Source organism: Brachybacterium tyrofermentans (assembly GCF_014897585.1).
GTDB lineage: Bacteria > Actinomycetota > Actinomycetes > Actinomycetales > Dermabacteraceae > Brachybacterium > Brachybacterium tyrofermentans.
Genome location: NZ_JABUXW010000008.1, coordinates 109268 through 166938 on the forward strand (window position 1 = coordinate 109268; position 57671 = coordinate 166938).

Here is a 57671-nt window from a genome sequence, read left to right on the forward strand (position 1 = left end):
GATCGTCACCATCAGCAACTCCGGGATCTTCGGCGGCGGGATGCGCATCGCCCCCCAGGCCCGCCTGGACGACAGCTCGCTCGAGCTGATCACGCTCGAGGGGATCGGCCGTGCCGAGCTGCTCAGATTCTTCCCGCGGGTCTTCCGCGGCACCCATACGTCCGTCCCCGGCTTCGCGATCCGACCAGTCCGCGAGGTCACGATCGGGCTGCGCCATGGACGAGCTCTGCGCGCCTACTCCGACGGGGAGGCCCGCACCCTGCTTCCCCTCACGGCCCGGATCCTGCCCGGGGCTGTGAGGCTCCTGGCCGATCTCACCCCGGAGGATGCCTCATGACCTCTCCCTCTGAGCAGTACGCCCGCTGGGCGGCGGAAAAGGAGCTCGCGGCTTCCGAGCTCGGCGCCTTCACCGACCGGTACGAGTTCGCGCTCGACGACTTCCAGCTCTCCGGATGCCGGGTCCTCGAGGGCGGCAGCTCCGTGCTCGTCGCCGCGCCGACGGGGGCCGGCAAGACGGTGGTCGGGGAGTTCGCCGTGCACCTGGCGATCGCGCACGGTCGCAAGGTCTTCTACACCGCTCCCATCAAGGCGCTGTCGAACCAGAAGTTCGGCGAGCTGGTCGACTGGCTCGGCCACGACCGGGTCGGCCTGCTGACCGGTGACACCTCGATCCGGCCCGATGCCGACGTCGTGGTCATGACCACCGAGGTGCTGCGCAACATGCTGTACGCCGACTCGTCCCTGCTGGAGGGACTCGGCTTCGTGGTGATGGACGAGGTGCACTACCTGGCCGATCGCCTGCGCGGCCCGGTGTGGGAAGAGGTCATCATCCACCTCGACCGCTCGGTGCAGCTGGTGGCCCTCTCGGCGACGGTCTCCAACGCCGAGGAGTTCGGCGCCTGGCTGCAGGAGGTGCGCGGTGCCACCGAGATCGTCGTCTCCGAGACGAGGCCGGTGCCGCTGTGGCAGCACGTCGTCATCGGTGACGAGCTGATGGACCTCTTCGTCGACGCCGACGGGGAGGCCGTGGTCTCCCACGGCCCCGGCGTGCGCGGCGACCGGCAGGTCAATCCGGAGATCGAGCGGATCACCTCCTTCTCGCTCCCCGTCGACGAACGCTCCGGCGGCCCCCGGGGCCGGGCGCCCGGCGGCCGCAAGGGCACCCGTGGACGGCACCGCCCGCGCGGCTCCGGCCAGCACAGGCCTCCGCATCTGCGCAAGGGCGGCGGGCCCGGCAGCGCCCAGGGGAGCACGGTCCCGCGGCCGGCCCGTCGGCCCGAGGTGATCGAGATGCTCGACGACGCCGATCTGCTGCCGGCGATCATGTTCATCTTCTCCCGGGCCGGCTGCGAAGGGGCGGTGCAGCAGTGCACGCGCGCCCGACTGCGACTGACCGACGAGACCGAGCGCCGCGAGATCCGCCGCGTGCTCGATGACCGCCTGGACGGCATCGGCGTCGAGGACGAGGACGTCCTGGGGATCCCCGCCTTCCGTCGGGCCGTGCTCGACGGCTACGCCGCCCACCACGCCGGGATCCTGCCGCTGCTCAAGACGGTGGTCGAGGAGCTGTTCGCCCGCGGCCTGCTCAAGGCCGTCTTCGCGACGGAGACCCTCGCGCTGGGCATCAACATGCCGGCCCGCTCCGTGGTGCTCGAGAAGCTCGTGAAGTTCAACGGGGTCGAGCACGCGGACCTCACCCCGGGGGAGTACACCCAGCTCACAGGGCGCGCGGGCCGCCGTGGCATCGACACCGAGGGGCACGCGATCGTGGTCGCGGGCGGCCGGTTCGACGCCCACGCCGTCGGTTCCCTCGCCTCCCGTCGCACCTACCCGCTGCGCTCCGCCTTCCGGCCCACGCCGAACATGGCGGTCAACCTCCTGGACCGCTTCGACCTCTCCAGAGCCCGCGAGACGCTCGAGACCAGCTTCGCCCAGTTCCAGACGGACCGCTCCGTGGTGGGCCTGGCGCGTCGCGCCCGCGAGCTCGAGGACACCGCAGAGTCCTATCGCGAGGCCGTCACCTGCGACCGGGGCGACCTCTCGGAGTATGCGGAGATCCAGGAGCGGATCACCGCGAGGGAGAAGACCCTCTCGCGGGCCCGCGCCGCCGCCGACGGCGACCGCACCCGGTCCGTGCTCGGCTCGCTGCACCGCGGTGACGTGATCGCGCTTCCCGGAGGCAAGCGCCGCGGCTACGCGGCCGTGCTGGGCGTGGACCGCCACGTGCTCGGCGGCCCCCAGGTCGATCTGCTCGACACCGAGGGCCGTCGGCGCAGCCTGCGACCCGGCGACGTCCCGTCCCCGCCCGCGGTCATCGACTCCCTGCGCCTGCCGAGCCAGGATTCGCTCGGCAGCGGCAAGGTGCGCAAGGACACCGCCGCCGCGCTGCGCCGGTCCCTGTCCGGGCGCGACGACCCTCGCCGCGAGGTCCGCGCCCGCGTCGACCGCACCCCGTCCACCGCCGCGAACGACGAGGAGCTGCAGCGGCTCAAGGCAGCTCTCGCAGAGCACCCCTGCGCCGACTGCCCGGAGCTCTCCTCCCATCTGCGCTGGGTGGGGCGCTGGCGCAAGGCCCGCCTCGATCTCAGCGGCGTGCAGCGCCGCATCGAGGGACGAACGAGCTCACTGGCCCGTCAGTTCGACCGGCTCACCGACCTGCTGCAGGAGCTCGGCTATCTGGAGCGCGAGGGCGAGGAGCTCGTCCCCACAGCCAGCGGCCTGCGGCTGCGGCACCTGTTCAGTGATCGGGATCTGCTGATCGCGGAGTGCATCGAGCACGGCGCCTGGCAGGGGCTGGACCCGGCCGGTCTGGCCGCGGTGGTCTCAGCGGCCGTCCACGAGGCCCGTCGGGACGACCGCGCCCCGGAGGCCATCGCGGACCCGGCGGTCGACGCCGCCCTGGCCGCGTCCGCCCGGATCGCCGCCGACCTGCAGGTCGCCCAGTCCCGCCACGGGCTCGACGCGACTCCGCCCCCGGATCCCGCGATCTCGGCGATCGTGCACCGCTGGGCCCGCGGGGACCACTTCGCCGCCGCCCTGAACGGGAGCGATCTGCCTCCCGGTGACTTCGTGCGCCATTGCCGGCAGGTCATCGATCTGCTGTCCCAGCTCACCGGTGACCCGCAGCTCGGTGCCGCGGCACGGGCGGCGATCGGGTCCGTGCGCCGGGGGCTGGTCGCCCAGGAGATCGATCGATGAGCTTTCTCCCAGGCGGGCACGACATCCTGGGGGACGTGACCGAGACCGACCGCGCCGCTCAGCCCATCCAGCCAGCCCAGCCCGTGCTCTACACCGGCATCGTGCTCTACAGCAGCCAGGATCCCGAGGCCTCGGCGATGCTCGTCTCCGGCGGTCTGATCGCCTGGACGGGCCCCGAGGACACCGCCCGGGTGATCCATGACGGTGCACAGATCGTCGATGCCACCGGCTGCCTGATCACTCCCGGGTTCGTCGATGCCGCCGCCACTGCCGACGGCTCGGCGCCGGATCCCGGCACGGAGGCGTCAGCGGCCGCCCGGGGGGTCGTGCTGCGCCTGCCCGGTCCGACGGGGGAGCGGGAGGGCGTGCGGGTCATCGCCCCGGCCACCGAGGACGCCGACTATCTCGACCTGGCCTCTGCCGGGGTCCCGGTCGCGTTCGGCTCCGCCGGTGATCCCGACGCCGCCGACCCCTGGGACTGGGTGCGCGGCGCCACTCGTCGGCCGCCCGCTGACCAGCGGATCAGCGACCGCGCCGCCTTCCTCGCGGCCTCCCGCGGAGGCCAGCGGGTCGCCGGTGCCCGGCATCCGGGCACCCTGCAGACGGGCATCGAGGCGACCTTCGTGATCTGGGAGCCGTGGGATCTCACCGTCCAGTCCCGTGCCGAACGGGTCGACTCCTGGTCCACGGATCCCCGTTCCCGCACGCCGCTGCTGCCGGACCTGGATCTGGGCACCCCTCGGGCACTGCGCACCGTGGTCGGGGGGCGGATCGTCCACGACCGGCTCGGGCAGGGGAGGGCATGACGCCGCAGCCCCGGGACGACGTCGATCCGACGCCCTGGCCCGCGGCGCTGATCTGCGGGGCGGCGGGCGGCCTGGCTGCACTGGCCGCCTTCCCGCCGTACGGGATGTGGATGCTGCTGCCCGTCTCGTTGGCCCTGCTCTCGGCGGCCCTGCTCACCCGGTCCGGGTGGGTCGCGGCGCTGGCCTCGCTCGCCTGGGGCGTCGCCTTCTTCGTCCCGCTGACGGCCTGGGCGAACACCTATGCCGGCACAGCGCCCTGGATCGCACTGGGTGTCTTCGAGGCCCTGTTCATCGTCCTGTTCGGCCTGCTGGCCCGCCTCGTGCTGGTGCGTCGCGGTCTGTGCCCCACCTCGGCGCTGGTGGTCTCCGCCCTCTGGGTCGGGGTCGAGACGCTGCGCAGCCACGCCCCCTGGGGCGGCCTGCCCTGGGGCGCCTCCGCCTTCGCCCTCGGCGACTCGCCGCTGCTGAACCTCGGCCCGTGGATCGGTATGGCCGGCCTCTCCTTCGTGGTCGCCTTCCTGGGACAGATGATCCTGCACGGTGCGCTGTCGCTGCTGGGGCGCCGTCACCGCGGCCTGACCGGCTTCGCCGGGGTCTGGCCCTTCGCGCTGGCCGTCGCAGCGATCCTGGCGACCGTCGTGGTCCCGCACCCTGTCAACCGCGCCCCGGTGGACCGGCCCACGATGACCGTCGCCGGGATCCAGGGCTCCATGGACCGGATCGATCCCGCCACGATGATCATGCCGGACGACGTGTTCGAGAACCATCTCGCCGTCACCCGCTCCCTGATCGAGTCGACCTCTCTCGAGGGCCGGCAGCTGGACCTGATCGTCTGGCCCGAGGACTCCACCGGCTATGACCCCCGGCAGGACCCCTGGATGGCGGACCAGCTGACCGCAGCCGCGGCCGACGCCGGAGCCCCCGTCCTCATCGGCACCCAGGCCGCGGTCGGGGAGTCCGAGCGCCTGAACCAGTCGGTGCTCTACACCTCCGACGGATCCACGCCGTACGCCTACTCCAAGCGGCATCCCGTCCCCTTCGGCGAGTACGTCCCGTTCCGCGACTTCTTCCGGACGCTGTCCGACAAGGTCGATCTCGTCTCCCGGGACATGATCCCCGGCGAGGAGGTCGGGGTCATGGACATGGGCGAGCTCGGAGCGGGCGAGGACTCCGTCGGCGTGCTGATCTGCTTCGAGATCGCCTACGACAACCTGGTCACCGACGCCGTCGACTCCGGCGCCGAGGTGATCGTGATCCAATCCAACAACGCCCTCTTCGGCGATTCCCACGAGGCGATCCAGCAGCTCGCCGAGGCGAAGGTGATGGCGGTGGTCTCCGGCCGCAGCGTCGTCCACGTCTCGACCGTCGGCCAGTCCGCGATCTTCACCCCCGAGGGCCGACGGCTGGACTTCGTGGGTCATTGGGAGCAGGGTGCGGTCCTCGCCGACGTGCCTCTGCGCACCGGGATCACCCCGGCCGTCGCCGGCGGCCCCTGGATCGCCGTGGGGATCTCCGCCCTCGGTCTCCTCGGCCTGCTGGGCGCCCTCTCCGGCCGACGACGCGCGCTTGCCCCGGCCCCCGCCCGCCGACGCCCGAGGAGCTGACCGTGCGACCCTCCACCGCCCCGCTGCCGCCCACCCTCGTCGTGATCCCCACCTATGACGAGCGCGAGGCGCTGCCCGGCACGCTCGCCCGACTGCGCGCGGCGGTGCCCGCCGCCCATGTGCTCGTCGTCGACGACTCCTCGCCCGACGGCACCGGGGACTGGGCCGATGACGTCGCCGCCCGGGACGAGAACGTCCACGTCCTGCACCGCGCGGGCAAGGAAGGTCTCGGACCCGCTTATCTGGCCGGCTTCGCCTGGGGTCTCGAGCGGGGCTACGAGCAGCTCGTCGAGATGGATGCGGATGCCTCCCACCGCCCCGAGCAGCTGCCGTCCCTGCTCGAGGCCGTGCGGCGCGGGGCGGATCTGGCGATCGGTTCGCGCTGGATGCCCGGCGGCCACGTGCACGACTGGCCGCTGCGCAGACTGCTGCTCTCGCGCGGGGCGAACGTCTACGTGCGGGCGGCGCTGGGGCTCGGGGTCCGCGATGCGACCGCAGGCTTCCGGGTGTTCCGGGCCGAGCTGCTGCAGGGGCTCGTGCACGGCGACGTCGCGTCCCAGGGGTACTGCTTCCAGGTCGACATGACACGTCGGGCCCGGGCCGCGGGAGCCGTGATCAGCGAGGTGCCCATCGATTTCGACGAGCGCACCGAAGGGGCCAGCAAGATGTCCCCGCGCATCGTGCGCGAAGCGCTGGTGCTGGTCACGCTCTGGGGACTCTCACACCGCACCCAGCAGGCTCTGAACCTCCTGCGTTAATCTGGGTGACCCCGAGAGCCACAGGAAGGGATCTCGTATGAGCACCGCACCGGGCGCCGCCCCTCGCCCCACCGCAGAGACCTCCGGGTCCACCCGCAGCAGCTCGCGCTGGGGAAGGCTGCTCCCCGCCGCGATCGTCGTGCTGGGCCTGCTCGAGCTCACGATCCTCGTGCTCATCGGCGTCAACACCAGCCTGTGGTGGTCGGTGCTGATCATCGCTATCGGGTGGGTGATCGGCGTGGCCCTGCTGGTCGCCGCCGGACAGCAGTCCTTCGTCCGGCTGCGCTCCCTGGTGCGGGCCGTGCGTGGTCACGGGGACATCCAGGACCACCTCTCGCGCCCCGCCTTCACGCTGCTCTCGGCCGTGTTCTTCTTCTTCCCCGGGATCCTCACCGATCTCATCGGACTGGTGCTGCTGGTGACCCCGGTGCAGCGCAGGTCGGTCGCGGCGATGGGCCTGGGCGGCGGATCCGCCGGTGCGCGCAGGGTGCTCTACCGCCGCTCCGGGGAGGGAGTCATCGACGGGGAGATCATCCTGAACGCACAGAAACCGCCGCGCGGCGGCGACGACAGCACCCCGCCGACCATCTCGCAGGGCTGACCATCTCGCAGGGCTGAGCCTCGTCGCCCGGCACGGCTGCAGACAGCACAGCGCCCCCGCTCCGCCATCACGGCAGGAACGGGGGCGCTGTCCGTGCAGCGTCTCAGAGGTTGCGGCGCTGGTGCAGCTTGCCGGCTCGCAGGAGCGCGAGACGCTGATCGAGGAGCACCTGCAGGTCCTCCTCGCTGCGACGCTCGAGCAGCATGTCCCAGTGGGTGCGGATGGGCTTGCCGGGCTTCAGCTCCGGGCGCTCGTGGTCACGCAGCAGCGCGGAGGCGCCGCAGCGGCACTCCCAGACGGCCGGGACATCCGCCTCGACCGAGAAGGGGAGGACGATCGTGTGTCCGTTGGGGCAGTCGTAGACCGACTCCTGACGGGGTGCGGCGAGGACGCCTTCGTCGGTCTCCATGGAGAGGGAGCCCAGTCGGGTGCCTCGGAGGCTGCGGCTGTTCATGCGGTTCTCGCTTCCTGCCGGGGGATGGTGGTGGGCGGGCGGGGTCCCGCCCGATGAGGTCTATGGGGTGACAACGCCCGAGGGCCCGGAAATGTTCCGCGGTGTCGAGGAGCGCTCACTCGCCGTCGATCAGCTCGGAGAGCAGATCGACACGATTGCTGATAATACCATCCACCCCGTTGACCAGGAGATTCCGCATGGTCACAGGGTCATCGACGGTCCACACATGCACCTCGCAGCCCGCGCGATGGGCGGCGGCGACGTTGGCCGCGGTGACGATCGGCAGCCCCTGGTAGCTCTCGGGCACCTGGAGCGCCGCATAGGGGGCCAGGAGCCGCCGGATGAGAGCATCCGGGGCCTCGGCGGCCCGGGCGGCCAGGAAGGACGCGATGACGGGGCGCGCCGGGCTCCGCACCGGAAGGATCCCGGTGGCGGCCTGCACGGTCCGCACCGTGCGGCGCACGACGGCGTGGTCGAAGCCGGCGATGCACACGCGGTCGGCGCTGCGCGTGCGGGCGATCGCCGCGACGGCCGGTCCGATCGCAGAGGCCGCCTTGACATCGATGTTGATCGGCACGTCCCGGAAGGTCCCAAGCACGTCCTCGAGCATCGCGAGGGGCTCGTCCCCGCTCAGGCGCACCGCCCCAGCCTCGGCGGCGGTGAGCTCGTCGATCCGTCGCTGATCCCCGGCAAGGCGGGCCAGGTCCTCGTCGTGCACGGCCAGGGCCAGTCCGTCGGAGGTGGCGCGAGTGTCTGTCTCGAGCATGTCCGCGCCGGCGGCCAGGGCCGCCTCGAAGGCGCGCAGGGTGTTCTCGGGGACGTCCAGCGCGAGTCCGCGATGGGCGATGCGGCGCGGTCGGGGTCCGGGCAGGAACCGGGAACCGGGGGCCGGGGGACGATCACCCGTCCCGGTGGTCGATGAGTGCATCTTCTTCCTCCTCGTCCTGACCGCGCGGCCGAGAATGGGCGGCCCGGCGCGGTCGATGATCGGTGGTGGTGCGGGCAGGAGCACCCTCGTCTGCGGTGCCGTCGGCGCTCGCGCCCTCGCCCTCGGCCTCGTCCAGGTCCTGGATCGTGCGCCGCGTGCGATAGATCAGCGCCGCCGGGAAGAACAGGGCGAAGATCCACCATTGGAACGCATAGGAGAGGTGGGGGCCGAGCCCGGTCTCGGGGTCCGGCAGCGCCGCGGGCCGCGGGTCGGACGGATCCTCCGCCTCGAGGTCGCCGTACGCGCCGCGGACGAGGGTCCCGTCGTGCTCCGGCAGCAGGCCGTCGATCTGCGGAGGGTTGACGGAGTGGACCTGGCCCGGGGGGATCTCCCGGTCCAGCGTCGGCTCCGCGGGCCGCAGCCGCACGGTGATCTCCTGCTCGCCCTCGGGGACCGGTGGTGCGGAGACGGGCTCGGAGACATCTCCCTGGGAGGTCACCCAGCCGCGCACGACGAGCAGGGTGGTCCCGTCCTCGGTGCGGTAGGGCACCAGCTGCCAGAAGCCGACCTGGCCGTCGAGCTGGCGGTTGCGCACGTACAGCAGGCACTGCGCATCGGTGCAGTAGCTGCCGCGGAGGGTGACCGGGGTCCAGTCGTCCTCCGGGGCGAGCGCCGACTCCGGGGAGGGGAGGACGTCCTGGAGAGGCACCGGCTCCGCGTCGAAGTTCGCGTGGATGACGTCGGCGACATCGCGCTTGTGCTCGAAGCGCCCGAACTGCCAGAACCCGAGGCCGATGCAGAGCGCGGAGGCGAGCAGCACGGCGAGCACGGCGAACAGGGTCTCACGGCTGACGAGGACGCGCCGGAGGGTGGAGCGTCGGGTCATCCGAGGACCGGCGCATCCGTCGCGCTCCCGGCGGCGAGCATCGAGACCTCGTGGATCCCGTGGTCCATGAACCCGGCGGATTCGGCGATCCTGCCCGGGAGGTCCTCGATCGCGAAGTCGACCAGCAGCACGAACATCACGGCGGTCAGCGCGGCGAGCACGAAGCCGAGGGCGGTCACCGTGATCGTCACGCCCAGGCGGAGCTTCGGGCGGTTCCTGACCGGCTTCGCCGGCGGGAAGCCGTAGTCCTCGTCCTCGAGATGGTTGTCGGACCACATGCCGGGGTTGATCACGGAGACGGGATAGGTCTCCACCCGCTCCCGGGGCCGGGCGCCGCTGGCCGGGACGTCCTCGGAGTCCAGCAGCGGAGAGCCGCCGGTTCCCTCAGCGGCCTCCGGCACCCACAGCCGCCACCCGGCCGGGATCGGGCCCCAGGTGTACTGGGGTCGGAAGTCCGCCGGCGGGTTCCATCCGTCATGCGGTGGTTCCGGCCAGTTCGGCGGGGGGTTGAAACGCTGGGTCACGCAGGGATGTCCCAGGTGTACACGTCGACGTAGTTGTCGTACTGGAGCGTGTTGCCCCCGGCTCGCACGAAGTCGTAGAGGAGGACGATGGTGTAGGTCTCGCCCTTCGTGAACTCGTAGCTCGAGTCGTAGTCGCGACCCGAGTTCGCGAGCCCGTAGCTCTCCGAGGATTCGTCCACCGCGCCGCCGTACGGGGTCATCACCTGGAAGTAGTAGGCCGGGAACGCCATCTGGCCCTCGGTGACGGTCAGCTCGGCGGTGACGACGAGGTACTCGCCGTTCTTCGCCTTCTCGACGGTGCCGCCGTAGCTGCTGGGGAGATCCTCGGCCTTCTTCCATTCCGTCTGGACGGCGAGGCTCCCGGAGCCGTTCTCTCCGGTGATCTCCTTCGCCTCGGCGGCATCACCGATCGCGGGCAGGTCAGTGGTCGGCTCCGGCGAGACCGGCTCCTCGGAGTCGGAGGTGCTCTCCTCCTCGGGAGTGGTCTCCTCCTGGGAGGTGGTGGTCTCCCCGTCACCGCCGGCGGTCTTGGAATCGTCGCGGAACAGGAAGATGCCGCCGACGACCGCGACGATCAGCGCGACGACGAGGAACAGCACGATGCAGCCGACCCACCAGAAGCGGGCGATCGCCCCCTTCTTGGGAGCCTCCCCGGTGGCGGTGGTGGCGGTCCACCCCGAGTCCGTCGCCGGGCTGCCCGCCATCGAGTTCGCGGAATCCTGGCCGAACGCGGGTGACGCCGGGTAGTCGGACCCGGAGGGAGTGCCATAGCCCTGGTGCTGCTCGTCGTATCCGGCCGTCTGCGCGGACGCCGGGGACCCATAGGGAGCAGGGGACCCGTACGGAGCGGGCGCAGCGGTCCCGTACGGCTCAGCGTCCGCCACCGGCTCCGCCGACTCGTACGGGGCCTGCTGGGCCAGATCGGCCTCGAGGTCCGGTCCCGGGTACTCATCGGTCGCAGGAGCCTCAGCGTCCTGTGCAGAAGGATCCTGCTCGGGAGCGCCCGAGACCACGGTCCCGGCCTCCGATGCGTCCTGGGCGGCCTCCGCCTCCTGAGACGGCGACGGGACGGGCTGCTCGTCCTCCGGAGCGGAGGAGATCACGGTGCCGTCGTCGGAGTCGTCGGAGTCGTCGGAGTCCGGCATGTCCTGGGGCTCAGCATCCCCCGGCACGGACGGCTGCTGCGCCGGCCCGGCGGCAGGCGCCTGATCCTCCTCCTGGATCCAGAAGTTCCAGCCCTCCGGCGCGGGTCCCCACGACGGATCCGGCTGCCATCCCGGAGGCGGGCTCCAGGAGGCATCGTCGATCTGCCAGTTCGGCGGAGGATTGAAGCGATAAGCCATCTGGATAGCACCTTCCGAGGCTGAAGTTCGTGGCCGGGCTTCCCCCCAAGGATCCCGGTGTGGTCTTGCCCGTATCGTAGAGCACTGCGGCCTGCCGAGACTGCATGGTGCATCTCGGGGCCCACCCCACGAAAAGTTCTCCGCAATCCCGCAAGGAGCCCAGATGTCCGACGCCATCACCGAGCCGCGCAGTGTCCTGATCACGGGAGGCAGCCGGGGAATCGGCTACGCCATCGCCGAGGAGTTCCTGCGCCGTGGCGACAAGGTCGCGGTCACCAGCCGCTCCGGGCAGGGCGGCCCTGAGGGCGCGCTCACCGTCGCCGCGGAGGTCACCTCCGGCGAGAGCCTCGACGCCGCGGTCAAGGCCGTCGAGGAGGCTCACGGGCCGATCGAGGTGCTCGTCGCCAACGCCGGGGTCACCGATGACCAGCTGCTGCTGCGGATGAGCGACGAGTCCTTCGAGACCGTCCTGGACACGAACCTCACCGGGTCCTTCCGCACCGTCAAGCGGGTCATCAAGTCCATGATGCGCAAGAAGAAGGGGCGCATCGTGCTGATCGGCTCGGTGGTGGGCCTCTACGGCTCGCCGGGACAGGTCAACTATGCGGCGTCCAAGGCCGGTCTGCTCGGCATCGCCCGGGCCACCACCCGGGAGCTGGGTTCGCGCGGCATCACCGCGAACGTCGTCGCCCCCGGCTATATCGACACCGAGATGACCGCGGCGCTGGCTGAGGACGTGCAGGCCTCCTACAAGAAGGCGATCCCGGCCGGTCGCTTCGCCGACCCCGAGGAGGTGGCCCGCGTGGTGGCCTTCATCGCGAGCGACGAGGCGTCCTACATCTCCGGTGCCGTGATCCCCGTCGACGGCGGCCTCGGCATGGGACACTGATCCGGTTCCCCGGTCCGAGGACCGCACCCCACAACGAAGGCGTGAACGTACCCCCATGTCATCTTCCGACCCCGCCAGTCGCCTCCTGCTGCTGATGCGTCACGGCAAGGCGGACGCCGGCTCCGGACAGCCGGACCACGAGCGTCCCCTCGCCGAGCGCGGGCTCACCCAAGCACGACTGGTGGGGGAGTACCTCGCCTCTCAGAACGTGCACCTGGCACAGGTCCTCGTCTCCGACTCGCTGCGCACCACGCAGACCTGGCAGGCCGTCCTCTCGCAGATGCCGGGCTTCGACGGCGCCGTGTCCTTCGAGGACGAGATCTACCTCGGCGGGGTCGGCGAGGTCGTCAACCTCCTGCACGGGGTCGACGACCAGCACGGCGCCGTGATGGTCATCGGCCACGAGCCGACGATGGCCTCGCTCATGGCACTGATCGGCGACGACGACTCCGATCCCGGTTCCGTCGCACAGGCACGGCTGGGCATGCCCACCGGCGGCATGGGAGTGCTCTCGGGACGCCTCGAGCACTGGTCGGACCTCGGGGAGGACTCCCTCACGCTGCACACCATCGTGCGCCCCTGAGAGGTCCTCTCAGCGGGCCGCGGCGAGCAGGTGCGGCCAGGCGTCCAGCAGGGACTCCCCGTCGAGGGCCACGTCGGCCACCTCGCGCAGGGTCGGCTTCGCCCGGAAGGCGATCCCGGTCCCCGCGGCCTGCAGCATCTCGCGGTCGTTGGCGCCGTCGCCCATGGCGACGATCCGTGCGGCGGGGACGTCGTAGGTGGTGGCCAGCTCCTCGAGCATGCGCCGCTTCGCGGCGCCGTCGATGATCGGGCCCGACACCTTCCCGGTGAAGTGGCCGTCCACGATCTCGAAGCGGTTCGCGAGCACATGATCGATGCCGCTGTTCGCGGCCAGCTCGTCGATCACCTCGTGGAATCCTCCGGAGACGAGAGCCGTGATCCAGCCGTCGGCCTTCGCACGGCGCACCAGCTCGAGCACTCCCGGCGTGGGCACCAGCACCTGGCGCACCTGCTCCAGGACCGACTCGTCGAGCCCCTCGAGCAGCGCGACCCGGGCGCGCAGCGACTGCGCGAAATCGAGCTCCCCGCGCATCGCGGCGGTGGTGATCTCCTCGACCTGATCACGCACCCCGGCATGCTCGGCGACGAGCTCGATGACCTCCTGGGTCAGGAAGGTCGAATCGACGTCGGAGACCAGCAGCCCGGTGACCGCCGGGCTGCCGGATGCTGCGGCGGTCACGGTTCGAGGACCGTGCCCTTGCCGATCACGGTGATCCCGGAGTCGGTGACCACGAAGCCGCGGGCCCGGTCCTTCGCGACGTCCAGACCGATCTGGGTGCGCGGCGGCACCACGACGCCCTTGTCGATGATCGCGCGGTGGATCTGGCAGTGGCGGCCGATGGACACGTCGTCCATGATCACCGAGTCCGAGATGCTGGACCAGGAGTTCATCCGCACCCCGGGGGAGACCACCGAGTTCGACACCTGGGCCCCGGAGATGACCACTCCGGGCGAGATCAGGGAGTCCACCGCCGTGCCCACACGGCCCGGGCCGGCGTGCACGAACCTCGCGGGCGGCTCGTTGCGGTGGCCGGTGTAGGTGGGCCAGTCATAGTTGTAGAGGTTGAACACGGGGTGGATCGAGATCAGATCCATGTGCGCCTCGTAGAACGCGTCCAGCGTGCCGACGTCGCGCCAGTAGTCGCGGTCGCGGTCGGTGGAGCCGGGCACGACGTTGTGGATGAAGTCGTAGACGCCGGCGGAGTCCTGGTCCACGAAGTAGGGGACGATGTCGCCGCCCATGTCGTGCTTGCTGTCGTCGTCCTCGGCGTCGCGCGTGACGGCCTCCATGAGGGCGTCGGCGGTGAAGACGTAGTTGCCCATCGACGCGAGGACGGAGCCGGGATCGTCGGCGAGCCCCTCGGTCACCGTCGGCTTCTCGACGAAGGCCTTGATCGTGGTGGGGTCTGACGGATCCGTCTCGATCACGCCGAACTGGTCGGACTGCTCGACCGGCTGGCGGATCGCGGCGACCGTGCAGGCCTTGCCGGATTCGATGTGCGCATCGACCATCTGGGAGAAGTCCATGCGGTAGACGTTGTCGGCGCCGACGACGACCACGTACTCCGGCTTCTCGTCATGGATGAGGTTCATCGACTGGTAGATCGCGTCCGCAGAGCCGCGGAACCAGTGCTTGCCCATGCGCTGCTGGGCGGGCACCGGGGCGACGTAGTTGCCCAGCAGCGAGCTCATGCGCCAGGTCTGCGCGATGTGCTTGTCCAGCGAGTGCGACTTGTACTGGGTCAGGACGACCATCCGGAGATAGCCGGAGTTCGCGATGTTCGACAGCGCGAAGTCGATCAGGCGGTAGATGCCCCCGAACGGCACAGCGGGCTTGGCCCGGTCGAGGGTCAGCGGCATCAGCCGCTTCCCCTCACCGCCGGCGAGGACGATGGCGAGGACCTTTTTGGACGACATAATGCGAGGATAGACCAGACGTGGCACTGGTCACGCCCCCTCGGGGATTTTCGGACGCTCGCTGGAAGCCTGAAGCACGAAGGAGTCGGACATGCGCGTGGATCTGTTGACGAAGGAGTACCCGCCCGAGGTCTACGGAGGTGCCGGGGTGCACGTCGCCGAGCTGACCCGGGTGCTGCGTCCGTCCATCGACGTGCGGGTCCGGGCGTTCGGTGCGGAGCGTGAGGAGGAGGGCACCTCCTCCTACAGCGCGCCGGCCGAGCTCGAGGGCACCAACGCCGCCCTCTCGACGCTGGGCACCGACCTGCTCATGGCGGCCGACTGCGCCGGGGCGGACCTCGTCCACTCCCACACCTGGTACGCGAACTTCGCCGGGCACATGGCCTCGCTGCTGCACGGGGTGCCGCACGTGCTCTCCGCGCATTCGCTCGAGCCGCTGCGTCCCTGGAAGGCCGAGCAGCTCGGCGGCGGCTACCGCGTGAGCTCCTTCGCCGAGCGCACCGCCTATGAAGGGGCGGCCGGCGTCATCGCCGTCTCCGGCGGCATGCGCGAGGACATCCTGCGCGCCTATCCCTCGGTCGACCCCGACAAGGTCCATGTTGTCCACAACGGGATCGACATCGAGGAGTGGTCCCCGAACCCCGAGACCTCCGCCCTGACCTCGCGAGGCATCGACCCGGACGCTCCCACGATCGTCTTCGTCGGCCGGATCACCCGTCAGAAGGGCCTGCCCTACTTCCTGCGCGCCGTGCGCGAGCTGCCCGCCGACTGCCAGGTGGTGCTGTGCGCCGGCGCCCCGGACACCCCGGAGATCGCCGCGGAGGTCGACGGCCTCGTCGGCGAGCTCCACGCCGAGCGCGGCAACGTGCATCTGATCACCGAGATGCTGCCCCGCCACGAGCTCACCCAGATCCTCACCCACGCCACCACCTTCGTGTGCCCCAGCGTGTACGAGCCGCTGGGCATCGTGAACCTCGAGGCGATGGCCTGCGGCACCCCGGTGGTCGCCTCCGCCACCGGCGGCATCCCCGAGGTCGTGGCCGACGGGGAGACCGGCTACCTGGTGCCGCTCGAGCAGGTCACCGACGGCACCGGCACGCCGGTCGACCCCGACCGCTACGTCGCGGACCTCACCGCGGCGCTCGTGAGGATGGTCTCGGACCCGGAGCGGGCCCGCGAGATGGGCGAGGCCTCCCGGCATCGCGCCGCCGAGCACTTCTCGTGGACCTCGATCGCCGAGCGCACGCTCGAGGTCTACAGGACGGTCATCGCGCAGGGCGTCTGATCAGGAGGCGATCCGCTCGACGGCCTCGATGAGCGCCCCGCGGGCGACATCGTGCAGCTCGTCGAGCAGCCCGCGCCGGGCGAGCGCCTCGGCCAGGTGCACGGTGTGCCCGTGCCCGTCGTCGATCTCGGACCGGGTCAGCAGGAGCGTGCGCGCGGCGAGCACCAGCAGATGTGCGTCCCCTGCGTCGACATGGCGGGGGAGAGCCGTCGAGATCCAGGTGGCCGGGATCCTGGCCGGCTCCACCGGCTCGTCCGGCACCAGATCCAGCTCGATGCTGCCGTCGGCCGCCCGGCGCAGCGCGCGCAGCAGCTCCTCGCGGGCGTGACCGGAGCTGGCCGCCGGCGGGACCTGAGTGCCCACGGGCGCGGCGTGACGTACCCAGCTCACCGCGTTCATGCTCCCGCTGGGATGCCCCACGGGCGTGACGACCGGGATCAGCGTGTGGTCCGCGATCCCGGCGGCGGTCACCACGATCGCCGATTCCGCCTCGATCGCGGCAGGTATCGCCGCCGGCGGGCCGACGAGGCCGGCGATGCGACCGGGCGCGGGGAGCACCAGGCGCAGCTGGGCGAGGGGGAGCCGGCGCAGCCCGGTCATCCAGTCGAAGAGGTCCACCCCCTCGTCGCCGGGTCCGCTGCGGCCCACACCGTAGCTCATGTCGGCGGCGTCGTCGGGCCCGAGATCACCGTGCAGATAGGTCGAGGCCCACAGGGCCAGCACCGCGGCCCGGGGCAGCGCGACGAGGTCCCTGCCGGCGGCCGCCTCGCTCACGCGGCCCCGTCCGCCGCCGCGACGAACACGGCCTCGCGCTCTGCGGCGTCGACGGAGTCGAGGCGCACCCGCACCACCTCGCCCAGCGCCGCATCCATCGGCACCCAGGCGGTGACCGGGGGCTCGGAGAGCTGGACCTCGACGCGGGTGGGCGTGCCGTCGTTCCCGTCCTTCGCCGGGCTCGCCTCGCGCCGCTCGATCACGGTCGCCTCGAAGGTCTCGCCCGTCCAGGCGGCGAGCGCCGCGGCCTCCACCAGGTCGATGGCCCGGCGCTCGAGATCGCCGGACCGGGCCCCGGTGACCCGCATCGCCTCGGGGATCTCGGCGAGCGCGGCGAGCAGCTCGGCCGAGGGCTCCGTGCCCTGCACATGGGCGTGGCACACGAGCAGCACGAAACGATCCACGAGCCGCCGCAGGGGCGCCGTCGTATGCGCATAGGGAGCGGCGATCGCGGCCTGCTCCGGATCCTCCGGGACCTCCTCGGCGCTCGTGAACGCCGCGTACGAGGCGCCGCGGAAGAGCGCGGTGGCATGGTTGAGGAGTGCGAGATGCGCCGGCTCGTGCCAGTCCAGCGACCGCAGGAAGTCCCCGTAGGCCTGGTCGGTCGCCCACGGGATGCCGAGCACCTCGGCCTGACGGCGGAAGCGGTCCACGGCGCTGTCCTCGGCGGGCGGCATGGTGCGCAGGATCCCGGAGCCGTGCTCGAGCATCAGCTGCGCCGCGGCCATCCCGGTCATCAGCGAGATCTGGGCGTTGGAGTCCTCGATCGGTCGGGGTCGGCGCCAGGTCAGGCGCGCGTGGTCGCCGTCGGCGACGACCTCCTGCTCGGGCACGTTCAGGCTCGCCCCGCCGCGGGCGGACTCCAGCCGCGCGCGTAGTGCTCCGATCTCCTGCAGCAGGACCATCATCGGGTGGCCGTTCCCATGCTCGAGATCCTCCTGCACCTGGTCGTAGGCGAGCTTCTCGACCGAGCGCACCTGCGAGCGCTCGAGGTCGATCGTCCGCACCTCGCCGGCGGCGTCCAGGTCCAGGACCCACACGAAGGCAGGGGAGGACTGGTCGGGGAGCGGGGAGGCGACTCCCTCGCAGAGCACCTCGGGGTGCAGGGGGATGCGCCGGTCCGGGAGGTACAGGGTCTCCCCACGACGGCGCGCCTCCTGGTCCAGGGCGCTGCCGAGATCGACGAACCAGGGAACATCCGCGATCGCATAGAGCACGCGGAACCCGTCGTCGGTGCGTTCGAGGTGCATCGCCTGGTCGAGGTCGGTCGAGCTGGCGGGGTCCAGGGTCACGAAGGGCACCTCGGTGCGGTCCGTGCGCGCGGAGCTGTCGAGCTGCCGGCCGGCGGCCTGCTCTGCCTCGGCGAGGACCCCGGCGGGGAAATCGAGCGGGATCTCGTCCGCGGCGGCGGCCAGGAGGGCGTCGATGCCTTCGCGGATCACGTCGGCGGCGACCGATCCTCGCGGGGCGGTCAGGGACACGGAGCGGTGCGGCACTACGACCTCCTGGACGGGTGGTTCGGGCCCGGCCAGCTTACGGGGATCGAGCGGGCGAACGGGAAGGGTCCAGGAGGTCACAGCACGGCGAAACCTGAGGCCTCCCGAGGATTTCCTGGGCATTCCCGGGACGGGATCTCCGCAGGCCGATAGCGTTTCCGGGGCGCCAGCGAGCGCTCTCCCGTTCCCCGACCTCCTGAAGGATCTCCTGTGCCGCTCCATCCCGGCCCCCGCCTCCGCCTCCTCACCGCCGCGATCGCCGCCCTCGGGGTGCTCGTCGCCGGACCGGCACTGGCCGAGGTCCCTGCGGCGAAGGACGGCTCCGGGCTGCACCTGGACACCGCCTCCAGCGCGCCGGATCTGGTGACCGGCGGCGACGCCCTGGTCGAGATCTCCTCCGAGCACAACGTCCCTCACGATCGCGTGGAGGTCACCCTGAACGAGAAGGACGTGACCTCGGCCTTCACCTGGGACGGGAGCCGTGAGGTGCTGGTCGGCCGCGTCGACGGCATGGTCCAGGGCGAGAACCTGCTGCGCGCCGCGCTCCCGGGGCAGGCCCGGGGTGCGGACGAGCTCACGGTGATCAACCATCCGGACGAGGGGCCGCTGTTCAGCGGGCCGCACGAGCAGCCCTTCGCCTGCGAGACCCAGGACTTCGAGGTCCCCGGGACCGACGAGACGCTCGGCGAACCGCTCGACGAGAACTGCTCTATCGAGGACCGCGTCGATCACGTCTACTACACGACTGCCGGCACCTGGGAGGCGTTCCCCGAGGACGCCACCGACTACCCCGACGACCTCGCGCGCACCACGACCGACGAGGGGATCGAGGTGCCGTTCATCGTGCGCCTCGCCCACGGCACCGCCAACCGCGGCATCTTCCAGCACGCCGCTCTGCACGATCCGCTCACCGAGGACCCGGTGACCCCTGCGGCCCGACCCGCGGGCTGGAACGGCAAGGTCGTCTACACGCTCGGCGGCGGATGCGTGGACGGCTGGTATCGCCAGGGGCCGAAGACCGGCGGCGTGCTCGACCCGCGGGTGCTGTCGAAGGGCTACGCCATGGTCTCGTCGTCCCTGAACGTGTTCGGCAACAACTGCAACGACCTGCTCACCTCGGAGACCGCCCAGATGACGAAGGAGGAGTTCATCGAGACCTACGGCCGCGACGACTTCACCATCGGCCTCGGCGCCTCCGGCGGCTCCTACCAGGGTCATCAGGCGGCGGACAACTACCCAGGGATCTTCGACGGCATCGTCGTCGGCGCCTCCTTCCCGGAGGTCGGTTTCGGCACCATCGATTCGATCACCGACGCCCGGCTGCTGCAGAACTACTTCGCGGGCGGCACCGACGTCGAGTGGACGCAGGAGCAGAAACGTCGGGTCACCGGCTTCCAGACCCTCGCCACCATGGACAACGTCTCCGGCGGCGCGCTGCGCATCGATCCGCGCGAGTTCTGCCCGCCGACGCTGCCCCAGGAGCAGCGCTACGACCCCGAGACGAATCCGACCGGGGTGCGCTGCGACGTCTACGACCACACCTCGACCATCTACGGCACCGACCCGGAGACGGGCTTCGCGCTGCGACCGCTGGACAACGTCGGCATCCAGTACGGGCTGGCCGCCCTGGCCGACGGGACCATCGACGCCGAGCAGTTCCTCGACCTCAACGACGCCATCGGGGGCTACGACCAGGACGCGAACTTCCGTCCCGAGCGCTCCGTCGCCGACCTCCCCGCCGTCGAGGCCGCGTACCGCACGGGGCGGCTGACCGACGGCGGCCAGGGACTCGCGAGCACCCCGGTCATCGACTATCGCGCCTACGCCGACGAGAAGCCGGAGGGTGACATCCACATCAGGTACCACACCAGCTCGATGCGGGAGCGGCTGCGCGATGCGAACGGCTCGATCGAGAACCACGTCAGCCTGCTCGAGGACGACCGCTACGGCCTGTTCTCCACGAAGAGCCCGCTGCTGATGCACGCGCTGACCCAGATGGACGCCTGGCTCACGGAGCTCGAGCCGAGCGACGACCTCCAGGACCGGCCCACGCTCCCGGAGATCGGAGCGGCCCGCCCGGACTCCCTCGTCGAGGGCTGCATGGATCAGGGCGACGAGCCCGAGTTCCACGCGATGGCCCTGGACCGCGATCCCGCCTCCGAGTGCGAGCAGCTCTACCCCTCGGCGAGCTTCCCCCGGGAGGTGGCCGGTGAATCGGTGAAGGCCGACGTCATCGCCTGCACCACGTCGGAGCCCGTACGGGCCGAGTACCCGGTCGAGTTCACCGACGAGCAGTGGGAGCAGCTCCTGGCCGCGTTCCCCGACGGCGTGTGCGACTACACGCTCCCGGGGCGCGGCGAGGTCGAGCATGCGGGGACCTGGCAGCGGTTCTGACGATAGGCTCGGAGCATGTCCGTCGCAGCAGCCTCCCTGACCGATGTCGTCGTGCGCCGCAGCGGGCGCAACATCCTCGATTCCGTGACCCTCGAGATCGCCGAGGGCGAGCGCTGGGCGGTGCTCGGCCCCAACGGCGCCGGAAAATCGACGCTGGTGCGCCTGCTCTCCGCCCGGATGCATCCCACCTCCGGCACCGTCGAGATCATCGGCGAGCAGCTCGGCAAGGTCGACATCTTCGAGCTGCGCCCCATGATCGGTCTGGCCAGCCAGGAGCTCGCCGACACCATCCCGGTCGAGGAGACCGCGGAGAACGTGGTGGTGACCGCCGGCTACGGCGTGGTGGGCCGCTGGCGCGAGCAGTACGACGAGATGGATCTCGAGCGGGCCCGCACCCTGCTCGCGGCTTTCGGCGTCGGCGATCTCGCCACGCGCATGTTCGGCACCCTGTCCACCGGTGAGCGCAAGCGGGTGCTCGCCGCCCGCGCCCTCATGACCGACCCCGAGGTGCTGCTGCTGGACGAGCCCGCCGCCGGCCTGGACCTGGGCGGCCGCGAGTCGCTCGTGCGCACCCTGGGCCGCCTCGCGAAGGACCCGGCGACGCCGGTGACCGTGCTGGTCACCCACCACGTCGAGGAGATCCCGCCGGGCTACACGCATGTGGCGCTGCTGCGCGAGGGCGGCGTCGTGGCCGCCGGCCCGATCGAGGAGACCCTCACCTCGCAGAACCTCACCCGCACCTTCGGCCTGCCGCTGATCGTCGAGCAGCGCGGCGAGCGGTACACCGCCCGCTCCCTCTCGCTGGACTGACCCGGCGGTGGAGCACGCACAGCTACAGCGGATCACCGACCTCGGCGATCCGGCCCTGGACGACTACCTGCGCATGACCGACGTCCGGCTGCGCTCGCGCGTCGAGGTCGAGCGCGGCCTGTTCATGGCCGAGAGCTACGAGGTCATCTCCCGGGCGGTCGACGCCGGGATGGAGCCCCGCTCCTTCCTCATGTCCGAGAAGTGGAAGGACAAGTTCGCGCCGTTGTACGAGCAGTTCCCCGAGGTGCCCGTGTATGTGGGCGACGGGGACCTCATCGAGCAGTTCACCGGCTTCCACCTGCACCGCGGCGCACTGGCCTCCATGCAGCGCCCGGTGCTTCCCGAGGTCGCGGAGGTGCTGCGCACCGCTCGCACCGTCGCCGTGATCGAGGACATCGTCGACCACACCAACGTCGGAGCCCTGTTCCGCTCCGCCGCGGCGCTCGGGGTCGACGCGGTGCTGGTCACCCCGCAGTGCGCGGACCCGCTCTACCGCCGCTCCATCCGGGTGTCGATGGGCACGGTCTTCCAGGTGCCGTGGACGCGCCTGGAGGCCTGGCCCCGCGACGGCGTGGAGCTCCTGCACGAGGCAGGCTTCGACGTGCTCGCGCTCGCCCTCACCGACGGCGCCGTCGCGCTCGAGCACCTGGACCTGGGACCGGATCGCAAGGTCGCCTTCGTGCTCGGCGCGGAGGGCCACGGGCTGAAGCCCGCCACCCTGGCAGCGGTCGACCAGCACGTCGTGATCCCGATGGCCGGGGGAGTGGATTCCCTGAACGTCGCCGCCGCCAGCGCTGTCGTGTTCTGGCAGCGCCGCGCCGCGCTCATCGCCTCCGGCGCGCCAGCAGGCTGATCGCGTTCGGCAGGCGGCCGTCCCAGGCCGCCGCCGGGTTCTCGTCGTCCGGCATCCAGAACGGATCCGGATGCTCCGCCAGGTGCAGGAGCTCGAACCCCGCGCCGAGCACCGTCATCACGAGCTGCGCGAGGGTGCGCTGGTGCTCCGTCGCCCCGCGGGCCGGGAAGGTGTCGTTGACGTGGCTCGCGGCGAAGTAGCTGCGATCCTCCCGCACCCTCGCCTCGTCGTGGTCCCAAGCCCACAGCGGCACCAGCGGATGCCCCTCATAGACGAACAGATGCCCACCTGGCCTCAGCAGCCGGTGCATCTCCGCCGCCCACGCGTCGAGATCGGCCATCCAGATCAGGGCGCCCTTGCCGGTGTAGACCAGATCCGCACTCTGCGCGGGTCGGCCGGTGTCAGGCAGCTCGGCCAGCTCGTATCGACACTGCGCGCCCAGCTCGTCGGCCCGACGCTGGGCGGCCGCGACCGCCGTCGGGCTGTAGTCGAGCCCGAGCACGGAGTGCGCCCCGAGCCGGATCAGGGCGTGGTCGTCGAGTCCGTGCCCGCTCTGCGGATGCAGCACCTCAGCATCCTCGATCAGAGGCCGGAGCTGCTCCTCCTCGATCGGCAGCAGCCGCGCCGTGCGGGCCTGCTCGAGATGCTCCGCGTACTCCCGCACATGCTTCGAGGAGGCCTCGTCCCAGGCTCGTCGGGTGTCGTCATAGGTGCTCATCACCCGAGGCTAGAGCGCCACGGAGCGTCGAGCGAGGGAATTCGTCCCGGATCCGTCGACGTCCGTGGCCGACAGTCAGTTGCGGGAGGACGAGCAGGCGGCGGCGACCTGCGCAGTGAGCACCCGGACCGGCTCGGGATCGTCGAGCTGCACGAACAGGACCCGATCACCGAACCAGGACGTACACCTCTCTACAAGCTGAAACGACTGTTGCATCGCGAACAGCTCGTTGAGACGATAATGATCCTCCTCCTGGAGATCACCGAGGGGGACGAAGGGGTGGAGCACTGTCACGTGCGCGGGGATCCCGTCGGCCGCAGCTCTGTCGAGCCGCCCCCGATGCCTCCCGACAGCGCTCGCGGCACCCGGGACCCTCAGCAGCAAGGCTGTCTCGTCGGTACTCTCCGTCGTCGCCATATCCTCGTCCTCAGTTCGCGATCTCGACCGTGATGAACTGCGGGAAGGTCAGCGTCGACCAGTACGACTCCGCCGCCTGGCCTGCTTCTAGGTAACCGATCTGCACGAGCCACGCGACCAGGACCATGCCATGCGTCGCGATGACGAGGTCGCTCCCTGGGTGGGCTTCGACCGCCTGGGCGAATCGTCGCCCCGCCTGGTCCGGAGTCTCCCAGTCGCGATGCCGATCGTCGAGCTCCCCGTGGATCCACGCTCCACGCCTCTCGGAGGAGAACTCATCGAAGGGTTCGCCCGGCCTGTGCACCTCACAGAATCCGATGTCTGCTGCCGGCTCTCTTCCGGCCATCAGTCGGGCGGTCTCGATCGCCTTCTGCTCCGTGCTGCTGAGGAGGATGGAGCCCGCGGGCAGCTTGTGACGCATCGAGCGGGCGGCGGCCCGGCCCTCAGAGCTCAACGTCCAGTGCGACGGCGGGAGCTGAGGGTCCGGGATCGGCATGGCGTGACGCAGCAGGTGCACCTGCCGTGTCCGCCCGGGCCCCCGCTCGCCGCCGCACGCCATGATCAGAGCGTGATCTGCAGCTTCACGTCCGTCGGGCGTCCTTCGAGGAAGCGCTCGAAGGCCTGCACGGAGTTGTCGAAGGTGAAGGTCTCCGAGACGAAGCGGGAGAGGTCCACGGCATCGCTCGCGGCGAGATCGATCGCCTTCTGGTAGACGTTCGCATACCGGAACACCGTCTCCAGGGAGATGCCGCGGCTCTGGGCGGTGGCGATGTCGAAGGGCACCGGGTCCACGGGCATGCCGACCAGGACGATGCGGCCGCCGGGGGCGGGCAGCGACCAGAGATTCTTGTACGCAGGAGCGGCACCGGTGGCCTCGAAGACCACCTGCGGCCCCCAGCCGCCGGTCTCCGCACGGACCCGTTCGCCGAGGTCCTCCTTCGTGGCGTCGACCGGGACGATTCCCTCGAGCCCGTCGAGCAGGGCGAGCTTCTCGGGGAGGACGTCGCTGATGTAGACCGTGCTGGCGCCTCCGGCGCGGGCGGCGATCGCAGTCATGATGCCGATGGTGCCGGAGCCGATGACTGCTGCGACGTCACCGGGCTTGATGCCGGCCTTGGTGGCGGCGAACATGCCCACGGAGAACGGCTCGATGAGGGCGCCCTCGGCGAAGCTGAGGTTGTCGGGGAGCTTGTAGGTGTACGCGGCGGAGTGGATGACCTCGTCGGTCAGGCAGCCGTCGACCGGCGGGGTGGCCCAGAACTGCACGGCGGGGTCGACGTTGTAGTTGCCTTCCTTCACCGCGCGGGAGGATGGGTCCGGCACGCCGGGCTCCATGGCCACGCGGTCACCGGGGGAGAGGTTGGTGACGCCTTCGCCGACCTCGACGACGGTGCCGGCACCCTCGTGGCCGAGGATCATCGGCTCTTCGACGACGAAGGGTCCGATCTTGCCGTCGGTCCAGTAGTGCACGTCGGAGGCACAGATCCCGACGGTGTGCATCGCGATGCTGACCTGACCCGGACCAGGGGAGCCGACGGGCTCGACCTCTTCGATGGACATCCGGTTCTTCTCCTGCAGCACGAGCGCGCGCATGGAACTCCCTTTCGACGTGATGTGTCCGAGGCCTCATGATCGCAGAGTCCTGGCACGTCAGGACGGGAGGCTCGAGGTGTGAGCAGGCGCGGACCTGTGGGAGAACGCGGTACCGGGAGCGTCGCCGATTCTGCCGGGGCACTCGGATGGCGGACGGCTCGGTCGCCGGGTCAGGAGGGGCTGTCGTCGGGGTCATCGGGATCATCGGGTTCGTCGGGTGAGGGTCGGGGCCTCAGGGGTGGCAGGGGATTCCCCTCAAGGAACTTCTGTAGTGCTTCGTCGCTGTCCGCGCCGTGTGCTCGGTGTCCGGTGCGGCGCTGGTTCTCGAGACGGCGTTGTCCGATGATGCGGTCGCGGGTGGGGCGGGCGGCTTCGATCTCGGCGATCCGGGTCGCGTCGGCGTGGGCGCGCAGGTGCGTGTCCCAGGCCCGGTCCAGCGCAGCAGCCAGGACAGGGGTCAGCAGGTCGTGCTCCTCGTAGGTCGCGGTGCGCAGCTCGCCATCGATCGTCCACTGCGTCCGGGTGGGCTCGATGACCGGCCGACGGGGATCCGGGCGGGGAGGCAATGTGGCGGGTGGGAACCGGGGTGGATCTTCGGGGGTATTCCGGAGCGGTTCAAGCCTGGAACCGGACTCTGGATTGTGACCTGAGTCTGAATCGGTGTCTGTGTCGGGGTCGCGTTCGGGGTCGATCAGGCCCGCGGTTTTGATCGTGTGGTGCAGCCAGCAGAGTCGGTGAAGGTTCGCCAGCGAGGTCGGGCCACCCGAACCGGGGTTGGTGTGGTCGTATTCCTCGATGTGGTCGTCCTCCGACGCCAGCACCGTTGCCCTGGTGCAGCCGGGGGCGGCACACACGGGGTGGCGGAGGCGCAACTGGAGCCGCATCTGTGCGGTGGGGGTGTAGGTGTCGGCGGTGACGGGGAGGTAGGCGCCGGTGGTGGGGTCGGTGAGGATCCGCTGCCAGGTGGCCTGACCCGCGGCCAGGGCGCGGGCCTGTTCGGCGGGGACCGGGATCAGACCGTCGATCACCCCGGGCGCGTCGCTCTCACCCAGCAGCGTCATCGCCGGCACCGTGACCAGCAGCTTGTACGGGGAGGCAGGCTCGGGCACCGGGTCCGTCGTAAGCATCGACTGGGTCAGCACCGCATACCGCAGCGCCGCCAGCGACATCGCTCGGCCGCGTTGACGCAGCACCTCATCGAGATCGAACGGGATCGGGGTGTCGCTGTCCTGGTCGTTCAGGGCTTGGCGCTGGGCTTTCTGGATCGCCTGCGCCGCGACATCGAGACGGTGGGCGAGGGCCTTGATCTCCAGCGTCGGCCCCGTCACCGACAACGTCGCGATACCCCGGGTCGGGTCGGTGATCTCGAGATCCACACGCCGTTCCGATTCCGGGGTGAGAGGGATCGTGCCGGCAGTGACCAGGGTGATCAGCGAGTTCAGGTGGCGGGCGAACTGATCCCGGGAGATCGACGCCAGGTCCCAGCCGGCCACGTGCTCGTCGACGACCCGGACCTGGTCATCGGGCAGCGCCCGTACTTTGCGCAGCAACAACCGGTGGAAATCCTCGGGCAGGTCACCGGTACGCAGGACCTCGAACGTGCCAGGCATGAGCGTCACGGAGCGGTGGGCGTCACGGATCAGGCACTCCGCCCGATGCAGGGATGCCCGCAGACCGGTCGCGACCTTCAACGCCGAGATATCCGCCGAGTCGATGCACCCATCGGACTCCGGATCCCGAGTCAGGAACGCCGTCAACAGCTCCTGCTCACGGGCATACAGCTTGGTGCGCTCGCGCATGTTGTCGTGAATCGCCAACGCGCACGCCGCCTGCTCACTCTCGGGCTCGGCCTCGCACGCCTCGATCACCCGCTGCGCGGTCAGCGCCCGCCGCGCACGCACCGGCCACACCGGCACCGCAGGAACTGCACCGGGATCGGAGGCGGCACCAGAAGGACCACCGGAGCGGTTCCCTGGAACGTTGCTCGCAGGCCTATCCTGCCCGCCACCGGACTGTGAATCCTGCTCGAACTCCTCACCCACGACAACCCCTCCTTCCCACCCCTGGAAAACACCGGCTCCACTGCCGACGACGTCACCCCAGTTTATCCCCTAGAAAGCCTTTTCGATAGACCCGAACGGCAATGCGGATCAAATTGTGGATAACCACCCACTGTGGAGGAATGAATCGTTCCGGAAGGCACTCCGAGGGGATGCCCGAGGGGGGCGGCGGGGTGGATGCAGCACAGGGGCACACCGAAGATCCCACTCGCCGGCTCCCCGAATGGCGCGACCGAATGATGTGGCCGGGCCCAGTTGTCGGACCTACCCTTCAGGCGTCGCGGAGGAATACTGTTCGACAGCACAAGAATGCTGGATCTCGGGCAAATTACTACACCTCCTGACGCTCCGAACTGCACATTGTGGATAGCCACTATCTGTGGAGGAAAGAAGTACATCAGCCACGCAGACCTCTCCGTCCCCATCGGCCTACCCAGCCTCCACTCACCCCGGGAGAAGGGGGTCACGAGGAGCCCGCGAGGGTGCCTGCGGGGTGGTCCGCGGGGAGGTGCTGCCGCCTGGTGCGCCGACTGTCCCACCCCTCCCGCACACTCCGTACGTACGTTCGAAGTCACGACCTGCAGGGCTTGACTCGCCCTTCATGGCCAGGCGTAGAGTTCGAACAGAAGTTCGAGTAGAAGCAGTGCGCAGTTCCCGGCCGGAACGGAGCGGGATGGAGGTGGAACAGTGAGCATGCGTCTGCAGACGGCTTCTCGCGAGGCCGAGCCCGCGAACCGTGAGGATCGCCTCGCGCTGGCCCGCGCCACCCTGGGTGCCGCTGAGCGCAGCGCCTCCCGATGGGGAGGGCGGATCGATCGCACCGCCCTGCGCACCGCGACGACACCGGCAGCACCGACAACGACGACGGAACAGGCAGAGCAGGGCCTCGCCGACGACGGGATGGGTACCAGGGTTCCGGTGCCCGGGCCGCTTGCCGGACTGTTCCCGCGGGGCAGCCTGCGGGCGGGAAGCTCCGTCGCGATCACGGGCGCTGCCAGCACCTCGCTGCTGCTGTCCCTCGCGGTCGCCGCGGCGGGGGAGGACTCCTGGTGCGCGATCGCGGGCATGCCCGATCTGGGGCTGCGCTCCGCGGTCGATGCCGGCCTGGATCCCTGCCGACTCGCGCACGTGCCTGCGCACGGCGAGCAGCGTCCCCAGGTGCTCTCCGCCCTGGCCGATGGCGTGGATGTGCTCGTGCTCGGCCCCGATCTCGATCTCGCCCCCGTGCTGTGGCGCAGCCTGCTGGGTCGCGCCCGCACCGCCGACACCCTGGTCCTCGCCGCAGCCCCGCCCGGGCGCGCCGATCTCACCCTGCGCTCCACGACGCTGCGCTGGACCGGTCTCGGCGCAGGCTCGGGACGGCTGCGCACCCGTCGTCTCGAGGTCCTCGCGAGCGGCCGGGGGATTGCCGGGCAGCGGGAGGTCGAAGTGCTGCTGCCACAGGTCGGCGGCATGATCGCCTCGGCGCCGCAGCAGCGCAGCCGGCACGAGAACCTGGCCGCCCCGCCCCCGGTGCGCCTGCTCGAACCGGTGCGGAGGGCCGGGTGATGACCCTCGACACGAGCACCAGCACCAGCACCAGCACCAGCACCAACCCTGCCAGCACAGCCACCCGCACGGTCGCCGTGACCGTCCCGGACTGGCCGCTGCTGGCCGCGCTGGACCGGCACCAGCGTCGGCTGGTCGAGGAGAGCCCCGACGGCGAGCCCGCTGCGATCGACCCGGCCGTCGTCCCGGTCATCCTGCTCGACCAGCATCGGGTCACGCACTCGAGCGCCGCCGCCCGGGAGGCGGGCGCGCTGCCCGGCATGAAGCGTCGTGCCGCGCGTGCCGCCTGCCCCGAGGCGCTCGTGCTGGAGGCGGACAGGGAGAACGAATCGGCCCTGTTCGAGCTGGTCGCGGCCGCGGTGGACACGATCGCCGCCGGGGTCGACGTGCTGCGCCCCGGAGTGCTGCTGATGTCGGCCCGCGGGCCGGCCCGCCACCAGGGCGGGGAGGCGCAGCTGGCCGAGCGGATCCTGGACGCGGTCGCCGAGCTCACCGGCTGGGACTGCTCCGTGGGGATCGCCGACGGGCCCTTCGCCGCGCTGCTCGCCTCCCCGCCGGGACGGATCGTGCGGGACGGGCGCAGCGCCGACTACCTCGCCCCGCATCCGATCACGACGCTGCGCAGCGCCCCCGTCGGCCCCGGCTGGGGGCATCGCGGGCAGCCCTCGGCGCGGCGCACCGAACGCCGCCTGGACCTCGCCGAGACCGTCGATCTGCTGCAGCGCCTGGGGATCACCACCCTGGGGGATCTGGCCGCGCTCCCGTCGGCCGCGGTCGCGGACCGCTTCGGTCCCGATGTCTCCACCTTGCACCTGCTGGCCCGCGGCGAGGAGCCCGCCCCGCCTGCCACGCACCATCCCACCCAGCCGATCCTGGCCGAGACCACGCTGGAGACCCCGCTGGTGCGCACCGACCAGGCGGCCTTCATCGCGCGCCCGCTGGCCGAGGAGCTGCACACGATGCTCGTCGCGAACGGCCTGGTGTGCACCCGGCTGCGGATCGTGGCCCGCACCGAGGGCGGCGAGGAGATGGAGCGCACCTGGCGGCACGACGGCGCACTCACGGTGGCCGATGTCGTGGACCGGATCCGCTGGCAGTGCGACGGCTGGATCACCCGCTCACGGCTCGGCGGCCCCTCGACCGGCGCGATCACCCGGATCGGCCTGCACCCGCTGCAGCTCGCCCCGGCGGGGGAGAGCGCCCCGGCCCTGTGGGGGAGCGCCGGGGAGGCCGCCCAACGGGCCTCGCGCGCCTTCGCCCGGGCGCAGGGCCTGGCGGGGGAGGACGCCGTCCAGGTCCCCGTCCGCGTCGGCGGGCGACTGCTGGCCGACGAGATGGTGCTCGTGCCGTGGCGCAGCGAGAAACCGGCCACCCACCCCGGGCCCTGGCCCGGCTCCCTGCCGCGGCCGGTGCCCACCACCGTGTTCCGGGACCCGCCGCCGGTGGCCCTCGAAGATGCCGACGGGAGGCCCGTGGTGGTCACCGCCCGGGGTCTGCTGAGCGCCGCGCCGGCGCGGCTGCTGGTCCTCGCGCCCGGGGCCCCGGTCCTGCAGCGCCTCGGCCTGCGCGCCGGCTCCTCGCATCCGGTGCTCGCCCATGGCGCGCCCACCGTGATCGACGAGCGGTGGTGGACGCCGCAGGGCGCCCGCTCCGCCCGGCTGCAGCTGGTGGTGCGCGGTGCGGGCGATGAGGAGACCGCGGTGCTGGCGCTGTCCCGGACCGGGAGCTGGACGCTGGAGGGGCTCTATGACTGATGATCGTTCGAGGGACGGGAGACGCTGATGGCCGGCTGGTTCCTGGGCCCACCCGCGTGGAAGGACATCGAGGCGATCCTCTCGGACCGTCCCGCCGAGCTGGTCGCCCCGCCGATCGTCATCGAGCACACCGGGAAGGTCGCCGACGACGCCTACCGGCCTGCGCGCACCGTCGACTACGCCGAGCTGCACGCCCATTCGCACTTCAGCTTCCTCGACGGCGCCTCGAGCCCCGAGGACATGGTGGAGCAGGCCGCCCGACTGGGGCTGGGCGCGATCACCCTGGTGGATCACGACGGTCTTCCCGGGGCGGTGCGCTTCGCCCGTGCGGCGGGGGAGGCGGGCATCGCCACCGTGTTCGGGGCCGAGCTCACCCTCGGGCTCGAGCCGGGGGCCGACGCCGCGAGCGCCACCCCGGTCGTCTCCGCGCCCCGCACCGGCATCCCCGACCCCGAGGGGGAGCACCTGCTGGTGCTGGTGCGCGACACGGACGGGTACCGGCAGCTCTCGGCCGCGATCGCCCGCGCCCACCTCGACAGCGGGGAGAAGGCGGTCCCGCGCTATCGGCTCGCGGAGCTCTCCCGGCTCGCCCGCGAGGGGCGCTGGCAGATCCTCACCGGCTGCCGCAAGGGGTCCGTGACCCGGGCGGCGGCCGCGCACCTGGCCGACGGTGACCTCGAGGCCGCCGCCCATGCCGCGGCGGGCGCCATCACCCGCCTGCTGGAGCTGTTCGGGGCCGGGAACGTCGCCGTCGAGCTGGTCGCCGGCGGCGGGGGAGAGGCGGATGAGCTCCACGACGCCCTCGCCCAGGGTGCCCGCCTGGTGCGCGAGGACCACGGCCTGGACGAGATCTCGCTGCCGCTGGTGGCGACGACGAATGCGCACTACGCGCGACCGGCCGACAAGCGCCTGGCCGACACCCATGCCGCGCTGCGCGCCGGGGTGCCCCTGGTCGACGCCGACCCGTACCTGTCCTCCCGGCCCGCGCACCTGCGCAGCGGGGAGGAGATGGCCGAGCTGCTGCCGCGCTATCCCGCCGCGATCGCCGCGGCCGCGCGGCTGGGCCGGGACTGCGCGCTGGACCTGCGCCTGCTCGCCCCGGACCTGCCGCCCTTCCCGGTGCCCACCGGGCACGACGAGGCGAGCTGGCTGGTGGAGCTGGTGGAGATCGAGGGCCGCGAGCGCTACGGGCCGAGGCCCGCCCCGGAGCGGCCCGAGCGGATCCCCGGGGCCTGGGCGCAGATCGACCACGAGCTGAGGGTCATCATCGACCTGCACTTCCCCGGCTACTTCCTCATCGTCCACGAGATCGTCGACTTCTGCGCCGGGGTGGGGATCCTCGCCCAGGGGCGCGGATCGGCCGCGAACAGCGCCGTCTGCTATGCGCTGGGGATCACGGCGGTCGAGCCCGTCAGCCACGATCTGCTGTTCGAACGCTTCCTCGCGCCGGAGCGGGACGGCCCGCCGGACATCGACATCGACATCGCCTCGGACCGACGCGAGGAGGTCATCCAGCACGTCTACGCCCGCTACGGGCGGGAGAACGCCGCGCAGGTCGCCAACGTCATCACCTACCGGGCGAAGCTCGCGGTGCGCGACGCCGCCCGGGCGCTCGGCTACGACCCCGGGGCGCAGGACGCCTTCTCCAAGCGGATCGAGAGGTCCTTCTCCTCACTCGCCGAGGCCGACATCCCCGCGGACGTCGTCGACCTCGCGAAGCAGCTGCGGGACGCCCCGCGCCATCTCGGCATCCATTCCGGGGGCATGGTGCTGTGCGACCGGCCGGTGATCGAGGTGTGCCCGGTGCAGTGGGCGGCGATGGCGGACCGCAGCGTGCTGCAGTGGGACAAGGAGGACTGCGCCGACGCCGGCCTGGTGAAGTTCGACCTGCTGGGGCTGGGGATGCTCACCGCCCTGGACCATGCATTGACGATCGTCGCCGAGCATCACGGGCAGCACTTCGAGCTGCGCACCCTGCCGCAGGAGGACGAAGCCGTGTACGACATGCTGTGCGAGGGGGACAGCGTGGGGGTGTTCCAGGTGGAGTCCCGCGCGCAGATCTCCACCCTGCCCCGGCTGCGACCACGCGAGTTCTACGACCTGGTGGTGGAGGTCGCGCTGATCCGACCCGGGCCGATCCAGGGCGGGTCCGTGCATCCGTACATCCGCCGCCGGAACAAGGAGGAGGAGGTCACCTTCCTGCATCCGCTGCTGGAGAAGTCCCTGGGCCGCACCCTGGGGATCCCGCTGTTCCAGGAGCAGCTGATGCAGATGGTGGTCGACGTCGCCGACTTCAGCCCTGCCCAGGCGGACCAGCTGCGGCGGGCGATGGGCTCCAAGCGCTCCACCCAGAAGATGCTCGAGCTCTCCGATGCACTGTTCACCGGGATGGCGAACCACGGCATCACAGGGGAGGACGCCGACGCGGTCCACCGCAAGCTGCTCGCCTTCGCCAACTACGGCTTCCCCGAGTCCCACGCTTACTCCTTCGCGTACCTGGTCTATGCGAGCTCGTACCTGAAGTGCCACTATCCGGCGGCGTTCACCGCGGCGCTGCTGCGCGCCCAGCCGATGGGCTTCTACTCGCCGCAGTCGCTCGTCGCCGATGCCCGCCGTCACGGCGTGCTCACCCGCGGGCCCGATGTGCTGCGCAGCAGGGCCCGCTCCGATCTGGAGACCGACGAGGAGCACGCCGGCTACCGGGTGGATCCGCCGCGCGCGCAGGTCCAGGGGGAGGCAGCCGCGCGGGGTCCGGCGATCCGGCTGGGTCTGGACCAGGTGCGGGGGATCAGCACGGAGACGGCCGACGGGATCATCGCCGAGCGCGAGCGGGGCGGTCCCTTCGTCTCGGTCCCGGACCTCGCCCGACGGGTGCGGCTGAGCGCCCGCCAGCTCGAGGCGCTGGCGACGGCCGGGGCGCTGGATGCGCTCGCGTCCTCGCGTCGGCAGGCGCTGTGGGCCGCGGGGGCCGCTGCTCAGGAGTCCCCGGACACGCTGCCTCACCTCGCCGTGGGCGCGCAGGCGCCGACGCTGCCGGGGATGGGCGAGGCGGAGCTCGCGACCGCCGACGCCTGGGCCACCGGGATCACCCTGGACGATCACCCCATGGTGCTGCTGCGCGAGGAGCTCACGGAGGGCGGGGTGCTCTCGATCCAGGGCACCCGGGAGGCGGAGGACTCCAGCCGGATCCGGGTGGGCGGCGTGATCACGCACCGGCAGCGTCCGGCGACCGCCGGGAACGTCACCTTCCTCAGCCTCGAGGACGAGACCGGGATCCTCAACGTGGTGTGCTCACAGGGGTTCTGGGTGCGCCACCGGGCCCTGCTGCGCACCGCCCGGGCGATCGTGCTGCGCGGCATCGTGGAGAACCGCAGCGGGGCGGTGAACCTCGTCGCCGACGACGTCGCGCCCCTGGACCTGGCCGCGGCGGGCCGGTCCAGGGACTTTCAGTGAGCATGGAGGTCAGGCGGCCGCGGGCACCGTGCCCGTCGCCATCCGCTCGGGAGAGAGATCCGCGCGGCGGGCCGAACGGGAGGCCACCAGGGTCACCACCAGCGAGATCGCCCCCCAGGCGAGGATCGCCAGCAGCGTGCTCGAGGTCGACACGAGCGAGCCGCCGAGAGCCGCGTGCACGAGCCCCTGGGTGACGATCGGCAGCGGCAGCAGGGCGCTGACGGACTGCAGCAGCGGGGGAGCGGTCGCGAGCGGCAGGATGCCCACCAGGGTCACCACCTGCAGCACCATCAGCACGATGGAGATGATGCGGCCGATGCGTTCGCCCAGCACGGTGATCAGCGCCTGGTGCAGGGCGGCGAACATCGCGGCGCCGGCGAGGGCGACCACGCCCACCGTCAGCGGGGACACCGGGGAGATGCCCACGGCGGTGAGCACGGCGAGCACCGCGATGGTCTGCACCACCGCGATGAGCAGTGCGGGGGCCAGGGAGCGCAGCACGACCTGGCCCATCGGCACGGCCCGGTCCAGCAGGCGCCGGGACAGGGCCGGCAGCAGCAGGAAGCTCGCGAAGGCGCCCAGCCACAGCGCGAGCGCCGCGACGAACGGGAAGGTGGCGGTGGAGGCGCCGTTGGCCTCGTTCTGCCGCGTCGCCTCGGTCTCCACCGGGTTCGAGGCCATCTCGGCCATGCGGGTCCGCTCGGACTCGGTGTAGGTGGGGACCCCGTCGGCACCGTCGCGCAGGCCGGTCGCGAGGTCATCGGTGCCGTCGGACAGCTCGGTGGTGCCGGAGGCGAGCTCCTCGCTGCCGTCGGCGAGGTCGCCGGTCCCGGTGGCGAGCTCGTCGCTGCCGTCGGCGAGCTGATCCGCCCCGGAGCCGAGCTCGGTGGCGCCGGCGGCGAGCTGGTCGTTGCCGTCGGCGAGATCGCCCGCGCCGTCGGCCGAGGTGCGGGTGCCGGCGGCCAGGTCGTCGAGCCCGGTGGCGAGGTCCCCGGCGCCGTCGGCGCTGGCCCGGGCGCCGGTGGCGAGGTCGTCGGCCCCGTCGGCGAGCTGGTCGACGCCGTCGGCGTACTGCTGGAGGCCGTCGCGCAGACCGGTCACCCCGGTCACCAGAGAGCCGGCGCCGTCCGCGCTGGCGCGGGCACCGGTGGCGAGCTGATCGGCGCCGGCCACGAGGCCGGGATTCTCGGAGCTGCCGTCGCCCGTGAACGCCGTCTCCACGCCCTCGGCGTAGGTGACCACGCCCTGCGTGCCCTGGACCAGGCCCGGCTGCTCCGGCGTGCCCTGGAGGCCGTCGGCGATCTGCTGGACCCCCTCGGCGGCGGCGCCTGCGCCGTCCCCGACGCCCTGGGCGGTGGGGACCAGGCCCGGGTTCTGGGCGGTGCCGTCGCCGGTGAGCGTGGTGTCCACGCCGTCGACGTAGCCCTGCATCCCGGCGACCTGCTGCTTCAGGGCGAGCGCGGTGGGATCCTCGGGATCCTCCGCGAGCAGGGAATCGGCGGTGGCGTCCATCTGGGCGGCGAGCTCGCGCATGCCGGGGTTCTCGGCGCTGCCGTCCCCCTCGAGGATGCCCTGCAGGCCGTCCGCGTACTGCACGACGCCGTCGGCGCCCTGGACGAGGCCGGGCTGCTCCGCGGTGCCGTCGAGGCCGTCCGCGGCCTGCTGAGCGCCGTCGCCGAGCTCCACCGCGCCGTCGGCCACGCTCTGCGCGGTCGGGACCAGGCCGGGGCTCTGCTCGGTGCCGTCGCCGGAGACGGCGGCTCCGGCCTGGGAGACGCCGTCGGCGAAGTCCTCGACGCCGGTGGCGAGCTGGTCGGAGCCGGCGACCAGGCCGGGGTTCTCGGCCGTGCCGTCGCCCTCGACGCCCGCGGCCAGCTGCTCCGCGCCGTCGAGGAGCCCGGGCTCGGCCTCGGTGCCGGTCATGCCGGTCTGCAGGCCGTCCACGCCGGTGGAGAGGTCCTCGGCGCCGGTGGCGAGCTGGTCGAGACCGGTCGCGAGGTCGCCGCCGCCCGTCGCCGCGTCATCGGTGCCGGTGGCGAGCTGGTCGAGGCCGTCGGCGAGCTGTCGGGAGCCGTCGGCCGACTGCCGGGTGCCGTCGGCGAGGCTCCAGACGCCGCCGGAGAACTCCTCGGCGCCGTCGGCGGCCAGGGTGGCGCCGTCGGCCAGCTCCCGGGTGCCGTCGGCGAGGCCCTGGGTGCCATCCTCGAGCTCCGTGGTGCCCTCGGCGAGCTGGTCGGCGCCGTCAGCGGCGTCGGAGAAGCCGTCGTGGAGGTCGTTGAAGCCCACGTAGAGTCCGTCGAGGTACTGCTTCGCCATCTGCCCGCCGGTGGTCGCGGCCGAGGCGTCGGCGACCGCGGTGCCGACCAGCGCGTTGATCTGTCCGCTCGCGTCGTTGGTGGTGACCTGGAGGATCGCCGGGGTGGCCTCCGTGGTCCCGATGGTGGTGAGCTCGGCGGAGAAGTCCTCCGGGATCACGACCACGGCGGAGTAGGAGCCGTCCGCGAGCCCCTGCTCCGCGTCATCGGCGGAGGTCAGCTGCCAGTCGAAGCCGGTAGTCTCCGGGGCGTCGGTGCCCTCGACGGTGCCGGGCTGGGTGAGGGAGCCGGCCAGCAGGCGGCCGAGCGGCACCGTCTGGGTCTCCCCGTCGGCGTCGGTGATCTCCGCGCCCTCGTCGAGGTTCACCACGGCGGCCGGCACGGTGTCGAGCCGGTCCACACGATCGCTGAGCGCCCACAGTCCGGCGCCGACCACCAGCAGGGGCAGGAGGAGCACCACGAGCAGGGTGCGGGGGTGGGTCAGGCGGGTCATGCGAGGGCTCCTTCGGGAACGGAGGCGGTGGAGCGCTGGACAGCGAGGGCCGAGAGACGGCGGGGGTCGCGCAGGGAGTCCCGGAGCAGGCGCTCGGCGTCGGAGACGTCGGGCCGACGGGAGCCCACGACGAGCGTGGCCCCGCTCTCGAGCAGGGCGTCGAGCCGCTCGACGAGGGTGTCGTCGATGCTGGTGGCGCTGTGGGCGAGATCCTCGAGGCGTTCGACGACGATCACGGCGGTGGACAGACGGCGGCCGGGGATCTCCCGCAGCCGGGCGGCGACGTCGGCCCCGGCGGGGATCCAGTGGGCGCGGCCCTGGATGGCCCCGAGGTCATCCGGGGCGAGCCGGTCGTGCACGGCCAGCAGGCCGGAGTCGGGCTCGAGCCGACCCGCGGCGAGGGCGAGGAAGGCGCCCCGGGCGGCGTCGTCGGCGCAGCGCACCACGAGCAGGGAGCCCGGGGGGATGGACCCCGTGAGCGGGCCGATCGTGCCCTTCTCGCCGACCACGGGAGCGACGGTGTCCTCGAGGCGCAGCGCGTGGGCTCCGTGCTCCTGGGTCCAGTGCCGGTGCTCGAGAACGGCGTGCAGGCCCTCGCCCTCGACATCGACCTTGGGCAGGGCGCGGTCCAGCCAGCCGGGGAGCCACCAGGCATGTGAACCCAGCAGCGCGAGGACCGCCGGGACCAGGGTCATGCGCACCACGAAGGCGTCCACCAGCACGCCGACGGCCAGGCCCACGGCGATCGGCTGCAGCATGAACCAGCCGGAGGTCACGAAGCCGGCGAAGACGGAGACCATGATCAGCGCGGCGGCGACCACCACGGGGGCGCTCGCGGTGAAGCCCTTCTCGATGGACGCGCGCGCGTCCCCGGTGCGGGTGAACTCCTCGCGCATCCGGGAGACGAGGAAGACCTCGTAGTCCATCGCGAGGCCGAAGAGCACACCCATGACCATGATCGGCATGAAGGCGACGACGGGGCCGTTGACGCTCACGGACAGCGGCGCGTTGAACCACCCGTACTCGAACACCATCGCGGTGACGCCGAAGGCGGCCGCCACCGAGAGCAGGTAGCCCAGCGAGGCCTTGATCGGCACCCACACGGAGCGGAACACCATCGCGAGCAGGATCAGGGAGAGGCCGACGACGAAGATGCCGAAGGGAAGAAGGGCCGTCGAGAGCTTGTCGGTCACGTCGATGCCCACCGCGGTGGCGCCGGTGACGGTGACGTCGGAGATCGAGTACTCCTCCTCCCATCCGGCGGCGCTGTCCCGCAGCTCGTGCACGAGGTCCTTGGTGGACTGGTCGGTGGGTCCGCCCTCGGGGATGACGACCACGACGGCCAGGTCGGCGCCCCGGTTCGGGGTCGCCATCTGGATCTCCTTGACGTGGTCCAGGCTTTCCACGTCGGCCTTCAGATCCTCGACCACGCCGAGCGGGTCGGTGGTGTTGATGATGTCGGCGGTCAGCAGCAGGGGACCGTTGTATCCGGGGCCGAACTCCTCGGCGACGAGGTCGTAGGTGTCGCGCGCGGGGGTGCCCGGCTGCTCGGTGCCGAGGTCCGGCAGGGCGAGCTCGAGGTCCTTGATCGGGATCGCGAGGGCGCCGACGCCGAGCACGACGAGCAGGATCGTGAGCGCGGGGACCTTCGTGACCACCCGCACCCAGAGGGTACCGAAGGAGCGCCGACGGGGCTGCTCGGGGTCCGGCTCGGGCAGCACGCCGTCGTTCTGGGCCATCAGGGCGCGGACCTTCCGGGGGCGCAGCCGCTCGCCGAGCACGCCCATGATGGCGGGCAGCATCGTCAGCGCCACGACCACGGAGAGGGCGACCGTCGCGGCGGCCGCGACGCCCATGATGGTGAGGAACGGGATGCCGGTGACGAACAGGCCCACCAGGGCCACGATCACCGTGAGGCCGGCGAAGATGACGGCGCTGCCGGAGGTGGCCAGGGCCCGACCGATGGACTCCCGGACGTCCTCCCCGGCGCTCAGCTGGTCGCGGTGGCGGGACAGGATGAACAGGGCGTAGTCGATGCCGACGGCGAGGCCGAGCATCGCGCCCAGAGCAGTGGTGACCGACGGGATCTCGACCCCGGCGGCGAGCGCCATCACGGCGAGCATGGAGATGCCGACGCCGACGAGCGCGGTGACGATCGGGATGACGGCGGGGACGAAGGAGCGGAAGACGATCGCGAGGATCAGCAGGGCGATGACGATGCCGACGACCTCGCCGGCGCCGAAGGGCACCTCGGAGCTCTGCAGCACCTGGCCGCCGATGTCTGCGCTCAGGTCAGCGCCGTCGGCAGAGTCGGCGGCGTCGACGAGCCCCTCGATCTCCTCGAGGGAGCCCTCGGGGAAGGTGCCGACCTGACCGTCCATCTGGAACTGGGCGATGATCGCCGAGTCGTCGTCGCTGCGGGTGCCGGGGGAGACGTCGTCGAAGGGGGAGGGGGCCGCGGCCACTCCGTCCACGTCGGCGATCTGCGCCATGAGGTCCTCGATCTCGTCGCGGTGCTCGCCGATCTCGGCACCGTCCTCGGATCCCAGGACGACCTGGCCGGAGGCACCGCCCATCTCGGGGAAGCGGTTGGCGAGGTTGTCGATGCCACGCTGCCCCTCGGTGCCGGGGATCTCGATGTCCGACGAGAACGTGCCGCCGAGCCCCACGGCGAGGGCGCCGAGGGCGATCAGCAGGATCATCCAGAGAGCGATGATCTTCCAGCGCAGGGAGGCCATGAGCAGACCGAGTCGGTACAGGGACGAGGACACGCGACCTCCAGGGCGGGCACAGCGGATGAGCGGCGAATGGTCGGGTCACGGACCATGAGAGACGATGCACTCGCGTATCCACGACGATCCCGTATTCGATACAACAGTGTATCGATGGCATACTGTGGAGTCACGCGAGGGCAAGACACGATGACGGGGAACCGTGAGATCTTGACCACCCCACCGCCCTGACCGACGCCTGAGCCACCGAGGAACCATGACCGATCTGTTCGAGCCGCTGCCCGAGTCCGCGAGCACCCGGCGCAAGGAGAACACCCGTACCAAGCTGGTCCGGGCCTCGCTCGACGTCTTCGTCGAGAAGGGGATCGACGGCGTGACCGTCGACGACCTGGTGCGGGCGGCCGGGTTCACCCGGGGAGCCTTCTACTCGAACTTCTCCACCAAGGAGGAGGTCTTCTCGGCGCTGTTCGCCTCCGTCACCGAGGAGATGCTCGAGATCGCGAACACCTCCGTGGCCTCCGCGCTCGCGGCGGCCCACGCCGAGGGGAGCACGCCGGGAAGCCTCTCCGAGATCGACGACGCGACGATCATGGTCGCGGTGTTCGAGGGCATCCGACCGTTCGGCCGCCAGTGGTACCTCCTCTACTCCGACGCTATCGCGCGCTCCCTGCGCGACGAGGCGATGCGGGCCGAGCTGGCCGTGCAGCGGGAGCGCCTGCGCGACCAGATCGGCAAGCTCCTCAGCACCCGTATGGAGGAGAACGGCGACCGCCCCCTCCTGCCGCCCGAGGATCTCGCCCAGCTGCTCGTGGGAGTCTTCGTCGACCTCATGGTGCGCGAGCAGATGGACGGTCGCGACATCACCGAGCTCGCCGCGACGACGATCCTGGGCACGCTGCGCGCCTTCGTGGAGCCGCGCGCGCACTGATCGCGCGAGACACGCACGGGACCTGCGCCGCCGACGCGACCCTTCCGTCGGGCTTGTCCGTTTTGCCGCGACACGCCGCATTGGATAGGTGTCGACCCACGGAGAAAGGCGTCTCTGCGTACGGTGTGCGTGGTGTGGCGTCCGTCGCACTGTGCTTCCCTCTTCCCCAGGAGACACGTATGCGTCCCTACCGTGCACGCCATCTCGCCCCTCCTCCCGCCCCCGACTCGACTCCCGACACCTCATCCGGTGCGTCGCGCCGTTCCGTCCTGCGCGGGGGTGTCCTCGGTGCCGCGGCACTGAGCACCGGCGCCGCCGCCGTCGCGACCCCGGCGGCGAACGCCGCCGGCCTCTACGGACAGGACGTCTCCGGCTGGCAGGGAGAGATCGACTGGTCCGCCCAGGCGGACCTCGGCTCTCGCTTCGCCTATGTGAAGGCCACCGAGGGTCGGTCCTACCGCAGCCCCGCCTTCAACCAGCAGTACCGCGGCGCCGGCAATGCCGGCCTGGTCCGCGGCGGCTACCACTTCGCCCGCCCCGACTCCGGCGGCCCCGAGGAGCAGGTCGACTTCTTCCTCAACAACGGCGGGGGATGGTCCGACGACGGCATCACGCTGCCGGGCATGGTCGACTTCGAGGCCTACTCCGGACTGCCTCGCGACTACGGGCTGAGCCAGCAGGAGATGCGGAACTGGATCATGGCGTTCTCCACTCGCTACCGGGACAGCGTCGGGCGTCGGCCCGTCCTCTACACGAACCTCCACTGGTGGAACGACGTGGTGGGGGACTGGACCCCGGTCAACTCCCCGCTGTTCCTCGCGTCCTACAGCAGCAGCGCGCCGACCACCCTGCCGGGCCGCTGGTGGGCCTACGAGATGTGGCAGTACTCGGATTCGGGTCCCTTCGCCGGTGACTCGAACCTCTGGCACGGCTCCGAGTCCCAGTTCGAGAGCTTCGTCTCCGACGGGGACTACCACGCGATCGGCATCTGAGCAGACCGCGCACCGCCTGATCCGCACAGGGCCGGGTCCTCGTCACGTCGACGAGGGCCCGGCCCTCTGCACGGCCTGCATTCTGTGTACCCTGCCCCGGTGAACACACCCAGAACATCCGCCCCCCGAACCGCCTCGACCTCTGGAGGCCCGGCCGGCGCCGTCTACGCCGACCGGGGAGCCTCTCACTTCGACATCCTCCTCGCCGCCATGGTCACCGTGGTCGTGCTGTCCGGGATCGGCGCTGCGAAGGGCGTCAGCTTCGGGACGGTTCCCGGCACCGGATTCGAGATCCTCACCGACGGCGGATTCTTCCTCTTCCCCCTCGCCTATGTGCTTGGGGACATCGTCACCGAGCTGTACGGCCCGCGCGCCGCTCGCCGCGCGATCCTCACCTCCTTCGCCGTGAGCATCCTGGCCTCGATCTGCTATCAGGTGATCATCGCCCTGCCGCCGTTCCCGGACGACTACGGCCTGGCCAAGCAGGAGGCCCTCGAGCTGGCCCTGGGGCCCGTCTGGATCGTGGTGCTCGCCGGCCTGGCCGGCTTCCTCGCCGGGCAGACCCTGAACTCCCTGGTGGTCAGCCGCATGAAGCGGCGCACGGGGGAGAGGGGGCTCATCGCCCGCCTGTTCACCTCGAGCGGCCTGGGCGAGCTGGTGGACACGATCATCTTCTGCTCCATCGCGGCGACCGCGATCGGCATCACGACCCTCGAGCAGTGGGCCGAGTACACGATCCTCGGCTTCGTCTACAAGGTCGCGGTGCAGTACGCGATGATCCCGGTGACCTCCGCCGTGATCCGGTGGCTCAAGCGCACGGATCCGACCTATCAGGCACGGCTGGCCGACGCGGCCACCGCCTGATCCGGGACGTGTCCGTCCCAGTCCGGGGCCGCCCCTTCCGTGAACGCTCACGACGTCCCTAGGATGGTCCGATCGAGTCGGGCGCGATCCGCGTGATCCGCCCGGCTCGATCCATGACCGCCTGAAAGGACCCCCGTGGCTCCCGCCGCACCAGATCCCCGACGCGATGACGATCGCGATGAGCCCCTGACCTCCACCGGCTCCGTCCCCACGCAGACCGGCTCCCTCCCGACCCAGACCGGGTCGATACCCACCATCACCGGCGCCATCCCCGTAATGGAGGACCCCGCCGACCACGACCTCGCCCACCTTCCCACGGAGGAGGAGCTGCGCCGCACGCGCAGCAAGGTCACCGTGCTGGTGATCGTCGTGCTCACCACGCTCAGCGCGATCGGTCCGCTCGCGACCGACATGTACATCCCCGCCTTCCCGGAGGTGGCCGACGACCTCGGCACCACGGCCTCGCGGATGCAGCTCACCATCACCGCGTTCTTCCTCGGCACCGCGAGCGGCCAGATCGTCGCCGGCCCGCTCTCGGACCGGATGGGGCGACGCGCACCGCTCCTGATCGGCATCATCCTGTGCCTGCTGGCCTCGATCGGCTGCGCCCTGGCCCCATCGGCCGAGATCCTGCTGGTGCTGCGCGTGATCCAGGGGATCGGCGGCGGCTTCGGCATGGTCCTGGGCCGCGCCGTGCTCATCGATCTGACCGACGGCCCCGAGCTGTTCCGGATCATGAACATCATGCAGGGCGTCGGCGGCGTGGCCCCGATCGTCGCCCCGCTGCTGGGCGGCATCATCCTGGTCTTCGGTCAGTGGCGCGAGATCTTCCTGGTCATCGCTGTGATGTCCCTGATCTCGCTGATCGGGGTGATCTTCCTGATCCCGGAATCGTTGCCGGTCTCCAGGCGCCATGCCGGGGGATTCCGGACCTTCCTGCGCAACGTCCGCACCCTGCTGCACCGGCGCACCTTCGTCGCGTACATGCTGGTCAACGCCTTCTCGGCGTTCGCGCTGATGGCCTACGTCTCGGCATCGTCCTTCGTGGTCCAGGAGATGCTCGGCTTCACCTCGACGGAGTACTCGGTGAGCTTCGCGATCAACTCCTGCGGCATGATGGCGCTCTCGCTGCTCTCGGCCCGCCTCACGCGCACGATCCATCCGCGCAAGCTCATCCGGGTGGGCCTGATCCTCGTGACGATCGCGAGCTTCTCGCTGCTGATCGGCAGCCTGTTCCTGGACACTCCGGCATGGATCGTGCTGCCGGCGTTCTTCTTCACGGTCGCGCCCCAGGGCATGATCTTCGGCAACGGCGGCGCCCTGGCCTCGGACCAGGCCCGTGAGTTCGCCGGCACCGGCTCGGCGATGCTGGGTCTGGGCTTCTCGTTCTCGGCCTCGATCGCCGCCCCGCTGGTGGGCATCGCCGGCACCCAGTCCTCGTTGCCGATGGCGGTCACGATGGTCGTGGGCGTGCTGATCTCGGGCACGTTCTTCGTCCTGGCAGGGCGGGGGAGCGGCACCCCGAACCCGCACACGGCTGCGGCCTGAGGGCCCTGGCGCCCGGTCTCATCGCGCTCATCGGAAAATCAGTTGCCGCCGCCGACGGAGCGCGATGAGATCAGGGCATGTCACCGCGCCTGAGCACCCCGTGTGCCGACGAGCTCCCGGAGGTCGTGCGCACGCTCGCGAGCTGGCAGACCGACGGCTCGCCGATGCAGCTCCACCCAGGAGACCTCGGCTGGCACCTGCAGCAGGGGTCCGACGCCACCGCTGCGGCGGTGCGCACCTGGAGCCTGGCCGGTGAGCTCCTGGCGATCGGGATGCTCGACGGGCCTGAGCTGCTGCGCCTGGCGATCGCTCCGACGGCGCAGCAGGACGACCACCTCACTCATGTACTGGTACAAGACCTGGGGGATCAGGGGAGCGGCGTGCTGGCCGGAACCTCAGCCTGCGTGGAGGTGCCGAACGGAGCTCGGCTCCGCGACGCGCTCCTGAGCTACGGATGGGCGACCGACGAGGCCTGGACTCCGTTGGAGAGGGATCTGGACGCGTCGATCGCCGATCCCGGGCTGCGCGTCGAGGTCGTCGGCCCGGAGCTCGCAGGAACGCGCGCCGCGGTGCACCGCCAATCATTCGACGGCTCACGATTCACCGAGGAGCACTGGCACACCATGCGGATCGCGCCGGGCGCCGGGGACTCACGTTGCCTGCTAGCGCTCGATGCGAAGGGAACAGCCGTCGCCGCAACGACGATCTGGTCGGCGGGTCTTCGGCAGGCCGGACTGATCGAGCCCTTGGGTGTGGGTCGTGAGTATCGGGGCCACGGATACGGCCCGGCGATCACACGAGCCGGGCTGGCGATGCTGCGCGAGCTCGGTGCCTCACGGGCTCTAGCTGCCACACCGAGCGCCAACGCCGCAGCGGTCGCGACCTATATATCGGCGGGATTCACGGCCTTGCCGCAGCGGTTGGATCTGCGTCGGCCGTCCTGACGGGATTGGTGTACCGGGTTATCGGCGTCGCGCGTCGAGGGCGCTGACTACCTCTGGGGCGTCATCGGCGGCGAACCGGATCTCGTGCACAACGCTGCTTCTGTCGCGTCCATTCGCGGTGAGAGCGATGCGGCGAGGAGAGGCCAGGCCGACGGCGACCTGGCATCCGTTCATCGTCGCCAGCCGCGCGATCCCGTCAGCGATCGTCGGGGCGACGACGGTCCCGTCCCGAACCGGGACGATGAAGCTGATGTCCCTATAGGGGATATCGGCGACGACGTGCGTACCGTTGCGCAGGACGAGCGACATGGACGTCGCGTAGTGCGGATGATCCCATCTCGAGGCGATCACTCCGAGCAGCAGGAGCAGCCCGTAGACGCTGATCAGCGTCAATGCCACAGAGAGAGTGGGCCAGGGGAGCACGAGGTGCAGAACAGCTACCTCGACGAGTGTGACGACGCCGAACGCGAGCGTGATCGCCAACGTTCCCTCCCGAGCCGGAAAGGCCTCAGCGCCGCTCGGTATCAGGGGTGGACGCCGCAGGGAGACTCGAGCGAGTGAGACCAGGCAGCCAACCTCGGCCGCGACGGCGCGACGAACCGGCCGTGGCGTCACGCTCTGCACGATGTCCCGCCAGCCGTCCAGCACCGGCACCCCACGGACATGCAGAAGGACGCTGACAGCAAGGATTCCGATCCACACGACGTCGGCCTCGAACAAGCCCAGGACGAGTGAGACGTCCTGACGCCCAACAGCGGCAGCTCCGGCGGCTGTCACGGCAAGAGTCGCCATGAGGCCGAGCAGGGCTCGCACACAGTTTGCTCCGGGAGCTGTCGCCGTCGTCATGTCAGCACCCTACAGATGGCCGAACCTCCCTCTCCGGGCAACGCCGATAATGTACGTTATGTAAAGTCAGGGGAGAACGGCTCAGCACAAACCCTCGTCACGGCTCCCCTCCAGGGGTCTGCGCTCCCGGCATGACCACACCGAGCCGCTCAGCGCCGTGACCATCGCCGCACCGGATCCTGGGCGCCTGGCTATGTTCTACGCGGAGACCACCGACGGTGAGGTGATCGCAGTCCTCGGGGATTCCCGTGGGCCACCCGTTCTGCCTCACCCTCGTCGACATCCCCGTCTGACGGGCGCAGCGCCCACTCAGTACGCCGCGATGACGCCGTTCCCGTCGGCCCAGGTGGCGACGAGGCGCACCGTGCCGTCGAGGCCGCCGACGGTGCGAGAGATCGTGAAGGGTTCGCCGTCCAGCAGCTCGTCCGCGGACGGCGGCTGCTCCCCCTCGTCGACCTCGAGGCTGAGCGTCACGCTCTGAGGCCTGGTCCCGACGTGCTCGCCGTCGGGTGCATAGATCTCGAGCTCCGCCTGCTCCTGCTCGCCGCAGATCGCGCGTCGGAAGCAGTCCAGGGCCACGTCGTCGGCGAGGCCGTCGTAGACGTAGCGCTCCCCCAGGACCGAATGATCCATCGTGCCGATGAAGCCCTCCGCCGCGCCCTCGACGGGCTCGGCGCGGTAGGCCAACGGCAGGTGGTACACCGTCTCCCCGACCCGTGCGAAGTGGCACTCGATGCCGACCTCGCCGTCGGGGTCGTCGAAGCGGTAGGCACCGAGCACCTCGAGCTCCCCCGTCTCGCCCCAGGAGCGAGATTCGAGGAATTGATGCAGGATCTCGGGCTTGGACGGGCTGAGCTCGGCCTGATAGATGATCGCCATGGGTCCAGGCTAGCGCGGGAGGCACCGCACCTCAGGAAGGCGCCTCAGGAGCGCAGCACGACCTTGACCGGACCGTCGCCGACCGGCGAGAACTGCAGCACGGCGGTGCCGGGGCTCAGCCGCGGGTCGCGCAGGTACTGCTCATACAGGCCGCGCTCCGCCGCCATGTCCCCCGCATCGGCCGCGATCAGGTGCTCGACGACCTCGTCGAGAACCGTGAGCAGCTCCTCGCCCATGGTCTCGCCGGGTGCCGGAATCGCGCCCCACCCGTCCCAGAGCAGCGTCTCGTCGCCGTAGCGATGGGCCAGCTCCCAGAACACCTCGGACAGCACGAAATCCTCGCCGCTGAGAGGGTGTCCGGGGGCCACACCGTACGAGGCGGCATCGAGCGTTCCCGCGCGCAGCGCACGGAACGCCTCCGCCGCGGAGAGGAACGGGGCACCGGGGCCCGTCTCCAGATCCAGCGGGTCGGGCAGCAGCCCCGACCCCTGCTCGACCTCCGTGTCGACGCGTCGCCAGCGGTTCCCGTCGTGCATCTCCACCACCACGTGGTCGCTGTGCCAGTCGGTCAGGAAATAGTCGGCGAAGCCGACCCGGCTGCGCGCCGGCACCCCGTGATGGCGCAGGATCGAGACGGCCAGCAGGGTGTGGTCCCGGCAGCAGCCCTGGAGGCGTTCGCCGATCTCCCGGTGAGCGGAGAGGGCCAGCCCGGGGTGGCGCTGCTGATCCACGGCGAGCATCTCCTCCACCCAGCGCAGGTCCACGTCGTGCCGGCTCGTGGCAGGAAGATCCTCCGCCTGAGCACGGTAATGGGCCAGCAGGGTGCGCACCACCGGCCCGATCTCCGCGTGATCAGGGTCGACGCCGTCCAGCAGCGTCGCGAACCTCCCCGGGTCGCTCGTGGGGGTGTGACGTGCCCAGTCGGCAGGGACGGGTGGGTCCGAGAGCATCATCACCATGGCGCCAGTATGGTCTGCGGGCGGCCGTCCGTCACCGGTCCGGCAGCGTGAGCAGCTCAGGGAGATGATCGATGTGCTCCGCGTCCCCGGCATCGAGCGCGACACCGGGGGTCCGCAGGAGAACCCCGCGCACACCCGCGGTCCGCGCCGCCGCGACATCTGCCGGGCGATCGCCGACGGCGAGGCACTCCCCCGGCTCCAGACGATGCCGCTCGAGCAGATCGTGCACCATGGCCGGATCCGGCTTCCGGGCGAATCCGTCGGGCGCGCAGACCATATCGTCCACGGCCAGTAAGAGGGAGGCCAGGAGCGCCTCGGCGCTGTCGCGCTCACGATGGGTCGCCACCAGGTTCAGCCCGCCGGTCGCGCGCACGGCGGCCAGCACCTCCCGCGCTCCGTCCATGGCCGGAGGCGGCCGGTCGGCCCAGCGGGCCTTGGTGCCGTCATAGGCCGTGCGGAGATCGTGCTCGGGCAGGTCGTAGCGACGTGCGAGGGTGCTGATCGCCTCGCCGCTCGAGCGCCGCGTCAGCTGCGCGACCTCCTGGAGGAGGCTCTCCCCCGGCTCCGCGCTGATCACCGCGGCCAGTGCCCGGTCCACATCGGGATAGGTGTTCAGGAGGGTGCCCCCCAGGTCCCAGATCACCGCCTCCATGTCCGCCATTGTGACAGTCGGGCCCCGGATTCGTCGACGGGAGCGGCACCGGTGTTCACTGGTCCTGTGCCGCTGACCGACCAGCTCCTCGAGCTCTCCGTGCTGACCATCGTGCTGCTGATCGGCGCGGCCTTCGTCGCCGGCTGGGTGGACGCCGTCGTCGGCGGCGGCGGGCTGATCCAGCTGCCGGCGCTGCTCACCGCGCTCCCGGCGGACACCTCGACGTCGACCGTGCTGGGCACGAACAAGATCGCCTCCGCCGCCGGCACGGCGGTGTCCTCCTGGACCTACGTCCGACGGATCACGCCGATCGCGGCGACCGCGATCCCTCTCGTGCTCTGCGCCCTGGCGGGCAGCGCGCTCGGGGCGGGACTGGCGACGTTCGTCCCCAAGCCGTGGCTCTCCCCCATCGTGCTCGTCGCCCTGATCGCCGTGGGTCTGTACACCGTGCTGCGCCCGGCGATGGGTCTCGTGCACGAGCCCCGGCACCGCGGTCGTGCGCACGTGCTGCGCTCCGGTGGAATCGGCGCCGTGATCGGTGTGTACGACGGGGTGCTCGGGCCGGGAACCGGCTCCTTCTTCATCATCGCGATGGTGGCGCTGCTCGGGTACGGGTTCCTCGAGGCCAGCGTGCACGCGAAGCTCGCGAATCTGACCACCAACATCGGGGCGCTGCTGGTGTTCGGGCTGCAGGGCGAGGTGTGGTGGCTGCTCGGCGGGATCATGGCGGTGGCCAACGTGCTCGGCGGGTTCCTCGGAGCGCGTCTCGCGATCCGGCTCGGCTCCCGCTTCGTGCGGATCGTGTTCCTCATCGTCACCGGAGCCCTCGCCGTGCGCCTCGCGGCGGACTCAGTGGCGCTGTTCACCTGACCTGACAGCTCGCGGCGGGGAATAGTCCTCCGCCACAGGTCGTTGAAGAGTGAGTCATCCCCGCCGCCCCTGCCTGCGGCCCGTTGCCTGGAGGTCACCTTGGATCCGACGACCCTGTTCAGCTATGAGCACCATGTCGACTCGCGCTCGCTGCACGGACGCACCCTCCTGGTGAGCCTCGGGGCGTTCACCGATGCCGGGAACGCCCAGGACCTCATCGACGACCATCTGCTCAACACCCTCCCCAGCCGCGTCGTCGGGCGCCTGGACATGGACCAGGTGTACGACTATGCGGGCCACCGTCCCGAGGTCACCCTCGAGCTCGACCACTTCGACGGCTACGAGAAGCCCGAGATCCTGCTGCACGAGGTCACGGACTCCGACGGGGAGCCGTTCTTCCTGCTCACCGGACCGGAGCCGTCCTTCCAGTGGGAGCGCGTCGCGACCTCCCTGCAGATCATCGTCGAGCAGCTGGGCATCGAGCGGACCCTGCTCGTGCAGGGCTTCCCGGCACCGGTCCCCCACACCCGAGAGCTGCCGGTGACGCGCTTCGCCGGCGATCCGGACTCCATCGAGGTGCGCCGCACGATGCCCGGGACGTTCCGCCTCCGCGCCCCGTTCACCTCGCTCCTGACCCTGCGCCTGGCCGACGCCGGCCACGACGTCGTCGGGCTCGTGGTCCACGTGCCGCAGTATCTCCACGAGATGTCCTATCCCGACGCCGCGATCGCCCTGCTCACCGCCATCGGTCAGGAGAAGGGCCCGATGATCCCGGTCGAGGGGCTCGAAGCACTGGCCGGGCCCGTGCGAGAGGCCGTCGCCGCCCAGATCGACTCGCAGGAGCAGCTCCAGGAGATGGTCTCCGGCCTCGAGCAGCGCTATGACCGGATGATCACCTCGGGAGCCGCCACCGAGGTCCCGACCGCCGATGACATCGCGGCGGAGGTCGAGCACTACCTGGCGGGGATCGCCGAGGACGGGACGGTCGACGACGCGCCCGAGGACGGAGCGGACGAGAAGCCGGACGAGCAGGAGCCGCCCGCCCAGGCCTGAGCCGCCGCTGAGCCTCCGACAGGTCAGCGCAGAGTGACCGCTGCGCCGACGTGCTCGGCAGGAAGCTCCGGGTCCGCCACGGCGGTCACCTGGATGCCGGTGAGGAGGACGTTCCCGGCCAGGGTGGTCATGAACGCCGTGTCCGCGGCGTCCTGCCCGGTCGCGATGCGCACCATCGAGCTGCGCGGGGCGAGATGGGTGGAGTCCACGACCGTCCAGGCCTCGTCGACCATCGCCTCGACCACCAGGTGGAAGTCCATCGGGCTGAGCCCGGGGGCGTAGACGGAGGAGCAGCGGGCGGGGATCCCGCCGGCGCGCAGCAGCGTGGCGGTGAGGTGGGCGTAGTCCCGGCACACACCCTGGCGCGAGACGTAGGTGCTCCGTGCGGAGTCCGTGATCGTGCTGGATCCCGGCACGTAGTCGAGGTGCTCGTGCACCCACTGCACGACAGCGTCGACCGCCTCGATCCCGGAGCGCCCGTCGAGGACCTCCTCCGCGATCTTCGTGAACTCATCGACCTCGCAGTAGCGCGAGGGCCGCAGATGCAGCACCGCATCAGCCTCGCTCGCACTCGGACTCCGCGCGGCGGTGACGTCGCGAGCCTCGTAGGTGATCTCGACCCTCCCCTCCGGCAGGCCTGTGACCAGGTGCATCCTGCTGCCGAAGCGGTCGCGGGTCTCTGTGCTCGGGTGCGCCCGGCCACCGGCGATCACGGTCAGGGACTCGTGCTGGGCAGGGGCATCGGACACCGCGATCAGCAGCGCCACGTCGGTGCCTTCGGCGACATCGGCCGTCATCCACGCGCGTACTTGTCTCTTCACATCCTCAGTGTGGCATCCACCGCCGGGCCGAGGCCCGGACGCCTTTGCCGCAGGGTGATCCGCGGCATAGGCTTGTGACCCAGTCGTCATCGTCGACACGGTCCCCCGGACCTGATCGATCCCGTGGCGCTCTGCGCCGATCCCCGGATCCCTGGCGCGGCACGACGGACGCCGACCCCATGCCCCCGCTGACCCAGCACTTCAGGAGGACCTTCATGACCCGATCCACAGGACCCGTCGGCGTCGGCATCATCGGGGCCGGGGTGATCTCCGGCCAGTATCTCGACCAGCTGACGACCTATCCGGACATCGAGCTGCGTGCCATCGGCGATCTGCGGCCCGAGGCGGCCGCCGCCCGGGCGGAGGAGTACGGCATCGCAGTGCACGGGCCGGCCGAAGTCGTGCTGGAGGACCCCGAGATCGAGATCGTGGTCAATCTGACGATCCCTGCTGCGCATTACGAGGTCTCCCTCAGCATCCTCGAGGCCGGCAAGCACGTCTGGACCGAGAAACCGCTGGTCACCACGAGTGAGGACGCCCGTGCCCTGCTCGCCGCCGCACGGGAGAAGGGGCTGCGCGTCGGCGGCGCCCCGGACACCGTTCTCGGCGCTGGGGTGCAGACCGGCCTGCGGGCGCTGCGCAACGGCGAGATCGGCGAGCCCCGCTCCGCCCTCGCGCAGTTCCGCTCCCCCGGCCCGGAGTCCTGGCACCCCAATCCCGACTTCCTGTTCCAGGTCGGCGCAGGCCCGCTCTTCGACATGGGCCCCTACTACCTGACCAGCCTCGTGCTCGCCTTCGGCCCCGTCGTCTCGGTCTCCGCGGTCGGATCGCAGTCCGTGCCCGCCCGCACGATCGGCTCCGGTCCGCGCGCCGGGGAGACCTTCGAGGTCGAGGTGCCCACCCGGGTGCAGGGCCTGCTGCGCTTCGCGAGCGGCGCCGTCGCCGCCGTCGAGTTCTCCTTCGACGACGCCACCGGGCAGCCCCACGTGCTGGAGCTCGCGGGCTCTGCCGGCTCCCTGTCCCTGCCCGACCCCAACGGTTTCGTCGGTGAGACCGGCATGGCCGAGCGCGGCGACGAGGACTGGACGGAGCGCGAGGCGGTCGGCGCGGTCGGCGGCCGAGGGCTCGGCACCCTTGAGATGGCCCGGGCCCTGCGCGCGGATCGTCCGCACCGCCTCACGGGAGACCTGGCCGGGCATGTCCTGGACATCATGATCGGTCTGGACGAGGCCTCCCGCGGCGACGGCTCCGCAGCGATCGACTCGAGCGTCGAGGTCCCGGAGCTGCTGCCCGCGGACTTCGACCCTCTCGCCGTGACCCTCTGACGATCTGACCGACTGACCGACTGACCGACCGACCAACTGACCGACCATTTCCCGAGTCCAGGAGACCGATGTGGCGACCGTGCCTCACCTTCCAGCAGACCGTCCGCTCGGCGTCGCCCTGATCGGCTACGCGTTCATGGGTCGCGCCCACTCCCAGGCCTGGCGCACCGTCGGCGCCGCCTTCGACGTCCCCGACATCGCCCGCCGCGTGATCGTGGGCCGGGATGAGGAGGCCGTCGCCGCGGCGGCTCATCGGCTGGACTGGGAGGAGCACGCCACCGACTGGCGCGAGGTCATCACCCGCGACGACATCGACATCGTCGACATCTGCACCCCCGGCTTCCTGCACGCCGAGATCGCGATCGCGGCCCTCGCGGCGGGCAAGCACGTCCTGTGCGAGAAGCCGCTGGCCAATGACACCGCAGAGGCGCAGGCCATGGTCGACGCCGCCCAGACGGCCACCGCACGGGGACAGGTCGCCGCCCTCGGCTTCACCTACCGCCGCGTCCCGGCCCTCGCGCTCGCCCAGCAGTTCGTGGCCGACGGCAAGCTGGGCACGGTCCGCCAGGCCAAAGCCGCCTACCTGCAGGACTGGCTGGTCGACGAGGAGGCCGGCATGTCCTGGCGGCTGCGCCGGGAGACCGCAGGCTCCGGTGCGCTCGGCGACATCGCCTCGCACGCGATCGACCAGATCCAGTTCCTCACCGGACAGCGGGCCACCGCCGTGCGCGGACGCCTGGCCACGATGGTCCCCCAGCGCCCGGGCGAGGACGGGCTCGAGGACGTCACCGTCGACGACGCCGCCTGGGCGACCCTCGAGCTGGACGGCGGGGCGATCGGCTCCGTCGAGGTCTCCCGCATGGCGACCGGTGCGAAGAACCGGCTGACCGTGGAGCTCTTCGGGACCCGTGGCGCACTGCGCTTCGATCTCGAGAACCCCAACGAGCTCTGGTACCTCGACGCCACCGTCCCGGTCGCCGAGCAGGGCTTCACCCGGGTTCTGGTCACCGAGCCCGAGCATCCGTATCTCGAGGCCTGGTGGCCTCAGGGACACGTGCTGGGCTGGGAGAACGCCTTCACCAACCAGGCCCGCGACCTGCTGCTCGCGATCCACGACGAGGACGCCTCCTACGCGCCCGACTTCGCCGACGGGCTCGCCCTGCAGCGCGTGCTCGACGCCATCATCGCGTCCGACGCCGCGGACGGAGTCGGCGTCACCCTCTGAGCCGCACCACCCCTCACTGCTGAGAAGGAGCATCTCCACCATGTCCCACCCGCACACCCTGTTCACCGGGCAGTGGCTCGACCTCACCCTCGACGAGGTCGCCGCCCATGCCGCGTCCATCGGCTACGACGGACTCGAGATCTGCGTGGGCGGCGAGCACCTCGATGCCGCCCGCTGGGACGACGAGTCCTATATCGCCGAGCGTCTGGGGATCCTCGAGAAGCACGGTCTGAAGTGCTGGGCGATCTCGAACCATTTCAAGGGTCAGGCGATCTGCGACGATCCGATCGACTTCCGCCACCAGGCGATCGTCGGCTCCGCGATCTGGGGCGACGGTGAACCCGAGGGCGTGCGCGAGCGCGCCACCGAGGACATGAAGAACACCGCCCGTCTCGCGCAGAAGCTCGGGGTCGACACCGTCATCGGCTTCACCGGCTCGAAGATCTGGAAGTACGTCGCGATGTTCCCGCCGGTGTCCCAGGAGGTCATCGATGAGGGCTACCAGGATTTCGCGGACCGCTGGAACCCGATCCTCGATGTCTTCGACGAGTGCGGCGTGCGCTTCGCCCACGAGGTGCACCCCTCCGAGATCGCCTACGACTACTGGACCACCCGGCGCACCCTCGAGGCGATCGGTCACCGTCCCGCGTTCGGCCTGAACTGGGACCCGTCCCACTTCATGTGGCAGGACATCGACCCCGTCTCGTTCATCACCGACTTCGCCGACCGCATCTACCACGTGGACTGCAAGGACATCCGGGTGCGCATCACAGGGCGCAACACGCGCCTGGGCTCGCACCTGGCCTGGGGAGATCCCCGGCGCGGCTGGGACTTCGTCTCCTTCGGGCGCGGGGACGTGCCGTGGGACGCCGCATTCCGGGCGCTGCGGCACATCGGCTACGAGGGCCCCATCTCGATCGAGTGGGAGGATGCCGGCATGGACCGTCTCCACGGGGCGAAGGAAGCCCTGGCCGTGCTCGAGGGCCTCGACTATCCCGTCGCCCAGGGCTCCTTCGACGACGCCTTCAGCAACCAGGAGTGATCGCATGAGCGCAGCAGGTGCCCAGGAACGTGCAGAGTTCGCCGCGAGCTTCCTCGAGCTCGGTCCCGACGCGCCGACGATCCTGCCGGGATGGGACGCTCCGGATCTCCTGGAGCACCTGCTGCTGCGGGAGAGCCTCCCCCACCTCATGGTCGGCTCGGCGCTGCCCGGTCCGCTCGGCCGGCGCGCCGGCCGAGCCCGGGAGGATCTGCGCGCCGCGCCCTGGGAGCAGCTCGTAGAGCAGTTCCGCAACGGTCCCGGGCCCCTCTCCCCCGCGGGGACCATGGATTCCCTCAGCGGAGACGGCGAGCTCCTGATCCATCATGAGGATCTGCGGCGTGCCCAGGACGGATGGGAGCCCCGGCGGCTCTCCGCCGCGCAGGATGCGTCGGCCTGGAAGGCCCTCGGGCTGCTGTCCCGAGTGGTCCTGCGCGTTCCGGTCGACGTCACATTCGTCTCACCGCGCGGCGGGATGCGGCGGCGAGCACGGCGCTCGACCGGCAGCGTGCGGGTGCACGGCGAGCCGATCGAGCTGCTCCTGTGGGCCTCCGGTCGCGATGACGTGGCGCGGGTGAGGATCCACGGCGACGAGAGGGGACAGCAGGCCCTGCACAGCGGCCGCCGAGGCCTCTGACGCTCCGACGGCTCAGTCGCGCTCGAGCAGGAACAGGCGAGGGTGGTGCCCCTTCTGGAAGAAGCGGTGCTCGTCGATCAGGCGCCACTCGCTGTCGGCCTCCTCCAGCACCCGCTGCATCCGGGTGATCTCATGCGTGAGCACCCCGAGCCGGGCCTGCGGGGCGGCCAGCTGAGCAGCCCTCGCGAGGAGGTCGACGAGCAGCTGCTCATTGCTCTCGTGCTCGCCATGGAGGGTTCCCCAGGGCGGGTTGGTGAGGAACCGGGTGAAGCCGGGGTCGATCTCTGCGGTCAGGACGTCCCCGGTGATCCAGTCGATGCGTCCCTTGCGGCGGGCGGCACGCTGGTGCTGCTGCGCGGCCTCGATGGCGGACGGGTCCAGATCCACGCCGAGCGCCCGGGCGGGTGCCACGTCGTGGAGCTGCTCGATCAGGAACGTCCCGGATCCGCAGGTCATGTCGAGCACGCTGTCCTCACTCCCCACCTCGAGCAGGTCCAGAACGGTCGCGGCGATGGTGCCGTTGACCGCACCGGGGTAGTTGACCGTGCGCCAGGTCCGGGTCGACAGGGGGCGCGGGGTGGTCCGCAGCAGGATCTGCCAGGTGTGCTCAGGGATGCCGCGGCGCACCCGCACCACCAGGTCGCCGTCCTCCGAGACCTCCACACCGGCCAGCTCCGCGATCGCCTCCGCGATCCGGCGCATGTCCGGGGTCTGTGAGCCCGCCGCTTCGAGCCGGAGCCCGTGGAAGCGCTGGCGAGGCCGTTGCCGGCCCAGATCCTCCAGGAGCTCCCCCAGCTGCTGCTGCACGGAGGTCTCGAGCAGCTCCCGCGGCCGTCGAGCGGGGACGGTGAGCCCGGAGGAGGCGGCCACGACCCGGCGCAGGCCTCGCACGGCGTCGAGGTCGTCCGTGCTGAGGGACAGCTCCGTGGGGGTGATCTGCCGGGCTGGGCCCAGCCGGCCGGCCTCCCGCAGGGCGCTGTCCCCGCAGCCGTCGAGCACCTCCAGCACGAGCTCATGCGTGATCTGCGACATCGTCTCCTCCTCCTCGGCGCGTTCTGCACACGATTCACGCAGGTTACCGCCCGTGGCGTGCTCGGTGATCAGGCTCGGGTCGGTAGACTCTCCGTGTGTTCATCGTGAGTGTGTGTTCCCTGAAGGGCGGCGTCGGCAAGACGTCCGTGACCCTGGGCCTGGCTTCTGCCGCCCTCCATCAGGAGGTGAACACTCTCGTCATCGACCTCGACCCTCAAGGCGACTCGACGCTGGGGCTGCTGGGCGAGCCTGCCTCCACCGTCGACATCGCCGAGGTGCTCTCCTCGCCGCGCACCGAGACCATCGACCGGTCGATCCTGCCCACGCCCTGGTCCGCCGGTGCGGCATCGCATCTGGACATGATCCCCGGATCGAGCCGCTCCTCGGTGATGGACTCCCCCGCACCGAATGCGAAGGACGTGCGGCGTCTGCATGAGGCGCTGGACAAGCGCACCCACCAGTACGACCTGGTGCTGATCGACTGCCCGCCCTCCCTGAACGGCCTCACCCAGATGGCGCTCGCGGCCTCGGATCGCGCCCTCGTGGTCGCCGAGCCCGGGTTCTTCGCGGTCACCGCCGCTGATCGCGCGCTCAAGCTCGCCACCGAGATGCATGATGCCGGCACCGCTCCCCGGCTGCAGCCCCTCGGGCTCGTGGTCAATCGCTATCGTCCGCGGTCGGTCGAGCACCAGTACCGTCTGGCAGAGCTCAGGGATCTCTTCGGGGACACCGTGCTGGAGCCGGTCATCGAGGAGCGCGTGGGCCTGCAGCAGGCGCAGGGCGGCGCCGTTCCGCTCCACCGGTACGAAGGTGCCTCCGGCAAGCGGCTGACCCAGGACTTCGACGCACTGCTGCAGACAGTGCTGGAATCTCGCCAGCACTCCTGAGCTGCACGGCACTCCTGAACGTCTGAGTGCGGCGGCGGTCGACGTCCTCGCCGCACCGGACTTCCGGGGCACGCACCAGACTCCGAGGCGCAGAGACACAGAAACGGCGAGTCCCTTCCCGGGGCTCGCCGTCGTGCTGTGTGGAGGAGGAGGTTCGGTCAGCCGGCCTGGCGGGAACGGCGGCGGGCCGCCAGCTCGTCCTGCAGGGCGAGAGCGGCGTCGTCCGCGGGATTCACGCCGGGCAGCACGGCCAGGTCGTTCTCGACCTCGCGCCAGACACGGCCCACGGCGATGCCGAACACGCCCTGCCCGCCCTGGACCAGGTCGAAGACGTCCTCGGCGGACGTGCACTCGTAGACGGAGGCGCCATCACTCATGAGGGTGATCCCGGCGAGGTCGTCGCTGCCTCGCTCGCGCAGAGCATTCACGGCCACCCGGATCTGCTGGAGGGAGACGCCGGTGTCGAGGAGGCGCTTGACCACCTTCAGCACGAGGATGTCACGGAAGCCGTAGAGGCGCTGGCTGCCAGAGCCGGACGCCGCCCGGACGCCGGGCTCGACCAGCCCGGTGCGGGCCCAGTAGTCCAGCTGGCGGTAGGTGATGCCGGCGGCCTTGCAGGCGGCCGGACCGCGGTACCCGAGCTCACCGGGGGTGTCCACGACGTCGTCGAAGAGAACACCCTGAGCGGGTTCAGCGGGCACGGTCGATTGTCCGGTGCGATCCTCACCAGGTGAGACGTTCACAGCTACCTCCGGGTTCCGGCTCTCCGAGGGGGAAGGTGAGAGCACTCCCCCCACAGTAGCGTGTCCCTGCCGTCGGCCGGCCTCAACGCGCCGCCCGAAGGTCACGGATAGATTGCGCCCGCTGCCGGGACCCGCCGTCCGCCCTGCTCAGGAATCCCGGAGCTTCGTGCGCAGCACGGCGCTGTGCAGGGCGATCATCGACTCGCCGAGATCCCGGGCGAAATCCTCGGCCTCACCCCGGG

At 70.9% G+C, this 57671-nt stretch carries 51 protein-coding genes (2 of these 51 running past the window's edge); 27 read left to right on the plus strand and 24 right to left on the minus strand.

Translation table 11 applies throughout. The features are described from left to right. The 6 genes in view from INT49_RS07705 to INT49_RS07730 are tightly spaced (at most 37 nt apart) and all read left to right on the plus strand, a layout consistent with a single transcriptional unit that may run on beyond the window. Positions 1–337 carry the 3' portion of a diacylglycerol/lipid kinase family protein gene (locus tag INT49_RS07705; protein ID WP_193117143.1) on the plus strand. Its footprint begins 605 nt before the window's first position, so only the last 337 of its 942 coding nucleotides appear in the window; its start codon lies beyond the left edge, outside the window; it ends in the stop codon at positions 335–337. Then, complete coding sequence (locus tag INT49_RS07710; RefSeq protein ID WP_193117144.1) at positions 334–3198, plus strand: DEAD/DEAH box helicase; 2865 nt, start codon at positions 334–336, stop codon at positions 3196–3198. Before INT49_RS07705 ends, INT49_RS07710 begins: the two co-directional genes overlap by 4 nt. Next, positions 3195–4004 carry a hypothetical protein gene (locus INT49_RS07715; protein ID WP_226849907.1) on the plus strand — a complete coding sequence of 270 codons (810 nt, stop codon included), beginning with the start codon at positions 3195–3197 and terminating at the stop codon, positions 4002–4004. Before INT49_RS07710 ends, INT49_RS07715 begins: the two co-directional genes overlap by 4 nt. Continuing rightward, positions 4001–5608, plus strand: coding sequence for an apolipoprotein N-acyltransferase (gene lnt / locus INT49_RS07720; protein ID WP_193117145.1), 1608 nt, complete (start codon positions 4001–4003; stop codon positions 5606–5608). The genes INT49_RS07715 and lnt overlap by 4 nt, the downstream gene beginning before the upstream one ends. A 2-nt stretch (positions 5609–5610) precedes the next feature. Next, the gene (locus tag INT49_RS07725; RefSeq protein ID WP_193117146.1) at positions 5611–6366 is read left to right on the plus strand and encodes a polyprenol monophosphomannose synthase; all 756 of its coding nucleotides are present in this window, start codon (positions 5611–5613) and stop codon (positions 6364–6366) included. Between the two features lie 37 nt (positions 6367–6403). Next, positions 6404–6967: an FxsA family protein gene (locus INT49_RS07730; RefSeq protein WP_193117147.1), complete on the plus strand. Its 564-nt coding sequence runs from the start codon at positions 6404–6406 to the stop codon at positions 6965–6967. Positions 6968–7070: 103 nt separating this feature from the next. Here the strand turns inward: INT49_RS07730 and INT49_RS07735 are convergent, their stop codons facing one another. The 5 genes from INT49_RS07735 to INT49_RS07755 form a co-directional block, all read right to left on the minus strand. After that, on the minus strand, positions 7071–7421 hold the full coding sequence (locus tag INT49_RS07735) for an RNA polymerase-binding protein RbpA (protein WP_193117148.1): 351 nt from the start codon (positions 7419–7421) through the stop codon (positions 7071–7073). A gap of 115 nt (positions 7422–7536) precedes the next feature. Further along, positions 7537–8349: a glycerophosphodiester phosphodiesterase family protein gene (locus tag INT49_RS07740; RefSeq protein WP_193117149.1), complete on the minus strand. Its 813-nt coding sequence runs from the start codon at positions 8347–8349 to the stop codon at positions 7537–7539. Beyond that, positions 8321–9235 carry an SURF1 family cytochrome oxidase biogenesis protein gene (locus INT49_RS07745; protein ID WP_193117150.1) on the minus strand — a complete coding sequence of 305 codons (915 nt, stop codon included), beginning with the start codon at positions 9233–9235 and terminating at the stop codon, positions 8321–8323. The genes INT49_RS07740 and INT49_RS07745 overlap by 29 nt, the downstream gene beginning before the upstream one ends. Further along, positions 9232–9759 (minus strand): hypothetical protein, encoded by a 528-nt coding sequence (locus INT49_RS07750; protein ID WP_193117151.1) that lies wholly within the window; start codon positions 9757–9759, stop codon positions 9232–9234. The genes INT49_RS07745 and INT49_RS07750 overlap by 4 nt, the downstream gene beginning before the upstream one ends. Further along, positions 9756–11102, minus strand: a complete 1347-nt coding sequence (locus tag INT49_RS07755) for a hypothetical protein (RefSeq protein WP_193117152.1) — start codon at positions 11100–11102, stop codon at positions 9756–9758. The genes INT49_RS07750 and INT49_RS07755 overlap by 4 nt, the downstream gene beginning before the upstream one ends. A 163-nt stretch (positions 11103–11265) precedes the next feature. Here INT49_RS07755 and fabG point away from each other — a divergent pair, with 163 nt between their 5' ends. Next, positions 11266–11991 (plus strand): 3-oxoacyl-ACP reductase FabG, encoded by a 726-nt coding sequence (gene fabG / locus INT49_RS07760; protein ID WP_193117153.1) that lies wholly within the window; start codon positions 11266–11268, stop codon positions 11989–11991. 55 nt (positions 11992–12046) lie between these two features. Continuing rightward, positions 12047–12574 carry a SixA phosphatase family protein gene (locus tag INT49_RS07765; protein WP_193117154.1) on the plus strand — a complete coding sequence of 176 codons (528 nt, stop codon included), beginning with the start codon at positions 12047–12049 and terminating at the stop codon, positions 12572–12574. A 9-nt stretch (positions 12575–12583) separates the two neighbouring features. Here INT49_RS07765 and serB read toward each other — a convergent pair whose 3' ends face one another. Continuing rightward, on the minus strand, positions 12584–13252 hold the full coding sequence (gene serB, locus INT49_RS07770; protein ID WP_193117155.1) for a phosphoserine phosphatase SerB: 669 nt from the start codon (positions 13250–13252) through the stop codon (positions 12584–12586). Next, positions 13249–14490: a glucose-1-phosphate adenylyltransferase gene (gene glgC / locus INT49_RS07775; protein WP_193117156.1), complete on the minus strand. Its 1242-nt coding sequence runs from the start codon at positions 14488–14490 to the stop codon at positions 13249–13251. Before glgC ends, serB begins: the two co-directional genes overlap by 4 nt. A gap of 91 nt (positions 14491–14581) precedes the next feature. Here glgC and glgA point away from each other — a divergent pair, with 91 nt between their 5' ends. Next, on the plus strand, positions 14582–15775 hold the full coding sequence (gene glgA / locus INT49_RS07780) for a glycogen synthase (protein WP_193117157.1): 1194 nt from the start codon (positions 14582–14584) through the stop codon (positions 15773–15775). Here the strand turns inward: glgA and INT49_RS07785 are convergent, their stop codons facing one another. Together INT49_RS07785 and INT49_RS07790 are read right to left on the minus strand one after the other, a co-directional pair. Continuing rightward, positions 15776–16549 carry a hypothetical protein gene (locus tag INT49_RS07785; RefSeq protein ID WP_193117158.1) on the minus strand — a complete coding sequence of 258 codons (774 nt, stop codon included), beginning with the start codon at positions 16547–16549 and terminating at the stop codon, positions 15776–15778. Then, on the minus strand, positions 16546–18045 hold the full coding sequence (locus INT49_RS07790) for an RNB domain-containing ribonuclease (protein ID WP_193117159.1): 1500 nt from the start codon (positions 18043–18045) through the stop codon (positions 16546–16548). Before INT49_RS07790 ends, INT49_RS07785 begins: the two co-directional genes overlap by 4 nt. A gap of 210 nt (positions 18046–18255) precedes the next feature. Here INT49_RS07790 and INT49_RS07795 point away from each other — a divergent pair, with 210 nt between their 5' ends. The 3 genes from INT49_RS07795 to INT49_RS07805 are packed head-to-tail and all read left to right on the plus strand — an operon-like array spanning position 18256 to position 22102. Next, on the plus strand, positions 18256–20439 hold the full coding sequence (locus tag INT49_RS07795) for a DUF6351 family protein (protein ID WP_319021548.1): 2184 nt from the start codon (positions 18256–18258) through the stop codon (positions 20437–20439). A gap of 15 nt (positions 20440–20454) precedes the next feature. Further along, a complete protein-coding gene (locus tag INT49_RS07800; protein WP_193117160.1) occupies positions 20455–21249 on the plus strand; it encodes an ABC transporter ATP-binding protein in 795 nt (264 codons plus the stop codon). A gap of 7 nt (positions 21250–21256) precedes the next feature. Continuing rightward, on the plus strand, positions 21257–22102 hold the full coding sequence (locus INT49_RS07805) for a TrmH family RNA methyltransferase (RefSeq protein WP_319021549.1): 846 nt from the start codon (positions 21257–21259) through the stop codon (positions 22100–22102). Here INT49_RS07805 and INT49_RS07810 read toward each other — a convergent pair. The 5 genes from INT49_RS07810 to INT49_RS07830 all read right to left on the minus strand — a co-directional run bounded on the left by INT49_RS07810 (position 22074) and on the right by INT49_RS07830 (position 26746). Then, positions 22074–22820 (minus strand): class I SAM-dependent methyltransferase, encoded by a 747-nt coding sequence (locus INT49_RS07810; protein ID WP_193117161.1) that lies wholly within the window; start codon positions 22818–22820, stop codon positions 22074–22076. The two genes, INT49_RS07805 and INT49_RS07810, sit on opposite strands and share 29 nt — an antisense overlap. 75 nt (positions 22821–22895) lie before the next feature. Next, a complete protein-coding gene (locus tag INT49_RS07815) occupies positions 22896–23237 on the minus strand; it encodes a 2'-5' RNA ligase family protein (RefSeq protein ID WP_193117162.1) in 342 nt (113 codons plus the stop codon). A gap of 10 nt (positions 23238–23247) precedes the next feature. After that, positions 23248–23754 carry a histidine phosphatase family protein gene (locus INT49_RS07820; RefSeq protein ID WP_193117163.1) on the minus strand — a complete coding sequence of 169 codons (507 nt, stop codon included), beginning with the start codon at positions 23752–23754 and terminating at the stop codon, positions 23248–23250. A gap of 44 nt (positions 23755–23798) precedes the next feature. Next, on the minus strand, positions 23799–24830 hold the full coding sequence (locus INT49_RS07825; RefSeq protein ID WP_193117164.1) for an NAD(P)-dependent alcohol dehydrogenase: 1032 nt from the start codon (positions 24828–24830) through the stop codon (positions 23799–23801). Between the two features lie 170 nt (positions 24831–25000). Next, complete coding sequence (locus tag INT49_RS07830) at positions 25001–26746, minus strand: HNH endonuclease (RefSeq protein WP_193117165.1); 1746 nt, start codon at positions 26744–26746, stop codon at positions 25001–25003. An 837-nt stretch (positions 26747–27583) separates the two neighbouring features. Here INT49_RS07830 and INT49_RS07835 point away from each other — a divergent pair. Genes INT49_RS07835 through INT49_RS07845 form a run of 3 tightly spaced genes read left to right on the plus strand, consistent with a single transcriptional unit; the run spans position 27584 to position 33645 of the window. Beyond that, positions 27584–28438, plus strand: a complete 855-nt coding sequence (locus tag INT49_RS07835) for a hypothetical protein (protein ID WP_226849909.1) — start codon at positions 27584–27586, stop codon at positions 28436–28438. Next, positions 28438–30192, plus strand: coding sequence for a DNA polymerase Y family protein (locus tag INT49_RS07840; protein ID WP_193117166.1), 1755 nt, complete (start codon positions 28438–28440; stop codon positions 30190–30192). Before INT49_RS07835 ends, INT49_RS07840 begins: the two co-directional genes overlap by 1 nt. Positions 30193–30219: 27 nt before the next feature. Next, complete coding sequence (locus INT49_RS07845; RefSeq protein ID WP_193117167.1) at positions 30220–33645, plus strand: error-prone DNA polymerase; 3426 nt, start codon at positions 30220–30222, stop codon at positions 33643–33645. A gap of 9 nt (positions 33646–33654) precedes the next feature. Here INT49_RS07845 and INT49_RS07850 read toward each other — a convergent pair whose 3' ends face one another. Continuing rightward, entirely contained in the window at positions 33655–36453 is a 2799-nt protein-coding gene (locus tag INT49_RS07850) for a YhgE/Pip domain-containing protein (RefSeq protein WP_193117168.1), read from the minus strand. Further along, positions 36450–39224, minus strand: coding sequence for an MMPL family transporter (locus INT49_RS07855; RefSeq protein WP_193117169.1), 2775 nt, complete (start codon positions 39222–39224; stop codon positions 36450–36452). Before INT49_RS07855 ends, INT49_RS07850 begins: the two co-directional genes overlap by 4 nt. Before the next feature lie 217 nt (positions 39225–39441). Between INT49_RS07855 and INT49_RS07860 the strand changes: the two genes are divergently transcribed. From INT49_RS07860 to INT49_RS07880, 5 genes are all read left to right on the plus strand, one after another. Further along, positions 39442–40113: a TetR/AcrR family transcriptional regulator gene (locus INT49_RS07860; protein ID WP_193117170.1), complete on the plus strand. Its 672-nt coding sequence runs from the start codon at positions 39442–39444 to the stop codon at positions 40111–40113. 179 nt (positions 40114–40292) lie between these two features. Next, positions 40293–41105 carry a GH25 family lysozyme gene (locus tag INT49_RS07865; RefSeq protein ID WP_193117171.1) on the plus strand — a complete coding sequence of 271 codons (813 nt, stop codon included), beginning with the start codon at positions 40293–40295 and terminating at the stop codon, positions 41103–41105. A 99-nt stretch (positions 41106–41204) separates the two neighbouring features. Then, entirely contained in the window at positions 41205–41969 is a 765-nt protein-coding gene (locus INT49_RS07870; protein WP_193117172.1) for a queuosine precursor transporter, read from the plus strand. A 135-nt stretch (positions 41970–42104) separates the two neighbouring features. Beyond that, positions 42105–43517: a multidrug effflux MFS transporter gene (locus INT49_RS07875; protein ID WP_319021550.1), complete on the plus strand. Its 1413-nt coding sequence runs from the start codon at positions 42105–42107 to the stop codon at positions 43515–43517. Between the two features lie 77 nt (positions 43518–43594). Beyond that, a complete protein-coding gene (locus INT49_RS07880) occupies positions 43595–44461 on the plus strand; it encodes a GNAT family N-acetyltransferase (RefSeq protein ID WP_193117173.1) in 867 nt (288 codons plus the stop codon). Positions 44462–44479: 18 nt separating this feature from the next. On the opposite strand, the gene INT49_RS07885 is transcribed toward INT49_RS07880, so the two are convergent. The 4 genes from INT49_RS07885 to INT49_RS07900 all read right to left on the minus strand — a co-directional run bounded on the left by INT49_RS07885 (position 44480) and on the right by INT49_RS07900 (position 47797). Beyond that, the gene (locus INT49_RS07885; RefSeq protein ID WP_193117174.1) at positions 44480–45307 is read right to left on the minus strand and encodes a hypothetical protein; all 828 of its coding nucleotides are present in this window, start codon (positions 45305–45307) and stop codon (positions 44480–44482) included. Between the two features lie 309 nt (positions 45308–45616). After that, a complete protein-coding gene (locus tag INT49_RS07890; protein WP_193117175.1) occupies positions 45617–46186 on the minus strand; it encodes a maltokinase N-terminal cap-like domain-containing protein in 570 nt (189 codons plus the stop codon). A 44-nt stretch (positions 46187–46230) separates the two neighbouring features. Continuing rightward, on the minus strand, positions 46231–47145 hold the full coding sequence (locus tag INT49_RS07895; RefSeq protein ID WP_193117176.1) for a transglutaminase domain-containing protein: 915 nt from the start codon (positions 47143–47145) through the stop codon (positions 46231–46233). Between the two features lie 31 nt (positions 47146–47176). After that, positions 47177–47797 (minus strand): HAD-IA family hydrolase, encoded by a 621-nt coding sequence (locus tag INT49_RS07900; protein WP_193117177.1) that lies wholly within the window; start codon positions 47795–47797, stop codon positions 47177–47179. Positions 47798–47863: 66 nt separating this feature from the next. Here INT49_RS07900 and INT49_RS07905 point away from each other — a divergent pair, with 66 nt between their 5' ends. Together INT49_RS07905 and INT49_RS07910 are read left to right on the plus strand one after the other, a co-directional pair. Further along, complete coding sequence (locus INT49_RS07905) at positions 47864–48667, plus strand: TSUP family transporter (protein WP_193117178.1); 804 nt, start codon at positions 47864–47866, stop codon at positions 48665–48667. Positions 48668–48766: 99 nt separating this feature from the next. Next, on the plus strand, positions 48767–49720 hold the full coding sequence (locus tag INT49_RS07910) for a PAC2 family protein (protein WP_193117179.1): 954 nt from the start codon (positions 48767–48769) through the stop codon (positions 49718–49720). 23 nt (positions 49721–49743) lie between these two features. Here INT49_RS07910 and INT49_RS07915 read toward each other — a convergent pair whose 3' ends face one another. Then, positions 49744–50541 (minus strand): transglutaminase-like domain-containing protein, encoded by a 798-nt coding sequence (locus INT49_RS07915; protein ID WP_319021551.1) that lies wholly within the window; start codon positions 50539–50541, stop codon positions 49744–49746. Between the two features lie 215 nt (positions 50542–50756). Here INT49_RS07915 and INT49_RS07920 point away from each other — a divergent pair, with 215 nt between their 5' ends. The 4 genes from INT49_RS07920 (at position 50757) to INT49_RS07935 (ending at position 54767) form a co-directional block, all read left to right on the plus strand. Then, the gene (locus INT49_RS07920) at positions 50757–51866 is read left to right on the plus strand and encodes a Gfo/Idh/MocA family protein (RefSeq protein WP_193117180.1); all 1110 of its coding nucleotides are present in this window, start codon (positions 50757–50759) and stop codon (positions 51864–51866) included. Between the two features lie 79 nt (positions 51867–51945). Beyond that, the gene (locus tag INT49_RS07925) at positions 51946–53091 is read left to right on the plus strand and encodes a Gfo/Idh/MocA family protein (protein WP_193117208.1); all 1146 of its coding nucleotides are present in this window, start codon (positions 51946–51948) and stop codon (positions 53089–53091) included. A gap of 40 nt (positions 53092–53131) precedes the next feature. Next, complete coding sequence (locus tag INT49_RS07930; protein WP_193117181.1) at positions 53132–54133, plus strand: sugar phosphate isomerase/epimerase family protein; 1002 nt, start codon at positions 53132–53134, stop codon at positions 54131–54133. Positions 54134–54137: 4 nt separating this feature from the next. Then, positions 54138–54767, plus strand: a complete 630-nt coding sequence (locus INT49_RS07935) for a TIGR03085 family metal-binding protein (protein WP_193117182.1) — start codon at positions 54138–54140, stop codon at positions 54765–54767. 12 nt (positions 54768–54779) lie between these two features. Here INT49_RS07935 and INT49_RS21400 read toward each other — a convergent pair whose 3' ends face one another. Further along, a complete protein-coding gene (locus tag INT49_RS21400) occupies positions 54780–55799 on the minus strand; it encodes a methyltransferase (protein WP_193117183.1) in 1020 nt (339 codons plus the stop codon). Positions 55800–55894: 95 nt separating this feature from the next. On the opposite strand from INT49_RS21400, the gene INT49_RS07945 reads away from it, so the two are divergent. Further along, positions 55895–56686, plus strand: coding sequence for a ParA family protein (locus INT49_RS07945; RefSeq protein ID WP_193117184.1), 792 nt, complete (start codon positions 55895–55897; stop codon positions 56684–56686). 158 nt (positions 56687–56844) lie between these two features. On the opposite strand, the gene INT49_RS07950 is transcribed toward INT49_RS07945, so the two are convergent. Both INT49_RS07950 and ftsR read right to left on the minus strand, forming a co-directional pair. Then, positions 56845–57429 (minus strand): MerR family transcriptional regulator, encoded by a 585-nt coding sequence (locus tag INT49_RS07950; protein ID WP_193117185.1) that lies wholly within the window; start codon positions 57427–57429, stop codon positions 56845–56847. A 147-nt stretch (positions 57430–57576) separates the two neighbouring features. Continuing rightward, positions 57577–57671: the final stretch of a transcriptional regulator FtsR gene (gene ftsR, locus INT49_RS07955; RefSeq protein ID WP_193117186.1), read on the minus strand. The gene runs 598 nt beyond the window's last position; the window shows 95 of its 693 coding nt (coding positions 599–693); its start codon lies beyond the right edge, outside the window; its stop codon occupies positions 57577–57579.

What these genes read in the sequence shown, in the direction of transcription:
- INT49_RS07860 (WP_193117170.1), top strand. Translation starts at nt 39,442, where the DNA reads ATGACCGATCTGTTCGAGCCGCTGCCCGAGTCCGCGAGCACCCGGCGC.
- INT49_RS07880 (WP_193117173.1), top strand. Translation starts at nt 43,595, where the DNA reads ATGTCACCGCGCCTGAGCACCCCGTGTGCCGACGAGCTCCCGGAGGTC.
- INT49_RS07800 (WP_193117160.1), top strand. Translation starts at nt 20,455, where the DNA reads ATGTCCGTCGCAGCAGCCTCCCTGACCGATGTCGTCGTGCGCCGCAGC.
- INT49_RS07825 (WP_193117164.1), bottom strand. Translation starts at nt 24,830, where the DNA reads ATGCGCGCGCTCGTGCTGCAGGAGAAGAACCGGATGTCCATCGAAGAG.
- glgC (WP_193117156.1), bottom strand. Translation starts at nt 14,490, where the DNA reads ATGTCGTCCAAAAAGGTCCTCGCCATCGTCCTCGCCGGCGGTGAGGGG.
- INT49_RS07840 (WP_193117166.1), top strand. Translation starts at nt 28,438, where the DNA reads ATGACCCTCGACACGAGCACCAGCACCAGCACCAGCACCAGCACCAAC.
- INT49_RS07710 (WP_193117144.1), top strand. Translation starts at nt 334, where the DNA reads ATGACCTCTCCCTCTGAGCAGTACGCCCGCTGGGCGGCGGAAAAGGAG.
- INT49_RS07865 (WP_193117171.1), top strand. Translation starts at nt 40,293, where the DNA reads ATGCGTCCCTACCGTGCACGCCATCTCGCCCCTCCTCCCGCCCCCGAC.
- INT49_RS07740 (WP_193117149.1), bottom strand. Translation starts at nt 8,349, where the DNA reads ATGCACTCATCGACCACCGGGACGGGTGATCGTCCCCCGGCCCCCGGT.
- INT49_RS07930 (WP_193117181.1), top strand. Translation starts at nt 53,132, where the DNA reads ATGTCCCACCCGCACACCCTGTTCACCGGGCAGTGGCTCGACCTCACC.
- INT49_RS07935 (WP_193117182.1), top strand. Translation starts at nt 54,138, where the DNA reads ATGAGCGCAGCAGGTGCCCAGGAACGTGCAGAGTTCGCCGCGAGCTTC.
- INT49_RS21400 (WP_193117183.1), bottom strand. Translation starts at nt 55,799, where the DNA reads ATGTCGCAGATCACGCATGAGCTCGTGCTGGAGGTGCTCGACGGCTGC.
- INT49_RS07835 (WP_226849909.1), top strand. Translation starts at nt 27,584, where the DNA reads ATGCGTCTGCAGACGGCTTCTCGCGAGGCCGAGCCCGCGAACCGTGAG.
- fabG (WP_193117153.1), top strand. Translation starts at nt 11,266, where the DNA reads ATGTCCGACGCCATCACCGAGCCGCGCAGTGTCCTGATCACGGGAGGC.
- INT49_RS07745 (WP_193117150.1), bottom strand. Translation starts at nt 9,235, where the DNA reads ATGACCCGACGCTCCACCCTCCGGCGCGTCCTCGTCAGCCGTGAGACC.
- INT49_RS07845 (WP_193117167.1), top strand. Translation starts at nt 30,220, where the DNA reads ATGGCCGGCTGGTTCCTGGGCCCACCCGCGTGGAAGGACATCGAGGCG.
- INT49_RS07730 (WP_193117147.1), top strand. Translation starts at nt 6,404, where the DNA reads ATGAGCACCGCACCGGGCGCCGCCCCTCGCCCCACCGCAGAGACCTCC.
- glgA (WP_193117157.1), top strand. Translation starts at nt 14,582, where the DNA reads ATGCGCGTGGATCTGTTGACGAAGGAGTACCCGCCCGAGGTCTACGGA.
- INT49_RS07900 (WP_193117177.1), bottom strand. Translation starts at nt 47,797, where the DNA reads ATGGAGGCGGTGATCTGGGACCTGGGGGGCACCCTCCTGAACACCTAT.
- INT49_RS07890 (WP_193117175.1), bottom strand. Translation starts at nt 46,186, where the DNA reads ATGGCGATCATCTATCAGGCCGAGCTCAGCCCGTCCAAGCCCGAGATC.
- INT49_RS07735 (WP_193117148.1), bottom strand. Translation starts at nt 7,421, where the DNA reads ATGAACAGCCGCAGCCTCCGAGGCACCCGACTGGGCTCCCTCTCCATG.
- INT49_RS07815 (WP_193117162.1), bottom strand. Translation starts at nt 23,237, where the DNA reads ATGGCGACGACGGAGAGTACCGACGAGACAGCCTTGCTGCTGAGGGTC.
- lnt (WP_193117145.1), top strand. Translation starts at nt 4,001, where the DNA reads ATGACGCCGCAGCCCCGGGACGACGTCGATCCGACGCCCTGGCCCGCG.
- INT49_RS07885 (WP_193117174.1), bottom strand. Translation starts at nt 45,307, where the DNA reads ATGACGACGGCGACAGCTCCCGGAGCAAACTGTGTGCGAGCCCTGCTC.
- INT49_RS07850 (WP_193117168.1), bottom strand. Translation starts at nt 36,453, where the DNA reads ATGACCCGCCTGACCCACCCCCGCACCCTGCTCGTGGTGCTCCTCCTG.
- INT49_RS07895 (WP_193117176.1), bottom strand. Translation starts at nt 47,145, where the DNA reads ATGGTGATGATGCTCTCGGACCCACCCGTCCCTGCCGACTGGGCACGT.
- INT49_RS07920 (WP_193117180.1), top strand. Translation starts at nt 50,757, where the DNA reads ATGACCCGATCCACAGGACCCGTCGGCGTCGGCATCATCGGGGCCGGG.
- INT49_RS07810 (WP_193117161.1), bottom strand. Translation starts at nt 22,820, where the DNA reads ATGAGCACCTATGACGACACCCGACGAGCCTGGGACGAGGCCTCCTCG.
- INT49_RS07765 (WP_193117154.1), top strand. Translation starts at nt 12,047, where the DNA reads ATGTCATCTTCCGACCCCGCCAGTCGCCTCCTGCTGCTGATGCGTCAC.
- INT49_RS07715 (WP_226849907.1), top strand. Translation starts at nt 3,195, where the DNA reads ATGAGCTTTCTCCCAGGCGGGCACGACATCCTGGGGGACGTGACCGAG.
- INT49_RS07755 (WP_193117152.1), bottom strand. Translation starts at nt 11,102, where the DNA reads ATGGCTTATCGCTTCAATCCTCCGCCGAACTGGCAGATCGACGATGCC.